This is a genomic window from Shinella sp. JR1-6 (genome assembly GCF_004284735.1).
In the GTDB taxonomy this organism is placed as follows: domain Bacteria; phylum Pseudomonadota; class Alphaproteobacteria; order Rhizobiales; family Rhizobiaceae; genus Shinella.
This window is the reverse complement of record NZ_SHMI01000025.1, coordinates 1-54,063: the sequence shown is the minus strand read 5'-3', so window position 1 is coordinate 54,063 and position 54,063 is coordinate 1. Positions and strand designations below refer to the sequence as shown.

Below are 54,063 nucleotides of genomic sequence, written 5' to 3'. Positions count from 1 at the left end.
AATAAACGCCATCAGGCATTCCAGCATCATGCGCTGCACCAGTTCCGGCCCGCGTTCCTTCATCATGTCGTGATGATCGAAGCGCCAGTTGCTTTCGGCAAAATGATAATCCGGCTCGTCCATGCGACAATCCAGAGCGCCATGCTTCTTCGTCACGCGGTTGAGGTGATAGGCAAGGATCAGGTGTTCGATGTCCTCATAGCCTTCTTCTGCAAACCCGTTGCGCGGATCGCCGCCCTTGTACGGGTCGCGGAATAGCCGGTAATCGAAGAAGAACTTGCGCAGCTTGGCGTAAATGGCGGTGAACGAGTTGGCGCTCAGGTTCACATGCTTGGCCGCTTCCGCCGCCGAATGGTCGAGCACGAACTGCCAGAGCACCTTCTTGAACTGGTAATCGCTGATCTTGGCCGAGAAATAGAGCGGCTTCACCCTCTGCCGTGACTTTGCATTTGCTGCCTTCGCCATCCGCAAAATTCCCGTTATCTGGCAAAGAGATAGCAAGACGTGTTCGCCCCTGCCAGCGTTTTTGCTTGGGTGGTCGCTGGTCGGTGCCTCTTTCGCAGCGTTGACCGGTGGGCTATCCCTTTAATTAGCAGCCTTCGGGTTTCTCCAACCACACGGATTTCACGGTTTTTAAAGCCGGAATCCGTGTCCAACAGGAGAAACCAGACATGATACCAAGCATATTTTCCGACATCGCGCCGAAGGCGCTGCTCGCATCGCTCACCGTGTGGGCGGGTGCCAACTATGTGGTGATCGGCCCCGAGGTGGCGAGCCGCGTGGCGCGGGCCGATTATCTCCCCATTTGCGAAGGCAACTTCAAGGCGATGGTCGCGGCGGCGGGCGAAGAACGCGCCAGTCAGGTGCGCATGCCCAAGCTCGACGCGATGCAGGAGTTTGCCATCGGGCAGGCCCGCGAACTCTACAATAGCGAATGGATGGACAACCTGCGCGCCATGTCGGGCGGCAAGGATTTGTTCGGCTTCGACAAGGGCGCGCGCCTCGCTCTCCGGCAGATCGAGGACGCCAAGCGCGCCGCCAAGGCGGCGTATGAGACCGCGCAAGCGCGTATCAAGGCGGAAACCGCCACCACGCTCGGCAAGGCGGGCGATATGTGCGGCTGCGTGGCCGATGCCGCGATAGCCGACACGCGCACGGATTGGGCCATCTATTCCGGCACACTGACTTTTATCACGCCTGCTGGCGTGAAGGCGTTCGACCAGCGGATGGGCCAAGCCTTCAATGCCGGTGCCTGCGGGTTGAGAGGCGGTGCGTGATGGTGGAACGTACTGTGTTCTATTCCGGCGGCGGTTTCGAGGTCAGCGAGTCGATGCTCAAGACGCCGCGCAAGACCTATGCCTTAGGCCAGGTCGAATATGTCTCCGTCAGCCGCCCGCTGCTGCTTTTCGCCGGTCTTCCGGCGGCGGGCGTGATCGGCTTCGCGCTCACCTTCCGCCGCTACCTGCTTGCCGAGGAAATCGGCATGCTGGTCGGCTGCGCGATTGCGGCGCTGGCCGCCTCGCTGGTGTTCGGCACGCTTCGCGTTCATTCGCTCGCGCTGCGCGACGATGAGGTGGCGATGAACTTCGGCACGATCCGGCGGCTGCGCGCCGTGCGGCTCGCCGTCGAAAAAGCCATGGCCTACCGCGACCACGGAAAGCAGGACGCATGAGCCTGCCCGTCCACCCCAAGAGCGGCCCGATCAATCGGGCCGCATTCCTCTCCGGCCTCGGCGGCACCGCCGCGTGGCAATTCTGGCCGATGGCCGATAGCGGCCTGTTGCAAACGATCACGGCGGGGCTATGCCTCGCCGTGGCGCTTCCCTCCGGCGTCCGCACGGCGGACCTGCTGGTCAAGGATTACAAGCTGCGGCGCGATTTGGCACGCGCAGCGCAAGCCTCCAGCGACCACGGCACGGCGCGGGAAGCCGAATGGCACGAGCTGGTGGCGCGGGGCATGGATCAACCTGCCAGCGGCAACTTGCTCGGCCTGCACCGGCATGACGATGGCGCGCTGCTGCCGGTCTTCCCGCCGCCGAGGAACGCCGTTCGCCCTGATCGAAATGCCGCCCGGTGTCGGCAAGACGGTCAATTACGTGATCGGCTCCGTGCTGCATCAGGCGCGGCTCGGCAAATCCCTCTTCATTCCTGACGTAAAGGCCGAACTCGCGCCCATGCTGGTGCGGGCGTTGAAGGTGCTCGGCATCGAGGTATGGTGCGTCAATCCGGCCAAGCTGCATTTGAAACTGTGCGGCAATACGGAACTCAATCTCTATCAGGCGGTGCTCGATGCCTGCCATGATGAGGGCGACTTCCGCAAGGACGCGATCAAGCTCGCCCTCGATCTGGCCGATTTGCATCTGCCGGAACCCTCCGGCGGCGAAGACAAGAACATTTTCTTTCGCAACGGGTCGCGCCGGTGCTTGACCGTCGGCATTTTGAGTCAGGCTATTCTCGATCCGGCGGGCTGCACGCCGTCCGACGTCTTCGCGCTGCTGAACGATCCGGCGCTATTCCCGAAACGGCTGGTGGAGCTTCGTCACAACCTGCCGAAGAAGATGCCGAAGGACGCGATTGTCGCTTTCCTGAGAACGCAGGCCGCCAGCCTGCTCGATATTCTCAAGAACAATGCCGAACACGCGCACTCCTTCATCGAAGGGGCGACGCAACGCCTCATCGCCTTCAATCAGGGCGGACGCATGGCGGGCTGTGGCCGGACGGCCACCGTCAATATTGCCGATATGCGCAAACGCCAGATTGTCGTCTTCGTCATGGCCCCGCTCTCCCATGCCCGCGACTTCGCGCCGGTCGTCTCGCTGCTCAATCATAGCCTCTTGGAAGTGGCGAAGCGCAATCCCGCCGGTCATCCCGTCCATATCGTCGGGGAAGAGGCGCTGAACTTCCGCTTCTCCAACCTCGCCAGCGACATGGAAACCATGCGCGGGCTTAAGATCAGCGCCGACCTTTATATCCAGTCCTTTGATGGCCTGATCCGCAAATACGGGCGCGATACCGCGAACGCCATCGAAGCCTATAGCGATGTGCGCATTTATGCGGGGCTGAACTCTTACCATCGCGCCAAGCACGTCTCCGACATGCTGGCCGAAGCCACCATCCGGCGGCAGGATTATTCCTACAAGGCGGATGTGGCTGACATCGGGGTATCCAGTCGCGAGCTTGGCCGCAAGCTCATGACTCCCGATGAAATCCTCGCCATGGATCGCGGGGATGCGTGGGTGTTCGTGCGCGGCTTGCGGCCCATGCGCCTTGCCATGATCGACTATGGCCGCGTAGCGCCATGGCGCAATGAGGTCGCGGACAATCCGCTGGAAGGCACCCGCCTGCGCGGCGAACCAGCGTTCACGATCCGCTATGCCGACAAGGATACCACGCCGCCGGAACCGCCGACCATTGAGGGCGTGGCCTATCCGTCCGCGATACCGGCCAAGCGCAAGCGCCGCATGACGCCGCCCATCCGGCTGCGCCATCTCGCATGGGTGCCGTTCGTCGTCGCGGCGAGCTTCATCGACCTGACCGCGCTGCCGACGCCGCATGTGCGGCTGACGGCCACCTATAGCGGGCCGGATTCCGCCCGCTTCTATCACGCTTGCGATTATGTCGGGCTGCACGCCCGCACGATTTCTCCGCCGGACGGGCGCTGCCCCGTCGTCGCTTTCTTCCCCGCCTATTGATGGAGAATACCATGACGCGCAAAACGCATCCCGTCATCCGCGATAGCTTCAACATGAGCGCCGACGAACTGGCGCTGCGCAAACCCTCGAACGATATGCGCCCGCTGGAAACCTTTGCCCGCGCCGCCAGCGGCAATCTGGTCGCCGACCGGTATCTTGCCCGCCCCAGCGTGCCGGAACGCGCCAAGGGCCTCGATTATCCGGACAAGACCATGACCCGTTACATCAACGGGCTGGAAGCGCGCCTGATCGACCACATGCGCAAACACGCCCCGCGCTGGCAGACCAAGGAAGCGGCCCGCGTCCTTGCCACATGGCACCGCCCAGCCGCCAATCATCCGGCTCCCTCATGGGCCGCGTCCCGCGATGCCATGGCCGACGCGCACGATGCCGCCGCCGCCCTCCTGCGCGAACGGCTGATCGCCCGCATGGGCAAGCTTGGGGATATTCGCATTGCCCGCACCCTCGGCGGCTACAAGCAGGCCGACCCGCTGCACCTGATCTTCCATAATCGCTCCCCCGTCCTGTCGAACCGGCTCAAGCACAAGCAATAGCCCCAACAATAGGAATTTATTCTTGCAATGTAGGTATATGTTCCCGTATTGTTCTCATTAATGCCAGCCCGAAAGGACAGGCAGATGGTTGATAAGAAAAGGCGCAAAAGACGGAAGGACGGCGGCAAGACAGTGCAGGCAGGCAATACAGGCGGAAACTCAATCCCTACTATCTACTCTTCCGGCCCGCTGGTGCCTCCGGTCGCTTCGGATGCTGTCTTCGATGCCGAGAAGTACCGGCATCATGTCGCGCATATCGACATGCCGGATGATCGCAAGGCCGAATTGCTCTTCGCCGTCTGGCAGATCATGCAGAGCTTCGTGGATCGCGCCTTCGGCGACGATCCGGTGCAGCAGGTGCTGCGTGTCCGGCATGTGGATGCTTTGTCCATGGAAGATGAAACCGCTGGCCCGTCCGTGGTAGGATCGTCCGAAACCCACGACAAGCAACAAAGACTGACAAGCGCCTTCCGGCCCAATGCCGCCGATAGGCGCGGGAAGGAGGATTCATCGGCATGACCATGACAAATATGGAGAAGAAGCAGCGGGCGGTGATTTATTGCCGCGTGTCGGATTCCAAGCAGGCGACGGAAGGCCACGGTCTCGACAGTCAGGAAACGCGGTGCCGCGAATATGCCGCCCATCGCGGTTATGAAGTGGTTGAGGTGTTCAGCGAGGACAAGACCGGCAAGATCGCCGAACGCTCCGGCATCATGGAAGTGCTCGACTTCCTGCAAACCAACCGCAACCGCGATCATATCGTCGTCATCATCGACGACATCAGCCGACTGGCGCGCGATATTGAAGCCTACAAGCATTTGCGCCGTGCCATCAAAGCGGCGCGGGGCAAGCTTGAAAGCCCCTCCATTCAGTTCGGCGAGGATTCCGATAGTACCCTGATCGAAAACCTGCTGGCCTCCGTCGCGCAGCATCAACGCGAGAAGAACGCCGAGCAAACAAAGAACCGCATGCGCGCCCGCGTCATGAACGGATATTGGGTGTTTCCGCCGCCTATCGGCTATCGCTATGAGAAGGTGGAGGGGCACGGCAAGATACTGGTGCGCAACGAACCCTTTGCCTCCATCGTCGCCGAGGCGTTTGAAGGCTACGCATCGGGGCGCTTCGAGACTTTTTCCGAGGTGAAGCGCTTTCTTGAAGCGCAGCCCGTTTGGCCGAAAGGGCATAAGGGGGAAGTGCATTTCGAGCGCATCGGCGAACTGTTCTCGCGGCCTGTCTATTCGGGCCATATCTCGCATGAGACGTGGGGTCTGACGCTCGTACAGGGCAAGCACGAGCCGCTGGTGAGCCTTGCGACATGGCAGGCGGTGCAGGATCGCCGCGACGGTGTGGCGAAGGCTCCGGCGAAGAAGAATATCAGCGAGGACTTCCCCTTGCGCGGCTTCGTCACCTGCGGCTGCTGCGGCCACGCCATGACCGCTAATTGGTCGAAAGGGCGCAGCAAGCTCTATCCGTACTATCTCTGCGACACCAAAGGATGCCCCGACTACCGGAAATCCATCCGCAAGGAGAAGATCGAAGGCGAGTTCACGGCGCTGCTGGCGTCATTGAAACCATCCGAAGGGCTGTTCAATCTGGCGTTCGATATGTTCCGCGACCTGTGGAACGCGAAACTGTCTTCATCGCAGAATCAGGGCGCAACGCTGCGCAAGGACATTGCCGCCATTGAAAAGAAGATCGACCAGTTTCTTGAGCGCGTCACGGAAGCCGACAGCGATACTCTCATCAGGGCATACGAAAAGAAGATCAAGGAACTGACGACGCAAAAGGCGCTGCTGTCCGAACGTGTCGCCCATTGCGGCAAACCGCTCAAGACATTCGGCGAAGCTTATCGAACCGCGTTCGATTTCCTCGCAAACCCCTGTAAACTTTGGCTTTCTGATCGACTCGAAGACCAGCGGGCAGTGCTGCGTTTGGTCTTTGCCGAGCGGTTGCCCTACCGGCGGGGGGAGGGTTATCGAACCGCCAAAATCTCAACACCGTTCAAGATGTTAGGAGACATCGACATGTCTAAAAATGGAATGGTGCCCCATGCCGGAATCGAACCAGCACTCCTTTCGGAACTCGATTTTGAGTCGAGCGCGTCTACCAGTTCCGCCAATGGGGCACGGCACTTGCAGCCATCGCCGTTTACACGAAGCGCTCGCGGGCGGCAACCGGCAAATCCCCGTATGCGGACGATCACTTGTTTGTGCGGGTGATTTACAAAGCCGCCTCACCTGATAGAACTCGGCGCCGTTTCGCCGGTACCCCGCTGGCCCGATTGGACGACCCTGATGACGGCATCTCTCGACCTTTCCCGCAAGGCATCCGCAGGCCTCCTGACGCTCGGCATGGCGGCGACCGTCGGCGGGGCGCTCGCTTTCGAACATATCGGTGGCTATATTCCCTGTGCGCTCTGCCTGCTGCAGCGTGACCCCTACTACTACGGTATCCCGGTGGCGGTCGCCGCCCTCCTATCGGCCCTCTTCGGTGGCCCAGCCTGGCTGACGCGGCTGCTGCTCGCGATCGCCGGTATCATGATGATCGTCGGCGCGGGCATGGGTGTCTATCACGCGGGTGTCGAATGGGGATTCTGGGAGGGGCCTGCGACCTGCGCGACCTCCGCGCAGGGCGTTACGCAGAATGCCGGCGATCTCCTCTCCGATCTCAACGCCAAGCACGGGCCGTCCTGCACGGAAGCCTCCTTCCGGCTCCTCGGCCTCTCCTTTGCCGGGTGGAATGTGATCGCAAGCCTCATCCTCGCCGCGATCGCCTTTTCAGGCGTGCGGTCGGCGAAAGCGTGATATCCCCGCAGCCTGGGCGCAAATGCCTGTTGGTGCCGCAAAAACGCCAGGCGTTTCTGCGGTTCCGGCATCAGGGCTGCAGTTCGACGTCCCAGTAGAGATAGTCCATCCAGCTTTCGTGCAGATAGTTGGGTGGAAACAGTCGCCCGTTGTTGTGCAGATCCTGAACCGTCGGCTGATAGGGCTTCTGATGCGGGTGCATGCCCGCCTGCTTCGGCAGCTTGCTGCCTTTTCTCAAATTACACGGGGAGCAGGCCGCGACCACGTTGCACCAGGTCGTCTCGCCGCCATGGGCACGCGGGATGACATGGTCGAAGGTCAGGTCGTCCGGCGACCCGCAGTACTGGCATTCGAACCTGTCGCGCAGGAACACGTTGAACCGGGTGAAGGCCGGATGACGTGACGGCTGCACGTATGTTTTCAGGCACACGACGCTTGGCAGGCGCATCGTGAAACTCGGGGATGACACCGAATGCTCGTATTCGGCGATGATGTTTACGCGGTCAAGAAACACGGCCTTGATCGCGTCCTGCCAGGACCAGAGCGACAAGGGGTAATAACTCAGCGGCCTGTAGTCAGCATTCAGTACAAGGGCTGGCAGGGCCTGTGGTGAAACAGAAATCGTCAAGGGCTTCTCCTGATCGATTCGGCATCTGCCCTTCTATATTAGGCCCGTTGTTACAGCATTGTGAAGCGGGAAAGGAAAAGCGAAAACAAGCAATTTCGCGACGGCTCAGCCTTCGAGCACCGGAGCCGCCTCGCGCCGCATCTCCCGGGAATAATAGGCCCAGAACAGCCGGGCCGAGACGCCGCGCCAGGGCGACCAGCTTTCCGCGATCCGGTCGAGTTCCTGCGGGCTCGGGCGCACCGCGAGGCCGAGCGCATGGGCGACTGCATTCTGCAGAGCGATATCGCCGGAGGGGAAGATATCCGGATGACCGCCGCAGAAGAGCAGGTAGACATCCGCCGTCCAGCGCCCGATGCCCTTGATCGCGGTCAGCTTCCGGGCCGCCGAAGTTGCCTCCATATGGCAGATCGCATCGAGGTCGAGTTCGCCGCGATCGACGGCATCGGCGGCGCGGCGCAGTGTCTCCGCCTTGGCGCGCGACAGGCCCACGGTGCGACAGTCCTCGTCGGAAAGGCCGAGGATGTGATGGGGGGTGATGTCGCCGGCCGTCTCCTCGAGCCGGCGCCAGATGGCATCGGCGCTGGCGCGCGAGACCATCTGCGCGACGATGATGCCGGCAAGGCCGCGATAGCCGGGCGAAAGGCGGCGAAGCGGCACGGGGCCGGCCTTGTCGATGACGGTGAAAAGACGTGCATCGAGCAAAGCGAGATCGACGAGACCCGCCGCGACATCCGCATCCGTCCTGATCATGTGCAACTGCATTTTCTTAAGAGGCCTCGATCCTTGCTGCCACCGCGGCCTTGGCGGTTTGGGTCCTCAATTGTCCGTGTAGCCCTGCCGTAGAACGCTGCGCAGCTTTGCCCGGCATGCCTTGGTGGCGTAACGCACTTCTTCGTGCCAGAAGACCCCATGCAAACTGCTTTGTCAAAACGTCGTGTCTTCCGATTTGCGCCGAGCCCGAATGGCCTTCTGCATCTCGGTCATGCGCTGTCGGCGATCCTCAACCATGACCTTGCTGCGGCCTGCGGCGGGGGCTTCCTCCTGCGCATCGAAGACATCGATCCCGCCCGGTCGCGGCCCGAATTCGAGGCGGCGATCTATCGCGACCTCGCCTGGCTGGACCTTGACTGGGAAAGGCCGGTGCGGCGCCAGTCGGAGCACCTTGCCTTCTATGGTGAGGCGCTGGAACGGCTGAAGGCCATGGGCGTGCTCTATCCGGGCTTCCTCAGCCGTGGCGAGGTGAAGGCGCGGGTTCTGGCGCAGGAGGATGCGGGCGGGACATGGCCGCGCGATCCGGACGGTGCGCCGCTCTACCCGGCGGACGAGCGTTCGCTCGATCGGGATCAGGCGCTTGGCTGGATTGCGGCGGGTCGCCAGCACGCCTGGAGGCTCGATATGGGCAAGGCGCTGGCGCTCGTGCCGGAGGCGTTGACCTGGTCGGAGGCGGGTGAGGGGCCGGAGGGGGAGACCGGTATCGTTGCGGCGAGACCGGAACGCTGGGGCGATGTCATCCTCTCGCGGCCGGATGCTCCGGCGAGCTACCATCTTGCCGTGGTGCTCGACGATGCGGTGCAGGGTATCACCGACGTGGTGCGCGGGCAGGATCTCTTTCATGCGACGGCGGTGCATCGCCTTCTGCAAAGCCTGCTCGGCCTGCAGGCGCCCTCCTACCGGCATCATGGGCTGGTGCCGGGGCCGGATGGACGGAAACTGTCCAAGAGCAATGAGGATACCGGTCTTGCGGCCTACCGGGAACGAGGCATCTCACCTGCCGGCATTCGCGCCCTGCTCGCGGGCTATGGCTTCGTCCTCCATTGAGTCCTCCTCGGGCTGCCGTGGCTTGCGGACGCCGCGGACCTTGTCGAGGATCAGGTGCTTCACCCGGTATTTCATCAGGGCCGCGTTGATTTCAGCACCGATGATGAAGATCGCCCCGACGATGTAGAGGAAGACCAGCGCGATCATGATCGAGGCGAGACCGGCATAGGTCGAGACGTAATTGGCGAAGGTGGTGAGGTAGGAGGCGAAGGCATAGGCGCCGATGCCCCAGGCGATGAGTGTCACCAGGATGCCGGGCAGCACGTCGGCGATCTTGCGCCGGCCGGCGGGCAGCCACAGATGGGCGATCAGAAGACCGGAGAGCAGCACCAGGATGGTGCCGAACAGTCCCCAGCTTTCCACCCAGGAATAGACATAGGTCAGCCAGGGCAGCCAGTCGCCCGTCGCCCGCACGGCAAGAGGGGCCGCGACGAGCACGATGCTGAGGACCGCCAGCGCCAGAACGCCGGCGATGACGAAGCCGAGACTGGCAAGGCGCGTCACGTACCAGTAGCGCGTCTCGGCCACCCGGTAGGCGCGGTTGAGCGAGACGCGCAGCGCCTCCACGCCGTTCGAGGCGAAGTAGGCGGCGGCGAGCACGGAGACCGTGAGCAGGCCGCCGCGCGGGATCGTGAGCACCGCGACGACCTCGCGCGATATCGGTGCGGCGATCGATTCCGGCCAGGTATCGAAGATGAGATGCACGGCGGTTTCGGCGAACTGGTCGGCGCCGAGGAAGGAGCCGAGCGCCGTGCCGAAGATCAGGAAGGGGAAGATCGCCAGCAGCGTCGACAGCGCGACATGGCTCGCCATCGCCCAGCCGTCGTCCTCGGAAAAATGCCAGATCGCGTCGAAGACGACCTTGTAGGCAAGACGGATGGCGGTCGGCATCGGCAATCTCAGGTCCTCGCGGCCGTCTTCGGCCGTCTCTCGCATTGTCTGCCCGGGTATAACCCCTTACACCGGGGTCGGTTCAAGGGCGGCCCGGATTCAATGGCTTGCCACGCCGGTGCGGGATGGCAATGGCGGTGCGCTGGTGGTGAATATGGGAAACACGAGCAGATTTGTACAGGAAACCGACATGCCTTCTTCGAATGCGACAACGCCGCCGAGCATCATCGTGACGGGATGCTCCTCGGGCATCGGTGCTTATTGCGCCCGGGCGCTGAAGACGGAGGGCTGGCGGGTCTTTGCGACGGTGCGCCGGCAGGAAGACCTCGCAGGCCTAGAGGCCGACGGCATTGAGGCTCTCCTGATGGACTATACGCAGCCGGAGTCGATCGCTGCGCTCGTCGAGACCGTGCTGGCGCGCACCGGCGGCCGGCTCGACGCGCTCTTCAACAACGGTGCTTATGGTCAGGCCGGTGCCGTCGAGGACCTGCCGGTCGAGGCGCTGCGCCTACAGTTCGAGACCAATGTCTTCGGCTGGCACGATCTGACGCGGCGGGTGATTCCCGTCATGCGCGGGCAGGGGGGCGGGCGCATCGTGCAGTGCTCGTCGATCCTCGGCATCGTGCCCTATCGCTGGCGCGGCGCCTACAATGCCTCGAAATTCGCGCTCGAAGCGCTGTCGCTGACGCTGCGCATGGAGCTTGCGGGCTCGGGCGTGCATGTCAGTCTCATTGAGCCGGGGCCGATCACCTCGCGCTTCACGGCCAATGCACTAGTCCACATCGAGCGCAACATCGATCTCGAAAACTCCGTACATGCGGACGAGTATCGCCGCCAGTTGCAGCGGCTGCGCGGCGAGGCAAAGCCGGCACGCGGAAAGCTTGGACCTGAGGCAGTGCATGCGGTGCTGCGCCATGCGCTGACGGCAAAAGCACCGCGGCCGCACTACATCGTGACGACGCCGGCCAAGCAGGGCGCTCTTCTGAAGAAGCTGCTGCCTGCCGCGCTCTTCTACCGGATCATCGGCAGGCTCGGCTGACGCGTCGCGGCGTCGCAGGGGGCTCGCCAGCAAAAAGCGTGCACTTTGTGCGAAATGCCCTATTTGAATAGGGCTGACGGAAATCAAATCGGATCGTTGGCATGTCTTCCTTCCTCACCTTCATGACCCTGCTCGTCATGGGCCTCGTCGCCATCGTGCTGGTGCGCGGTCTCGTCAACATGGCCAAGGGCGGCAGCGGCAACACCTCGAACAAACTGATGCAGCTTCGCGTGCTCTTGCAGGCGATCGCGATCGTCCTCATCATGCTGACGCTCTGGATCGCGGGCGGCGGGCGCTGAGGGGGATCATGGTCAAGCTCAACAAGATCTACACGCGCACGGGCGACGACGGCACGACCGGCCTCGTTGCCGGGCCACGCCGCAAGAAGCACGACTTGCGGGTCGAATCCTATGGCGAGGTTGACGAGGCGAATTCCTGCATCGGCCTCGTGCGCCAGCATCTGGCAGACCATCCGGATCTCGACGCGATGCTGATGCGCATCCAGAACGATCTCTTCGATCTCGGCGCTGACCTTGCGACGCCGGAGACCGGGAAAAAACTCGACTATGAGCCGCTGCGCATCGCGCAGGTGCAGGTGGACCGGCTGGAGACGGAAATCGACCTGCTCAATGCCGATCTCGAGCCGCTGCGCTCCTTCGTCCTGCCGGGCGGCACGCCGGCCGCGGCGGCGCTGCATCTTGCGCGCACCGTCGCGCGGCGGGCCGAACGGCGCGTCGTCGCCCTGCAGGATATCGAGGGCGAGGCGGTCTCGGCCGCGGCTGCAGCCTATATCAACCGGCTCTCCGACTTCCTCTTCGTTGCGGCGCGCTGGGTCAACGAGAAGGGCCGTACGGACATATTGTGGGTTCCGGGCAAGAACAGGTAAGCTCGCTTCCAGCAAGCCTTGGGAAGGGGATCCATGTTCATACCGCTGCATGACGCGAACGCCCTCAAATACATCAAGGTGCAGTATGTCACGATCAGCCTGATCGTGATCAATGTCGTCGTCTGGCTGGTGACGGGGCTTGCCTCCACGCAGGCCTTCTCGGATGCGACGGTCGTCGGCCTCGGTTATATCCCGGCTGTCGTCTTCGATTTCGCCGACCTGGAGCCAAGCCTGGTGCTGGTGCCGGAGGACGCGACCTACATCACCTATGCGTTCCTGCACGGTGATTTCATGCATCTTGCCTCGAACATGCTGTTCCTCTGGGTGTTCGGCGACAATGTCGAGGATGCGCTCGGACACTTCCGCTTCCTGCTCTTCTACCTGCTCTGCGCGGCGGCGGGAGCGCTTGTGCACGGTTTGGTGCAACCGGATTCGGAGGCGCCGCTGATCGGTGCTTCGGGTGCGATATCCGGTGTGGTGGCGGCCTATTTCCTGCTGCATCCGAAAGTGCGCGTCTGGGTGCTCGTGTTCTTCCGTATTCCCCTGCCGCTGCCGGCAGTCATTCCGCTCGCTTTCTGGATCGCCCAGCAGTTTTACATGCTGGTGGTTGACGGCGACAGCGGTGTTTCCTGGGGCGCCCATGTCGGCGGCATCCTCGCCGGCGCGCTTCTGGTGCTTGTGCTGCGGCGGCGGGGTGTGCCGCTGTTCGACCGCACCATCGTCACGCCAAAGGCGGTGCGGCATGTCGAGGCGACGCCCGTTGCTGCCGAGGAAACTGCCGCGCGCCCCTCCGTGCCGCCGACCCATTGGGGACGGTGAGCATGTCGTTCTGAGAAAATTGACGTGAACGTAAAGGCAATTTATAACCCGCCCGTTTTCACGCCGGGAGGGGCCGTGGCGCATTGTAATTGGGAAAAAAACGCGTATCGATGTCGCCAACCGACAATCAGGGCGCCTTTGAAAGGCGCATTTTCCCTCGCGGGCATTTGAAGGAAGGAAGCCATGAAGATCTTGGTCCCTGTAAAGCGGGTCGTTGATTACAACGTGAAGATTCGCGTGAAGTCGGACGGCTCGGGTGTCGAGCTTGCCAATGTGAAGATGTCGATGAACCCGTTCGACGAAATCTCCGTGGAAGAGGCTTTGCGGCTGAAGGAAGCCGGCAAGGCCGAGGAAGTGGTCGTCGTTTCGATCGGCCCGGCCAAGGCCGAGGAAACGCTGCGCACCGCGCTCGCCATGGGCGCGGACCGCGCCGTGCTGGTCGAGACGGAAGATGCCGTCGAGCCGCTCGCCGTCGCCAAGATCCTCAAGGGGGTTGCCGAAGCCGAACAGCCCGGCCTCGTCATCGTCGGCAAGCAGGCGATCGACGACGATTCGAACCAGACCGGCCAGATGCTGTCGGCCCTGCTCGGCTGGGCACAGGCGACCTTCGCCTCCAAGGTCGAGATCGGCAACGGCTCGGCGCAGGTCACCCGTGAAGTCGACGGCGGCCTGCAGACCATCGACGTGAAGCTTCCGGCGGTCGTGACCACCGACCTTCGCCTCAACGAGCCGCGTTATGCCTCGCTGCCGAACATCATGAAGGCGAAGAAGAAGCCGCTCGACAAGAAGACGCCGGCCGATTTCGGCGTTGATACCGCCCCGCGCCTGAAGGTGCTGAAGACCGAGGAACCGTCGGGCCGCAAGGCCGGCGTCAAGGTCAAGTCGGTCGCCGAGCTGGTCGAGAAGCTCAAGACCGAAGCCGGCGTGCTCTAAGGCAGGAAAGGGAGAACATTACCATGGCCATTCTTCTTCTGGCAGATCACGACAATGCACATCTTTCCGACCAGACCGCCAAGGCGCTGACAGCAGCCTCCAAGATCGGCTCCGACGTGCATGTGCTCGTCGCCGGTTCCGGCGCCAAGGCTGCGGCCGAACAGGCTGCAAAGCTCTCTGGCGTTTCCAAGGTCCTGCTCGCCGACGACCAGAACCTTGCCAACAACCTGGCAGAGCCGCTGGCAGCGCTCATCGTCTCGCTTGCCGGTAACTATGAGGCCATCGTCTCGGCCGCCACCTCGGTCGGCAAGAACGTTCTGCCGCGCGTTGCCGCCCTGCTCGACGTCGCACAGGTCTCCGAGATCGTCGAGGTCGTCTCGTCTGACACGTTCAAGCGTCCGATCTATGCGGGCAATGCCATCCAGACGGTTCAGTCCACCGATGCCAAGAAGGTGATCACGGTCCGCACCGCATCCTTCGCCGCTGCGGGTGAGGGTGGAAGCGCCTCTGTCGAGACGGTCTCGGCCGCATCGAACCCGGGCCTTTCGACCCACGTCAAGGATGCCCTGTCCTCGTCGGATCGTCCGGAGCTGACTTCGGCCAAGATCATCATCTCGGGCGGGCGTGCGCTCGGTTCGTCGGAAAAGTTCCAGGAAGTCATTCTTCCGGTTGCCGACAAGCTTGGTGCGGCTGTCGGTGCCTCGCGCGCGGCCGTCGATGCGGGCTATGCGCCCAACGACTGGCAGGTCGGGCAGACGGGCAAGGTGGTTGCGCCGCAGCTCTACATCGCCTGCGGCATCTCGGGCGCCATCCAGCACCTTGCCGGCATGAAGGATTCGAAGGTCATCGTCGCCATCAACAAGGACGAGGAAGCGCCGATCTTCCAGGTCGCGGACTACGGCCTCGTCGCCGATCTCTTCGAAGCTCTGCCCGAACTCGAAAAGGCGCTTTGAGCCAGCTTCGACCCGGCTGTTTGCGACGATGATTTCACTGGAAAAATGCGTCGCGGCGCTTTATCACTTCACCGGGCCGGCTTGACCGGCCCGGTGTTTTTTTGCCTGCGCCTAGGGGCGCAGACGGTGTGATGGGGCGATTGGCGCTATGATCAAGAACGTCGGTATTGTCGGTGCGGGCCAGATGGGATGCGGTATCGCGCACGTCTCTGCCATGGCCGGATACAAGGTCCACATCTACGACCTGTCGCCGGAGCGTGTCGAAACCGGGCTTGCCACGATCAACGGCAATCTTGCCCGCCAGGTCTCCTCCGGCAAGATGACCGACGAGGAGCGCAAGGACGCACTCGCCCTGATCAAGGGATCCTCCGATATCAACGACCTCTCCGACGCCGATCTCGTCATCGAGGCGGCGACAGAGGACGAGACCGTCAAGCGCAAGATCTACGGCCAGGTCTGTTCCGTCCTGAAGCCGGAAGCGATCCTCGCCACCAACACCTCTTCGCTGTCGATCACGCGGCTCGCGTCTGCCACCGACCGCCCGGAGCGCTTCATGGGCATCCACTTCATGAACCCGGTTCCGGTCATGAAGCTGGTCGAGCTCGTGCGCGGCATTGCGACCGAAGAGGGCACGTTCTCCGCCGCGAAGGAATTTGTCGCCAAGCTCGACAAGACGATCACCGTCGCGGAGGACTTCCCGGCCTTCATCGTCAACCGCATCCTGTTGCCGATGATCAATGAGGCGATCTATACGCTTTACGAAGGCGTCGGTTCGGTGGAAGCCATCGATACCGCGATGAGGCTCGGCGCCAACCATCCGATGGGTCCGCTGCAGCTTGCCGATTTCATCGGCCTCGACACGTGCCTGTCGATCATGCAGGTGCTGCATGACGGCCTCGCCGATTCGAAGTACCGCCCCTGCCCGCTGCTGGTGAAGTATGTCGAGGCCGGCTGGCTCGGCCGCAAGTCCGGACGCGGCTTCTACGATTATCGCGGCGAAGTCCCTGTCCCGACGCGCTGAGCAGCGGGACATTTCCCAAGCTTGCCCTTTCAGGGAAAAATGTTTCGTCTGCCGCAAGTGCTGCGGCAGGCCATACCTCGGATCGGAAGCGGCCGGTCGCTATTGTCTGCCCGAATTCAGGTTCCATTCGGGGTTTTTCAGATGAAACGTTTGCTCCTTCTCGGCGTGGCTCTCCTTGGCCTTGCCGCTCCGTTCTCCGCGCAGGCCGCCGACAAGCTGCTCAACGCCTCCTATGACGTGGCGCGTGAGCTTTTCGCTGCCGAGAACGAAGCCTTCGTGAAGGGGCATCCGGGTGTCGCCGTCGACCAGTCGCATGGCGGCACCTCCAAGCAGGCGCGCGCCATCGTCGAGGGTCTGGAGGCGGATGTCGTGACCTTCAACCAGGTGACGGATATCGACTTCCTCGTGAAGAACGGCTTTGTCGCCGAAGGCTGGCAGCAGAAATTCCCGAACAACGCTTCGCCCTTCTACTCTTTCCCGTCCTTCCTCGTTCGCGCCGGCAACCCGAAGAACATCAAGGACTGGTCGGACCTTGCCCGTGACGACGTGAAGGTCATCTTCCCGAACCCGAAGACCTCGGGCAATGCGCGCTACACCTATCTTGCAGCGACCGCCTATGCCAAGGAAGCCTTCAACAACGATCCGGCCAAGGTCGAGGAGTTCGTCACCAAGATCTTCGACAACGTTCCGGTCTTCGACACGGGCGGCCGCGCGGCGACGACGACCTTCGTCGAGCGCGAAATCGGCGATGTCATCATCACCTTCGAGGCGGAAACCAAGTCGATCGCCAAGCAATATGGGGAGGACAAGTTTCAAAGCGTCGTACCCTCCGTCTCGCTGCTTGCCGAGTTCCCGGTCGCCATCGTCGACAAGGTGGCCGACGCCAAGGGCAGCCGTGAGCTTGCAAAGTCCTACCTCGATTTCCTTTATGCGCCAGAGGGCCAGAAGATCGCTGCCGAATTCGGCCATCGCGTCCATGACCAGACGGTCGCTGCCGAGTTCAAGGGCCAGTTCCCGGAAATCCGCCTCGTGAATGTCGATGACGTCTTCGGCGGCTGGAAGAAGATCTCCGAGGAGCACTTCGCCGAAGGCGGCGTGCTGGACAAGATCTACGGCAGCCGTTGATCCATCGACCTTCGTTTTATCGCAACCGGCGGCCGAAAGTCCGCCGGTTGTGGCATGAAAAGTGTTCGCACAAATCCGGCCGGATGATCGCGCTCCGCACTTTTCCTGGATCAGCTTGAGAAAGGAAGCGCCTCTTGAGACGGCGTGTACTGCCCGGATTGCCGCTCGCGCTCGGCATAACTCTCGTCTATGTGGCGATCATCGTCGTGCTGCCGCTGGCTGCGCTCGTCTTCAAGGCGGCCAGCCTTGGGCCGGAGGACTACTGGCGCATCATCTCGTCGGACCGCGCTTTTGCGAGCTACCGGGTCACGGTGCTCTGCGCGCTGGCAGCAACCGCGTTCAACCTCGTCTTCGGCCTATCGCTCGCCTGGGTGCTGGTGCGTTACCGCTTTCCCGGTCGCCGGCTGGTCGATGCGCTTGTCGATCTGCCGTTCGCGCTGCCCACCGCCGTTGCGGGTATCGCGCTTACCACGCTCTTTGCGACCAACGGCTGGTTCGGCGGACCGCTCTCGCTTCTCGGTATCAAGGTCGCCTATACGCCGCTCGGCATCATCGTCGCCATGAGCTTCACCAGCATTCCCTTCATCGTGCGCACGGTGCAGCCGGTGCTGGAGGAACTGGATCCGGCGCTGGAGGAGGCGGGGCAGACGCTCGGGGCGAGCGACCTGTCGATCTTCACGGGCGTCATCCTGCCGCTCCTCACGCCGGCGCTTCTGGCCGGTGTCTCGCTCTCCTTCGCCCGCAGTCTTGGGGAATTCGGGGCCATCATCTTCATTGCCGGCAACCAGCCGTTCTCAACGGAGATCACCGCGCTGCTCGCCTTCATCCGGCTTGAGGAATACGACTATCCGGCCTCGGCCGCCATCGCCTCCGTCATGCTGCTGACGGCTTTCGTCATGCTGGCGATCACCAACCTCATGCAGGCCCGCGCCCTGCGTTATACGGCAAGGGGCTGACCATGGTGCACCCTGGAAAAGGCACGCCGCCCCGCGTCGGCGACAATCCGGTCTTCCGCCGCTCGCTCCTCGCCTTCGTGCTCGTGCTGGTCGCGCTGATGATCGTCGCGCCGCTCGTCGTCATCGCCGTCGAGGCTTTTTCACGCGGTGTCGGTTATTTTGCCGCCTCGATTGCCGACCCGGACACGCGGCACGCCATCCTGCTGACGGTCGTCACGGCGCTGATCGCGGTGCCGATCAACACGGCTTTCGGCGTTGCGGCGGCATGGGCCATCACCAAGCACGATTTCCGCGGCAAGCGGCTGCTCACTGTCGTTATCGAACTGCCTTTCTCCGTATCGCCCATCGTTGCGGGCGTCTCCTATCTCTTCGTCTATGGTCTGCAGGGCCTGTTCGGACCGTCTCTGCAATCGATGGAGATCAAGATCCTCTTCGCGCTGCCGGGCATCGTGCTGGCCAGCATGTTCGTGACCGCGCCCTTCGTGGCGCGCGAACTGATCCCGCTGATGCAGGCGCAGGGCCGCGACCTAGAGGAGGCGGCGACGTCGCTGGGGGCAAGCGGCTGGCGCACATTCTTCTCCGTCACGCTGCCGAATATCAAGTGGGCGCTGCTCTACGGTGTCGTGCTTTGCAATTCGCGCGTGATGGGCGAGTTCGGTGCCGTTTCCGTCGTCTCGGGCAATATCCGCGGCCAGACGAACACGCTGCCGCTGCACATCGAGCTGCTCTATCACGACTACAACGCGGCCGGTTCCTTTGCCGCCGCATCCATTCTCGCCGGTCTTGCCATCGTTACGCTCGTCGCCAAGGTGGCGCTGGAGCGGCAGGGCGCAGGCCGCGTGCAGCGCCCCTCTCAGCTGGCCGGCGCCGACAGCATCACCCCGGAGGTAAAACCGTGAAGATCCGCCTTACCAATGTGGTCAAGGAGTTCCAGACCTTTCGCGCCGTGCACGGCGTGTCGCTCGATATCGAAAGCGGGGAGCTGGTGGCATTGCTCGGCCCGTCCGGCTCCGGCAAGACGACGATCCTGCGCATGGTTGCCGGCCTCGAATATGCCGATGGCGGTGCGATCTATTTCGGCGATGAGAATGCGACGGACATTCCGGTGCGCGAGCGCGGTGTCGGTTTCGTCTTCCAGCACTATGCCCTCTTCCCGCATATGACCGTCGGCGAGAACATCGCCTTCGGCATGAAGGTCTCCAAGGTCAAGCGCTCGCCCGACGCGATCGCCAAACGTGTTGCGGAACTGCTCGATCTCGTGCAGCTCGGTGGCCTCAAGGACCGTTTCCCCGGCCAGATCTCCGGTGGCCAGCGCCAGCGTGTGGCGCTCGCCCGGGCGCTCGCCGTCGATCCCCGCGTTTTGCTGCTCGACGAGCCATTTGGTGCGCTTGATGCCAATGTGCGGCGGGACCTGCGCCGCTGGCTTCGGAAAATCCATGACGAACTGGGAATCACCACGCTCTTCGTCACACACGACCAGGAAGAGGCGCTCGACCTTGCCGACCGGGTCGTCATCCTGAACAAGGGCAAGATCGTGCAGGAGGGCACGCCCGAGGCGGTCTGCCGCAACCCGGCCGATGCCTTCGTGATGAATTTCCTCGGCGATGCGAACCGGCTCGATGCGGAGATCCGCGGCGGCAAGGCCTATGTCGGCGACGTGGCCTTCGAGGCGGGCGGTGTGGCCGATGGCAGCGGTCAGATCCTGTTCCGCCCGGCCGACGTCACCTGGCGCGAGGATGGGCAGGGCATCGCTGCGAAGATCGTGCGGGTCATCGACCGGCCGGACTCCCGCCGCGTGCTGGCGCTGACGGGCAGTGGTCAGCCGGTCGAGTTCGATACGGCGCCGGAATTCCCGCACCGCAAGGGCGAAGCGGGTTTCCTCGACATCCGCCGGTCGCGCGCCTATCCAGCGGCGTGAGCGAAACCTTCTCGCGATGCCTCAGCTTTTCGGCGCAGCAAGCGCGGCTTTGATCAAGGCCTTGGCGTCGTCGCTGTCCCAGGCGGCGGGGCCGTTCATTGCCGAGATCAAGCAGCCCTTGTCATCCATCAGCAGCGTGACGGGCAGGCCGAAGGCGAGGCCTTCCTTCTTCAGGGTGTTGAACACGCCCATCGAGGCGTCGCGATAATAGCCGAGGTCGTTGACGCCTGTTTCGGTGAGGAAGGTTTTCGGCTTTTCGTCATCGCCCGTGTCGATGTTGATCGCCACGACCTCGAACTTGTCGCTGCCGAGCTCCTTTTCGAGCGCGTTGAGCGCCGGCATTTCCTCACGGCACGGCACGCACCAGGTGGCCCAGAGGTTGACGAGCAGGGTCTTGCCGGAAAAATCGGCGATCGTCTTCTTCTTGCCGTCGGGGCCGTCGAACACGAGATCGGGCAGCGCGCGATGCTCGTCGACCGTGCGCATGGCGGCGACCTGTCCCTTGGAAAAGGGTGTCAGGGCTTCGGCCTTCGCTGCGGTGGCCGTGCAGGCGGCGGGATCGGCGGAAGCGACCGCGCCATTGCCAGACAGGCTTTCCTTCACGTATATCGCTGCACCACCGGCGAGAAGTCCGGCGAGCCCGGCAATGGCGATCAGTTTTCCTGCCGGCAGGCCGAGTTTCTTCTTCACTGTCATTTCACTCTCCAGGACGGGACCCATGGCTGACGGCACTTCCGAGACGAAATCCTCGAACCAGATGTGGGGCGGCCGTTTCGCCTCGGGACCGGATGCGATCATGGAGGAGATAAATGCCTCCATCGGCTTCGACAAGAAGCTTTACGCCCAGGACATCCGCGGCTCAAAGGCGCATGCCGAAATGCTCAGCCACCAGGGCATCATTTCGGCGGACGATAAGGAAAAGATCGTTCACGGTCTCGACACGATCTTGTCAGAGATCGAAAGCGGCAATTTCGAGTTCTCGCGCCGCCTGGAAGACATTCACATGAATGTCGAGGCGCGGCTGGCGACGCTGATCGGTCCCGCCGCCGGACGCCTCCACACCGCCCGCTCGCGCAACGACCAGGTGGCGCTCGATTTCCGTCTGTGGGTGAAGGAAGAGCTGCAGAAGACGGAGAAGGCGCTGACGGGCCTCATCGCGGCCTTCCTCGACCGTGCCGAGGAGCACGCCGAAACCGTCATGCCTGGCTTCACCCACCTTCAGACCGCCCAACCCGTTACCTTCGGCCATCATTGCATGGCCTATGTCGAGATGTTCGGCCGCGACCGCCAGCGGGTGCGCCACGCCATCGAGCACCTCGATGAAAGCCCGATCGGTGCCGCCGCGCTTGCCGGCACGGGCTACAATATCGACCGACACATGACGGCGAAGGCGCTCGGCTTCCGCGAGCCGACCCGCAATTCCATCGATACCGTGTCGGACCGCGATTTCGCCCTGGAGTTCCTGTCGATTGCGGCGATTACCGGCGTTCATCTGTCGCGCCTCGCCGAAGAGATCGTCATCTGGTCGACGCCGCAGTTCGGTTTCATCCGCCTGTCGGATGCCTTCTCCACCGGCTCCTCGATCATGCCGCAGAAGAAGAACCCGGATGCCGCCGAGCTGGTGCGTGCCAAGACCGGCCGCATCAACGGTTCGCTGATCGCACTCCTGACCGTCATGAAGGGTCTGCCGCTCGCCTATTCCAAGGACATGCAGGAAGACAAGGAACAGGTCTTCGACGCTGCCGAGAGCATCGAGCTGGCCATTGCCGCGATGACCGGCATGGTGCGCGACATGACCATTCGTACCGACAGGATGAAGGCGGCGGCCGGCTCCGGTTATTCCACTGCCACCGATCTTGCCGACTGGCTGGTGCGGGAAGCGGGACTTCCCTTCCGAGATGCCCATCATGTGACGGGCCGCGCCGTGGCGCTGGCCGAGAGCAAGGGCTGCGACCTTTCCGACCTGTCGCTCGAGGAGCTGCAGGCGATCCATGCCGCCATCACCGCCGACATCTTCAACGTCTTGACGGTCGAGGCCTCGGTCGCCAGCCGCAAGAGTTTTGGCGGTACCGCCCCTCTGGAGGTCCGCAAGCAGATCGCCTGGTGGCGGCAGCGCAACTGATCAGATTGCTTGCAGGACTCATCAGTAGATTAAGGGTGCACAAGGGCGGGCGAATTCGCTAAGGATGATGCCCACCCGATCACCGGCATTTCCAGGGAACGCTTCATGACACGCATCGACATCGGCAGGCTGGCTCTCGCGCTCTGCCTTTCCGCGGCGGTTCTGACCGCCTGTGGTCGCAAGGGCGATCTCGACCTGCCGGGCGGGGCTCAACCGGTCGTGAAGACCGTCGATGGCAAGAAGGTCGAGCAGGTCGAAGACAAGCCTTTCATCCTCGACCCCCTTCTCTAGTTTTGACGCAGTTCCCAACGCAAGGCCGCCGCGCGGTTTTGCCGGAACTGCCCCTGTTTAACGGACGAGACCTGTGAACCATTTCGAGCATCGCGACGGCATCCTCCATGCGGAGGACGTGCCGGTTCCGGAAATCGCCAAGACGGTCGGCACGCCCTTCTACGTCTATTCGACGGCGACGCTGGAGCGTCACTACAAGGTCTTCGCCAAGGCCTTCGACGGTGTCGATGCCATGGTGTGCTACGCTATGAAGGCGAACTCGAACCAGGCGGTGCTGAAAACGCTTGCCCGGCTTGGCGCCGGCATCGACGTGGTCTCGGAAGGCGAACTGCGCCGGGCGCTGGCCGCCGGCGTTCCTGCCTCGCGCATCATGTTCTCCGGCGTCGGCAAGACGCCGCGCGAGATGGATCTGGCGCTTGAGGTCGGCATCTACTGCTTCAACGTCGAATCCGAGCCCGAGCTTGAGGTGCTGAATGCCCGCGCCGTGAAGGCCGGCAAGGTTGCGCACGTCTCCTTCCGCATCAATCCAGACGTCGACGCCCGCACGCATGCCAAGATCTCGACGGGCAAGAAGGAAAACAAGTTCGGTATTTCCTGGGAACGCGCCCGCGCCGTCTATGCCCGCGCCGCCAGCCTGCCGGGCATCAAGGTGACCGGTATCGACATGCATATCGGCAGCCAGATCACCGAGTTGCAACCCTTCGAAGATGCCTTCAAGCTTCTGCGCGAACTCGTCGATACGCTGCGCGCCGACGGACACACGATCGATCACGTCGATGTCGGCGGTGGTCTCGGGATTCCCTACAAGACGGACAATGCGCCGCCGCCGCTTCCGGATGCCTATGCCGAAATCGTCAAGAACCAGCTCAAGGGCCTGAACTGCAAGATCGTCACCGAGCCTGGCCGGTTGATCGTCGGTAATGCCGGCATCCTCGTCACCGAGGTGATCTACGTGAAGGACGGCGGCGAGAAGACGTTCGTCATCGTCGATGCGGCCATGAACGACCTCATCCGCCCGACGCTCTACGAGGCCTGGCACGAGATCCAGCCGGTCGTCATTTCGGCGGCCAGCGCGCCGCGCATCCGGGCGGACGTGGTGGGTCCCGTCTGCGAGACCGGTGACTATCTGGCGCAGGACCGAGAGATGGCGCAGCCGAAGCCCGGCGATCTCATTGCCGTCGGGTCCGCCGGTGCCTATGGCGCCGTGCAGGCGGGCACCTACAACAGCCGTCTGCTGGTACCGGAAGTGCTGGTCAACGGGGCCGAGTTCCATGTCGTGCGGCCACGCCTCAGCTATGACGACCTGATCGGCCTCGATTCGCTTCCGGACTGGCTCGCCTGACCTTCGCAAGTGCTAAACCAGGCTGCGCGCGCGATCACGATTTTGCGTGCGCCCTCGTCTTCGCCACAAAGCATGTTATCTTTTGGCGGTGACAACCTGCAGCGGAGAGCGGCGATCGATGGCGATTGACACGCAAGGACAGCGCGAGACGGAAGCGGCCGGCAACCCGGTGGCCCGACGGCTTGCGGGCAAACGCCTTGCCGCCCAGACCATCCTCTATCTGGAGGCGCTCGCCCCGCGGGTGCTGCCGATCCTGCTTCTCGTCGCGGCGTTTCTCGCGCTGACCTGGTTCGGCTATTTTCGCCATGTTCCCACCTGGCTGCATCTTGCGACGCTGGCCGGCTTCGCGCTTGGTCTTGCCGGTCTGCTCATTCGCCTGCGCGGTATCGGCTGGCCTTCGATTGACAAGGCCTATCGCATGCTGGAGGCGCGCAATGCGCTGGCTCATCAGGCGATCCGGGTGCAGGAAGATCGGCCGGCCGGTGGCGGTGCCGTTGCCGAAGCGCTGTGGCGCGAGCACCAGAGCCGTATGGCACGGATGATCGGCGCGCTCAGGACCGGTGCGCCTGAGCCGGACATTGCCCGTCATGACCGCCATGCCCTGCGCGCCGTGCCGCTGCTCCTTGTCGCCATCGCCTTTGCCTTCTCCTATTCGAATCGCGGTGGTCTTCTGGCGGATGTGGTTACCCTTCGCGCGCCTGCCGAAACTGCGCCGGATGTGCGCATCGACGCCTGGGTGACGCCGCCGGCGCACACGTCGCGTGCACCCATTTTCCTGACCGGCAGCACGCAGGGCCAGCCGGGCGAGGCTGCCAAGGGCGAGATTCGCATTCCGCAGTTCAGCGAATTGACCGTGCGCGTTACGGGTGGCGGCGGCGATGAGCCGGTGAGTTACCAGGTGACGGGCGAGGCCACGGCGACGGCCATACGCCCGGAGGCGGAAAAGCCGAAGGATGAAAAGGCCGAGGGCCCGAAGGCCGAAGCGAAGGTGCCGGTTGCCGCGGCCAATGGCGCCAAGACCATGCGCTACAAAATTCTGAAGGACGGCACGCTCTCGGTCGCCGGCCAGACCTGGGCGTTTGCGGTCATTCCGGACCGCGTTCCGGAAATCGCCTTCGATGGTATTCCGAAAAAGACCGTCGCGTCGGCGCTGGAGATCAGCTTCGTCGCCAAGGACGACTACGGAATCCAGGAGGCTCATGCGGAGATCGTGCCGGTCGAGCAGCCGAAGGATGCACGTCCGCTCTATCCGCTGCCGGAGTACCGCCTTGACCTGCCGCGCCGCGCCGCGCGCGACGCCAAGGGCACGACAAGCCGTAACCTGTCCGAACATCCGCTTTCCGGCAAGCGTGTGAAGATCACGCTTGTTGCCAGGGATGCCGCCGGGCAGGAAGGGCGCAGCCAGCCCGTGGAGATGATCCTGCCGGCCAAGAATTTCTTCGAACCGCTGGCCGGGGCCGTCGCCGAACAGCGGCAGGTCTTCGCGCTCGATGCCAACCAGCTGCCGCATGCCATCGCGCTCAACGAGGCGCTGACGATCCGGCCGGAAGAGACGATCCCCAACCTCACGCATTACCTGCTGCTGCAATCGGCCAATGCGCGCATGAAGCTTTCCCGTACGGACGACCAGATGCGCGAGACGGCGGACTATCTCTGGGAAATCGCCCTTGGCATCGAGGACGGCAACTTGTCTTTGGCTGATCGCCGGCTGCGCGAGGCGCAGAAGGCGCTCTCCGAGGCGCTGGAGCGCAATGCCTCCGACGAGGAGATCGCTGCGCTCATGAAGGAGCTGCGTGAGGCGATGCAGGCCTATATGGAGGAGCTTGCCCGCCAGGCGGCCAAGAATGGCCAGATGCAGCAGAACGCCCAGCAGCAGGGCCAGATCCTGCGGCAGCAGGATTTGCAGCGCATGATGGATCAGATCGAGAATCTGGCCCGGTCCGGCGCGCGTGACCAGGCCCAGCAGATGCTCTCCGAACTGCAGCGCATGATGAACAACCTGCAGGCCGGTCGGCCGCAGCAGGGTCAGCAAGGCCAGCAGAACGACGCGATGCGCCAGCAGATGGACAAGCTCGGCCAGCTGATGCAGCAGCAGCAGAAATTGATGGAGCAGACCTTCCAGTTCGATCAGGCGTTGCGCGACCGCCAGCAGCGGGGCGATCCGATGCCGGGCGAGGGCGAGGAAGGCCAGCAGCAACAGCAGCCGGGCGACAATGGCGCCGGTCAGCAGTCGACCGACCAGATGACGGCCGATCAGCTTCGTGAGGCGCTGAAGAAGCTTCAGGAGCAGCAGGATGGGCTCGGCAAGCAGCTCGGGGAGATCCAGGAGGCGCTGAAGGGCATGGGGCTTGAACCTGGCGAAGGCTTTGGTCAGGCCGGTCGTGAGATGAAGGGTGCTTCCGAAGCGCTGGGCGAGGGGCAGGGCGAATCGGCTGTTGGTAGCCAGGGCCGTGCACTGGAGGCACTCCGCCAGGGCGCGCAGAACATGATGAGCCAGATGCAGGCCATGGGGCAAGGGCAAGGCCAGGGGCCGGGCGAAGGCATACCGCAGGCCGGGCGCAACGGCCGCGACCCGTTGGGCCGCGAGCGCGCGCTCAACGGACAGGGCCCCGACTTCGGCGGGCCGACCAAGGTTCCGGAAGAAATCGATATCCAGCGGGCGCGTGAAATTCTGGAAGAGATCCGTCGCCGTCTGGGTACCGGATCTGCGCCCGGTTTTGAACGGGATTATCTGGAGCGGCTGCTCGGAATCCGTTGAGGCGTGGTCAGGCGGCGAGTGCCGTTGCCACGGCGCGGCGGATGTCGGGCAGGCTGAATGGCTTGCTCACCACATCGACGATCTTCGAGGCAAGGTCGTCTGCCCGCTCGCGCTGTTCGGCATAGCCGGTCATCAGCAGGATTTTCAGCGCCGGATGGGCGGCTGACGCCTTGTGGGCGAGTTCGATGCCGTCCATCACAGGCATGCGGATATCGGACAGGAGGAGATCGAAACCGCCATCCGTCAGGGCGTCGAGCCCGGCTGCACCGTCCGGCGCTTCGACGGTCTCGTGGCCGTCCATGCGCAACGCCCGCGCCACGAAGGTGCGGAGCGAATCCTCGTCTTCGGTGATCAGGATCTTGGCCATCGGTTCCCCTTTCGGTCCGTTCATCCGGCCTTGTTCCGAGGGAACGGTAGGCCGGAGCGGTGCGCCGATTCCCGGTGCCGCTCCTTGAGTGAAAAGACCAGACTTTCCTTGTCGATCGGTAAACGGCCGATGGGGGAATCTGCGGTCAGGATAGCCTCAGGCGTCCGCGTCACCCGTCACGATGCCGACGAAGGGCAGTTCGCGGAAGGCATAGGCGACGTCCATGCCGTAGCCGACGACGAAATGATCCGGGCATTCGAAACCGACATAATCGGCTTCGAGGTCGGTCTTGCGCTTCTCGCGCTTGTCGAGCAGCACGGCGATGGTGACGTTCTTGGCGCCGCGCTCGTACATCAGTTCCTTGGCGAAGCTGAGCGTGCGGCCGGATTCGAGGATATCGTCGATCAGGAGGATGTCACGGCCGTGTACGTCGCTATCGATGTCCTTGATGACCTTCACGCCCTGCGAAACGGTGCCGGCGCCGTAGCTCGACAGCGTGATGAACTCGACTTCCGGGGCAAGGCCGGCGGCGTGGAGGGCACGGGTGAGGTCGGCGGCGAAGATGAACGAGCCCTTGAGGACGGCGATGACGAGAAGGTCTTTCGTCGGCCCGCCGGCGATATCTGCCGCCAGTTCTTCGTTGCGCTTGGCGATCGTAGCGGCGTCGTAGAGCGTTTCGATCTTCTTTCCGCGGACAATCTGCATCGCGAGGCGGCTCCTTGGTCGTAGGCAGATCCGGCAAACCCGATGGTTTTGCGTGCGGAACTGGGAGAAACAAAGGAGCCGATTAGCACAGTCAGCGAGCGGGCGCACCCTCGGCGGCAAGCGAAACCGAGACTTTCGGTACTTTTCCGCCACTGTGCGGAATGCGCAACGCGAAGGTCTCGCTGGCACCTGGGGCGAGTGCGGCAGTTTCGAGCGAGAGACGGTGGCGGAGCGTCTTGCCAGCGCCTTCGAAGACGATGTCGACCGGCGGGACGGCGGCAGTGGTGTTGCCGCCATTGGTGAGGCGGCCATAGACGGCAAGCACCTTCATGCCGTTGCGGTCGTCGACTGTCGTGATGACGTCGGCTATGCGCAGGGTCTCGCCCGGCTCGTTCTCAGGGAGTGCGGCCTTCAGGGCGGAGAGCCCGCCGGCATAGGCAAAGACGAAGATGAAGGCTGTCGTCACGAGGCCGGCAAAGGCACGGCCTGGAAGAAGCTGCAGGCCAGCCTCGCACAGCCGGGCACTGGCCGTGGCGATGCGGAGCAGCAGGTGATGTGGCTGTTCGGCAGATGGTGCAGGGCGGGCGGCGCGGCGATTGTCATTGCTGGTGCGGGCGGCAGTGCTGCGAATGACGATGAAATCGGCGTCGACCACTTCGAGACGTGCCGGAAACGGCTTTGCATTCCTGCGGGCTGGTGTCTTCGGTTCCGGCGGCAGAAGGTCGATCCGGCCCTTCGCCTCGCGTCTTGCCCTGAAGGCGTTCATCGCGACCTCCTCGTTCCGCCTGTGCCCTTCCGCGCAAAATCATCGGCGAAAAGTCGGGCATTGAATGAAATCCTTACCAAACGTAAACCATACTGGTTAATGCTTTGGAAACCCGACCGTGAAAGAGCCGTTTTCCTGTGCGACCTCGCCAGCGAACCTGCCTCGGCGGGCAAGGGTAACCCGCTTCTAGAACCGGATTGATCATTGATTCACTTCGAGAATGTCGGACTGCGCTATGGGATGGGCCCGGAGATTCTCCGCGACCTGACCTTCGATATTCCGCGCCGGTCTTTCCAGTTTCTCACGGGGCCTTCCGGCGCCGGCAAGACGACGCTGCTGCGTCTTCTCTTCCTCTCCCTGCAGCCGACGCGCGGTATCATTCGCACCTTCGACCGGGAGATTTCCACCATTCCGCGCGATGAGCTGCCGATGTTGCGTCGGCGTATCGGCATCGTCTTCCAGGATTTTCGCCTGCTCGATCATCTCACGACCTATGAGAATGTCGCCCTTCCGCTGCGCGTGCGTGGCAAGGAGGAGGCGAGTTATCGCGCCGACGTGCTGGAACTCTTGAAATGGGTCGGGCTCGGGGAGCGAATCAACGTGCTGCCGCCGGTGTTGTCGGGCGGGGAAAAGCAGCGCGCGGCCATTGCCCGCGCCCTCATCGACCGGCCGGAACTGCTGCTTGCCGACGAGCCGACCGGCAATGTCGATCCGCCGATGGCCCGCCGGCTGCTGAGCCTCTTCCTTGAGTTGAACCGTCTCGGCACCGCCGTGGTGATCGCCACGCACGACCTGTCGCTGATGGACCAGGTGGAGGCCCGGCGCATGATCCTCTCGCAGGGACGGCTCGATATCTATGACTGACGCGCCGCACGATACCGCCCAGGACGCCCAGCCGGCGCGCCGGCCGGAAATGAAAGTGCGCCCGACGGCACCCATCGTGCCGCAGGCGAACGTGTCCGGCAACGCGCTGATGCTCGTCATCGCCATCATGGCCTTTCTGGCCTGCCTCACCTTTGGCGCGGTCAGCATGGTGCGGGCGACGGCGGCGAGCTGGCAGAGCCAGATCTCCCGCGAGATCACCATCCAGATCAAGCCCGACGACAATCTCGACATGGAGAAGGCGCTGACGGATGCGCGTGACCTCGCGCTGACCTTCTCCGGCACGCGTGACGGCACGATCGTCGACAAGACGGCGACGGCGCGGCTGCTCGAACCCTGGCTTGGGGAAGGGCTGAACATCGACGAACTGCCGGTGCCGCGTCTCGTCATCGTGACCATCGATGAGCAGAGCCCGCCGGATTTCATGGCAATGCGGGCAGCATTGGCGCAGAAGATCCCGACGGCCTTCCTCGACGATCACCGTACCTGGGTCGATCGCCTCGTCGCCATGGCGCGCACAACGGCCTTCATCGGTACCGGCGTGCTGGTGCTGGTCTTTTCCGCCATGGTGTTGACCGTCATCTTCGCAACGCGTGGCGCGCTTTCCGGCAACCGGCACATTGTCGAGGTGCTGCATTTCGTCGGCGCGGAGGCAAGCTTTGTCGCGTCCGAGTTCCAGAAGCATTTCCTGAAGATCAGCCTGAAGGGTTCGGTGGCCGGCGGGTTCCTGGCAGCCTTGTTCTTTGCCGTCGCCGGCTTCTGGCAGGGGCGCTCCATCGCGACCCCCCAGAGCGACCAGGCGACGGCCCTGTTCGGCACCTTCTCCATGGGGTTCACGGGCTATCTCGGCATTGCCGGCACGATTGTCGTCATCGCGCTGCTGACGACGCTGACGGCCCGTTTCACCGTCATGCGGACCATCCACGAGATCGACCAGATCCGTTCCGACCCATCTCGCACCGACCAACTGCCCGACCCATGAGCCGGCCCAGACGAACCGCTGCCGCGAAACGGACCATCGGTTGCCGCAATCACGTTCTATGGACGGAATCATGAACGCGCTTGAACGGGCAAAACCGGGTCTGCCGCAGGGCGTCCGGTCTGAGGGGGAGGGGCGGCGGCGCAAGGGTCCCGTCCGCCTTGCCGTGCGTGCGCTGCTCGCACTCATCCTGCTTGCCGCCGCGGCGGGTACCGGCGGCTTCCTCTATTTTGCCGAAACCGTCGCTGCGCTGGAAGCGCCGAGCGATCCGAAGGCCGATGCTATCGTGGTGTTGACCGGCGGCTACCAGCGTATCGACCGGGCAATCGGCCTGCTCAAGCAGGGAGCCGGGCAGCGGCTGCTGATCTCCGGCGTCAACCCTGCCACCAGCGGCAACCAGATCCGCAAACTCACCCAGAGCTCGTCGGCGCTTTTCGAATGCTGCGTCGACATGGGCTACGAGGCGGTGGATACGATCGGCAACGCCAACGAGACGGCGCGCTGGATCAGCGATCACCAGTTCCGCCGCGTGCTCGTCGTCACCAACAACTACCATATGCCGCGCAGCCTGCTGGAGTTGAAGGTCATCGATCCCCGAACGGAGTTCATCGCCTATCCGGTCGTCAATTCGGACCTGAAGAACGGCAACTGGCTGCGCCAGCCGGGCGTCGTGAAGGCGATGTTGTCGGAGTACCTCAAGTACAGCCTCGCGCATATCCGTGCCTTTGCAGGGGCGGGCAACTGGTCCGGCCTTCGTGGTGACATGGCGGGCCTTTCCGGTGGTTGAGATCGCTGCAACGGGAGTTTCCCCGTCTTTGAATATCGTGTAGGGCGAAGGAACGCGTCCCGCTGACAGGCTGCCCGATGATCGCTTTCCGTTCCGTCCTCTTCAATACCCTCTTCTACCTGAACCTCATCTTACAGATGATCATCATGACGCCGGCCTATTTCCTGCTGCCGCGCAAAAAGGCCTATGGCGTCGCCAAGAACTGGGCGAGGAGCAATCACTGGCTCTTCGACAAAGTCGTCGGCACGACGTTCGAGATCGAAGGATTGGAGAACATCCCGGCCGATGGCGGTTACATCTTCGCACCGAAGCATCAGTCCTTCTGGGATGCCTATGCGCTGCTGCCCTGGCTCGACGATCCCTTCTACATCCTCAAGCGCGAGCTGACCTGGATTCCGCTCTTCGGCTGGTATCTGAAGAAGCAGCGCATGGTGCCGGTCGATCGCAGTGCGCGTGGCAAGGTCATGGCCGCCGTCATGCAGCGCACCAAGGAAGAGATGAATTCCGGCCGCCAGCTCATCATCTATCCGGAAGGCACCCGTCGCCCACCGGGCGCGACACCGGAATACAAATACGGCATCGCTCGCCTCTACCGGGATCTGCAGGTGCCTGTCGTGCCCGTCGTCATGCATCCGGGCCTGTTCTGGCCGCGCCGCAAGTTCATCCGTTATCCCGGCCACTTCAAGGTGCGTATCCTGCCGGCGATCGCGCCGGGCATGGATCCCGATGCCTTTCTCGCCCATCTCGTCGAGGTGATGGAGACGGCGAGCGACCGGCTGCTGGTGGAAACCGTCGCGGCAAATCCAAACCTGCCCCTGCCGCCGACGGCCGAGCAGCGGCTGGCGGAGCTGAAGGCGCACACCGCCTGATCAGGCGGGGCCTTGCGTGTGGAGGTTTTCCGCGGTGCGGCCGACGTCCTCCAGCCAATGGTCGCGGATACCCATGGCGCGCAGATGCGTCAGCGTGTTGCGCACATAGTCGATGTTGTGGCCGGACTTGCCGATGGCAGCGCTGACGGTCGTCGCCGCCTCCTCGATGGAGAGCGAGCCGGCGAACTGGTGATGGGCACGGTCGCAGATGTAAGCGAGCGTCGAGACGCGCCGGCCGTCGCCCAGCGTCGCGGCAAGTGTGCGCTCCTTGTAGACATGGGTCACCAGTTCCCGCTCGCGCAGGTAATCGACCACGGCCTCCTGGCTTGCGGGGGCAATGCGGAAGGCGACGCCGCGGCAGGAGCCGCCGCGATCGAGGCCCAGCACGAGGCCGGGCTTGGCCTCGGTGCCGCGATGGACCCAGGAGCGCACGCAGAGCGAACGGCGGAAGCCGAAGAGATGGGCCGGCTGCTGTTCCTCGAATTCGAAGCCCGGATTCCACATCAGCGAACCGTAGCCAAAAACCCAGAATTCGTTCATATCCACCGTCACCTGGACCATCTCTCAAAAAGCCGCCGCAATTGCCGGCTTTGACGCGCTTGCGGGCAAATCATGTCCGCCACCATTGGAGAACAGCATGGCATCGTCAAGCCACGCCGGCACATCCGGCGTCACGCGCAAACTCGTCCGGCTCGCCGTTGCCGTCGTTCTCGTCGTCGCGCTCTATACGGGCGGATGGTTCTACGCCGCAAGCTGGTTGAAGGACACGCTGGATCGGCAGCTCACTGCATCCTCACAGGGCATGCATTCGGCCTCGTGCAGCAACCTTTCCGTCCGCGGCTTCCCGTTCCGCATCGGCCTGTTCTGCGACGCGGTCGGTATCGACGATCGCCCGGCGGGTCTTTCGGCGACCTTCGGCGCACTTCGCTCGGCTGCGCAGGTCTATCGCCCCGGCCATGCGGTCGTCGAGCTCGACGGGCCGGCGCAGGTGCGCGTGACGCCCGATCTCGTCTTCGACGCAAACTGGGACCTCATGCGGGCAAGCGGCACTGCCTGGACGAACGGGCTCGATCGCGCCTCGGTCGCCTATGACGGGCTGAAGGGCCGGCTCAACGTGCCCTCGGAGGCCGTGTCGCTTGGCGTGACGGCTGCCCACGGCGAAAAGCACATCCGCCAGTCGGGCGGTGCGCTCGATGTCGCCGCCTCCTTCGACGCGCTCTCGCTCGATCTTGGCGACAGGGTGCTGCCGCCGCTTGATGTTGCGGCCGACATGACGATTGCCGATGCGGCGACATGGATTTCCGCCGAAGGGCCGCCGGCTGGTGCGCCGCTCGGCGCGAATGTGGAGCTGCGCCGCCTGTCGCTCGACCTCGGTGACGGCAAGGTGGCGAGCCTTTCCGGCCCGCTCAGGGTGGGCGACGATGGGTATCTCTCGGGTACGCTCGATCTCGACATTGCCGGCATCACGGTCTGGCGCGACCGGATTTCCGAGGCCTTTCCGGAGATCGCGGAAACGGCGACGCAGGTCGCACAGGTGATCGAAGGCCTCTCGAAGGGTGGCGACCGGGCCGTGGTAAAACTCAATGTGCAGGAAGGGACCGTTTATCTTGGCCTCTTCCCGATCGCCTTCATCCCGCCGGTCTGACGCCTCGTTCCGGCGGGATCCCGCGGAAAATGCTCAGCCCTTCTTGTCGGCGACCGGCCGGCCGAAGTTCGGTGCGGATGTGTCCTGGCCCGCATCGATGATCGAGCGGCGGATGGCGCGGGTGCGCGTGAACAGGTCGAAGAGCTTTTCGCCGTCGCCCCAGCGAATGGCGCGCTGCAGATAGGCGAGGTCCTCGGAAAAACGCGCCAGCATTTCAAGGATCGCGTCCTTGTTATGCAGGCAGACGTCCCGCCACATGGTCGGATCCGAGGCGGCGAGGCGGGTGAAATCGCGGAAGCCCGAGGCCGAGTATTTGATGACTTCCGATTCCGTCACGGTCTCGAGGTCGTCGGCTGTGCCGACGATGTTGTAGGCGATGATATGCGGCAGGTGCGAGACGATGGCGAGCACCTTGTCGTGATGCTCCGTATCCATTTCATCGACCTTCGAGCCGAGGGCTTCCCAGAAGGCGGCGAGCCGGCGCTTGGCTTCCTTGTCTGTGCCGTGCACGGGCGTGAGGATGCACCAGCGGTTCTGGAAGAGTTCGGCAAAGCCGGCGTCCGGACCGGAATGCTCGGTGCCTGCCAGCGGGTGGCCGGGGATGAAATGTACGTTCTTCGGCATGTGCGGCAGCATCTGTGCGACGACCGAGGCCTTGGTGGAGCCGACATCGGTGACGATGGCGCCGGACTTCAGGTGAGGAGCGATGTCCTCCGCGACCTTGCCGGAGGCGCCGACGGGCACCGACACGATGACGAGATCGGCGTCTTCGACGGCCTTGCCGGCGTCATGGACGTAATCGGTGCCGAGCTCGAGTTCGCGGGCGCGGTCGAGCGTCTCCTGGCTGCGGCTCGAAATGGTGACGGTCTTGGCAAGGCCCTTCGCCTTGACGGCGCGGGCGATGGAAGAGCCGATGAGGCCGATGCCGATCAGCGCGATCTTGTCGAAATGTCCGTCCGTCATGCCCTTCGCCCTTCGTTTCCGCGTGGGCCCGCTCTAGCGGGCGGGCCGGCATTTGTCGAGGGGATCAGCGTTGCGCGCGCTCGCGCGTCGTCGGCACGCCGTGTGGGGCGAGTACGGGCACGAAGACGCGGCGTGAGGCGCGTGCGGCAACGGGCAAGCCCTGGTAGAGTCGCTTCTGGGCCTCGACGATGATGACGCCGGAAAACATCGGCCAGAGCGTTCGGCCTAGCCGCTCGAAGGCGCCTCGTAATTTCTGCACGCTGCGCAGTTTGGAAGGCGGAAAGAACAGCGCCTCGGCCGAGGCGCCGGGTGTGAAGTTGGTCTCGCGCAACAGCGCGGTCAGTTGGCGGCGCGAATAGGGCCGGCCGGAGCCGAAGGGTGTGTGCTCCATGCGTGCCCAGACGCCACGCCGGTTCGGCACGACGATGACGAGCCGCCCGCCGGGGGCCAGCACGCGCCAGAGTTCCTTCATCGTCTCGCGCGGGTTTTCCGCAAACTCCAGCGAATGCACCATCAGAACGCGATCGACCGAAGCGTCCGGCAGTGGCAGTTCTTCGTCGAAGACCAGGGCCGTGGAGGAGAGCTCACTCGGCGGCCAGTTCACCGCACCCTGGCCCGCCGGCATGAAGGCGAAGGTGCGCTCCGTATCGGCGCGGAACCGTTCCAAATAGGGCACGGCATAGCCGAGCCCGACCAGCCGTTCGTCCGGCAGGCGCGCCCAGAGCGAAGCGAGTGCCATCGCGATCGAATGATCGGCGAGGCGCCCGAGCGGCGAGTGGTAGAATTCGCGAAGGTCGACAATATCGGCATGCATGACCTGAATGTGCGCGATGGGCCGGTGGACTTCAAGGCCGATTGCCTTACATTCCCGCCGACCGCTCTGCCAATGCGATGAGGAATGCATCATGATCCCGCTGGAAATAGACCTCTTTCCCTGCCGCAGCGACAATTTCGGCGTGCTGCTGCATGATCCGGCAACGGGGGCAACCGCGAGCATCGACGCACCGGAGGAAAAGCCGATCCTCGACGCGCTCGCCCGCCGCGGCTGGGCGCTCAGCCACATTTTTACGACGCACCATCACAACGACCATGTCGAAGCCAATCTTGCGCTGAAGGAGCGTTTCGGTGTGACGATCATCGGTCCGGTGCGCGAGACGATCCCGGGTATCGATCGCAAGGTGGATGGTGGCGACAGTTTTGACTTCGCCGGCCGGCGGGTCGAGGTCATCCTGACGCCGGGGCATACGGCAGGACATATCTGTTTCCATCTGCCGGCGGAAAAGCTGCTCTTTGCGGCTGACACGCTTTTCGCGCTCGGCTGCGGCCGGCTCTTCGAGGGCACGCCGGCGCAGATGTGGGACTCGCTGTCCAAGCTCGCCGTGCTGCCGGACGAAACGACCGTCTATTTCGGCCATGAATACACGCTCTCCAATGCGCGTTTTGCCAGGACCGTCGATCCGGACAATGCCGTGCTTGCAAGCCGCGTGGCGGAAATCGAGGCGATCAGGGCGGCTGGCGGCTTTACCGCGCCGACGACCATCGGCCTTGAAAAGGCAACCAATCCCTTCCTGAGGGCTGCCGAACCCTCGATCCGCCGCCATCTCGGCATGGCGGAAGCGCGTGACGCCGAGGTCTTTGCGGAAATCCGTGCGCGCAAGGACCGGTTCTGATGACGCCGCAGGATATCATTGCCCGGCTCGGCATGGAGCGCCATCCGGAAGGCGGCTGGTATGTGCAGACCTTTCGCGACACAGCGGGTGGCACGCGCGGGCATTCGACGGCGATCTACTACCTCCTGGAGCGGGGTGAGCGCTCGCACTGGCATCGGGTGGTGGATGCGGTCGAGGTCTGGCACCATTATGCCGGTGGGCCGCTGGCGCTTTCGGTGAGCGACGGTATGGAGCGGGCGGAGGCTCAGGTGCTCGGGCCGGATCTTGCGGCCGGTGAGCGGCCGCAGATCATCGTGCCGGCGAACTGGTGGCAATCCGCCGAGCCGCTCGGCGACTGGACGCTGGTTGGCTGCACGGTCTCGCCGGGCTTCCTCTTCTCATCCTTCGAGATGGCGCCTGCCGGCTGGGAGCCGGGTGCCTGATCAGGCCGGGCTTGCTGCGGTCTTGCGGAAGATCATGTCCTTGGCGGCGAGGATGGCACCGCCCGTCACCAGCAGGCAGGCAAGGCCGATGCGCCAGGATGGTTCGGCAAAGCCGCTGAGAATCAGCACGAGCGTCGAGAGCAGCGGTGCGGCATAGCTTGCGGCCCCGAGGATCTGGATGTCGCCGTTCTTGACGCCGAAATCCCAGGCATAGAAGGCCGCGCCGACCGGCAGCAGGCCGAGCCCGGCGATGGCGAGCCATTCGAAGCCTGTCTGCGGCCAGACGGTGGTTTCCAGCATCAGGTGGCAGAGAAGCGAAAGAAGGGCGGTTGCGAGGCAGAAGCCGGTTACCACATCCGTCGAGACCGCCTCGAAGCGGCGGGTGAGCAGCGAGTAGCCCGACCAGGTGAAGGCACAGAGAAAGGCTGCTCCATAGCCGATGAGGTAAGCCTCGTCGAAGGCGAAGCCGTTGCGGCCGACGATGAGCACCGTGCCGCCGAGGCCGAGAAACGCGCCGACGACATGGTTCCACTTCAGCTTTTCACCCGGCAGCAGCGCCGAGCCGACGACGATGAGGAGCGGCCAGAGATAGGCGATGAGGCCGGCTTCCACGGCCGGCGCGTTGCGCAGCGCGGTGAAATAAAGGAAGTGATAGCCGAAGAGGCCGAGGATGCCCGTGATCCAGACCTTCGCCGGCTGCCGAAGCAGCCTGGCGCGCTCCGGCCGGGCGATGAGCACGAGGATGCCGGGTAGGCTTCCGATGAGGAAGCAGACGGCCGAGAGCTGGAAAGGTGGCATCTTGCCGGAGGCCGCGGTGAAGAGCGCGAGCAGCGACCACATCAGGATCGCCGAAAAGCCAATCAGGGTTGCACGCGTCTTCAAGGCCGATCACTCCGGTCGTCCGACCGGAGCCATGTGTCAACCGCCGAAGCGCGTGGCCGAGACGGTGACAGGGCCGAGCTTGGTCGGAATCTGCACATAGACCGGAGCATATACCTTCGCTCCCTCGGCCTTGGCAAACCAGATTTCCATCGTCTTCAGCTTGCGCAGATATTCCACATCGTCGCGGCCCTTCTTGTAGCCGGATTTCGGGACGAAGCGGATGCCGCAGACGACGACCTCTCCCTCGAAGCCCTTGGTGGAATAGGGCTTGGTGCCCTTGGAGCTCAGCTTCAGGTCGAGGCGGCTCTCGCCGTCGAAGATCGGCAACGTCTTCGGGCAGACACGGCTTCCTTCCGGGATGATGAGGCCAGAGATCGGGTCGAGCACGGCGCGCATGTCGGCGGTGGAGACGGGCACCCAGTTCTTCGGCTTGCGCCGCGGCGGCGTCATGCTGGCGGTGATGACATTGCCGTTGTGGAAGGTCACGTCGATGGCGCGGCTGCGCTTGCCGCTCTTGTAGTTCACCGAATAGTTCGTGGCGTGCAGCCGGCCGCGGCTGACGGTGCCGGAAACCGATGTCGTACCCTTGGTGCTCGAGAAGATATCGGCAAGGCCGGCCGATTGCATGCTGCCGGAAATCGTGTAGCGGTTGCCGTTGAATGCCGAGCGGAAGGTGGCGGTGGCCACAGGCAGGCCGGACAGGCGGATGCTGTAATCCGTGCGGTGCTCGATTTCCGCCGAGGAAAGCGGCGTCGCGCTACCCGCCAGGGCAACCGACATGACTGCGCCTGCAACCCAAACCCGCCCGTTCATCTTCACGACTCCCATTGAGACGCTCCGCCTAGTCTGCCATTGCGGCGATTCTACGCCGTGGCAAAAGCCCGATCCATTTGCTCTTGCCTGCAAATCATGGCCCTTGGCAACTGAATTCCCGATGAACGGCAGGTTTGGCTTGACGTCGGCGTCGCGTGTGACTATAGAACCGCAACTTTCCAAAAAGGCCAGACGGACTGCGGCCGGTTTCGGTGCCGGAAACGTATTGTCCTGAACCAAGAAAAATAGGTGTACCATGTCCCGTAGTTGCGAATTGACCGGCAAGGGCGTCCAGTCGGGCAACAATGTGAGCCACGCAAACAACAAGACGAAGCGCAAGTTCCTGCCGAACCTGTGCAATGTCACGCTGATTTCCGATGCCCTCGGCCAGCGTTTCCGTCTTCGCGTTTCCGCTGCTGCCCTCCGCTCGGTCGAGCACCGCGGTGGCCTCGACGCCTTCCTTCTGAAGGCTGAAGAGAATGAACTGTCGATGCGCGCTCGTCTGCTGCGCCGCCAGATCGCCAAGAAGACCGCTGCTGCTGTCGCTGCCTGATTTCAGGCCCTAAGCTGCGCTGCTTTTATTGAGGCTTGACCGGGTTCCGGCCAGGCCTCAATGCTGTGTGCATAGCGTGGCGCAAAAAGCGCAATTCCGGACGCAACTCCTGGAATTGCTTTATTCACTCCAGCTGGTGGCATCACCCAGGGTAAAAAAATGCAAGCGAACCGCATTACGATTCTCTATGTCCTCCTGATGACGGCCGTCGTCGTCGCGTCAAACGTGCTCGTGCAGTACCCGCTCTCAGGCGAACTGTTCGGCATCGCCCTCGGCGATCTCCTGACCTATGGCGCCTTCACCTATCCGGTCGCCTTCCTCATCACGGACCTCACCAACCGCCAGTTCGGGCCGCGTGTCGCGCGCCGTGTCGTTGCGGCCGGTTTCCTCGTGGCAGTGGTGTTCTCCTTCGCGGTCGCCTCGCCGCGTATCGCGATCGCGTCCGGTTCGGCTTTCCTGTTCGGCCAGTTGCTCGACATCTCCGTCTTCAACCAGCTCCGCCGGCAGGCCTGGTGGCGCGCGCCGCTGATCGCTTCGCTGATCGGCTCGCTGCTGGATACGATCCTGTTCTTTTCCCTCGCCTTCGCGCCGGCCTTTTCCATCTTCGGACCGAACGATGCCTTTGCCATCGAATGGGCGCCGGTACTGGGTGTTCTCACCGCGGAAGCTCCGCGCTGGGTATCCTGGGCGTTCGGGGACTTTACGGTAAAGATGCTGGTCGGTATCGCCATGCTGCTGCCCTATGGCGCGCTGATGAGCAGGCTGAAGCCGATGCCGGGTGTCGAAAAGACCACCTGAGACGAGTGGAAATGGTGAATGAAGAAGAGCCGTCCGGCGTTTTTTGCAGGGCGGCTTTTTACTTTTCCGGAAGCAGGCGGAACTCCAGCATGAGGTTGCGCTGGAGAATGGAGTGGTTGTCGTCGGAAACGACGATGATGCGGATGTCATCATCCGCCATGGCGATGACGTCCAGTCCTTCCATGTTGTCGATCTGGTGGCTGAGATCGACGTCGATCAGCACATCGCCATCGACCACGGCGCCGGGGCGGATCTTTTGACCCTCGATCCGGCGGATGCGCATGCCGATGCCGTCGGAGAGGCGGAAGCGGCGCTCCAGCAACAGGAGGTCGCCATTCGGCAGGAAGGCGCCGTCGGTGATGTCCCACGGGTCGTTGCGGGTGACCGCGAAGATACCGGCGCGAGGGCCGCCGAGTACGGCGGCGAAGACGTTCCCATCGGCGTCGAGGCTGCGTTCCGTGACGGTGACCGGTACCGCACCGAGCGGCCCCGCCTCCGGCGACATTGCCAGCGTTTCCATGCCGCGGTTGCTGCGCAGCTCGCGCAGGGGAAAGGGCAGGGCGAGGCGGCGTGCAGGCCTTTCCTCCATGAAGCCCGGATCGGGGTAGGTATCTATCCGGTGGAGGTTCTCGAAGCTCACCAGTACCTCACCCTTGCCGAGGGCAAGGCCTTCGGCGTCCATCTGGTACTTGACGTTCTCGTCCTGGCCCTTGTCGTTGAGCATCGAACGGGCCTTGAGATCGGCAAGACCGCTCAACCGGCCTTCAGCGTCCCGCTTGATGCGGCCGGTGAGCCAGTGGCCGGTATCAAGCACGGCGACGAAATCCTGGCGGTCGGGGCGAAAGCGGATCGCCGAGACCGCGCCAAGCAGGGGATTGCTGGACGAATAGCTGATGCCGCCGAGGAATTCGAGCTTGCCGAAGGTGCGTTGGTCAGAGCTGAAGGTGAAATGTGTGATGGTGTTGCTGGTGACCGGAAGCTCGACGGCCTCCGCCGTTGCAGCCTTCGGCAACGGCAGCGAAAGCGCGATGGTGGCGGAGAGGAGTTGGAGGCCTCGCAAAAGGCCTCCGTTACGCCGCCGCTGCGCCGCTGCTTCAGCCGGCACGGCGGCGGCCGGCAGGGCGTCGGCTGGTGGCCTCGTCGGCGAAGAGCGAGGCGAGCTGTTCCGTCATGGCGCCAGCCAGTTCGTCGGCATCGACGATCGTCACGGCGCGGCGATAGTAGCGTGTCACGTCGTGGCCGATGCCGATGGCGAGAAGTTCGACCGGCGAGCGGGTCTCGATCTGGTCAATGACGGCGCGCAGGTGCCGCTCCAGATAATTGCCGGGGTTCACCGAAAGTGTCGAATCATCGACCGGCGCACCATCCGAGATCATCATCAGGATACGGCGCTGCTCGGGGCGGGCGAGCAGGCGATCGTGTGCCCAGATCAGCGCCTCGCCGTCGATGTTTTCCTTCAGCAGGCCTTCGCGCATCATCAGGCCGAGATTGCGCCTTGCACGGCGCCAGGGGGCGTCGGCGCCCTTGTAGACGATGTGGCGCAGGTCGTTGAGGCGGCCGGGCGATTGCGGCTTGCCGCTGCCGAGCCATTTCTCGCGTGACTGGCCGCCCTTCCACGCCTTGGTGGTGAAGCCGAGGATCTCGACCTTCACGCCGCAGCGCTCCAGCGTGCGGGCCAGGATGTCGGCGCAGGTGGCAGCGACGGTGATCGGCCGGCCGCGCATCGAGCCGGAATTGTCGATGAGGAGCGTCACGACCGTATCGCGGAAGGTGGTGTCCTTCTCACGCTTGAACGAGAGCGGCTGCATCGGATCGATGATGATGCGTTGCAGGCGGGCGCTGTCGAGGTAGCCCTCCTCGAGGTCGAACTCCCAGGCGCGGTTCTGCTGCGCCATCAAGCGGCGCTGCAGGCGGTTGGCGAGGCGGCCGACCGCGCCCTGAAGGTGGGCAAGCTGTTTGTCGAGGAAGGCGCGCAGGCGGTCGAGTTCGGCCTCGTCGCAGAGTTCCTCCGCGGTGATCGTCTCGTCGAATTCCTGTGTGAAGACCGAATAGTCGACCTTCTCGTTGAAGTCGGTAAAGGGATGGTTCGGGCGGCGGACCTCGCCCGGCGTTTCGCTGTCGTCGCCGTCGTCATCGACGAGGTCGTCGTCGGAGATTTCCGCGCCGTCCATCTCGCCTTCGTCCATCTGCTCGTCGGACGTCTCGTTCTCGTCGGCAGGTGCGGCGTCGTCGCCAGCGTCTTCCTGGCTCTCGTTGTCTTCCTGTTCGTCGCTGCGCGGCTGATTCTCGTCCTCGGGCGTCTCCGAATCGTCGGGCTCGGTTTCGTCCTCGCCATACTGTTCGGCGACGTTCATCGAGGCGAGCATGTTGCGCACCACGCGGGAAAAGGCCTGCTGGTCGTTGATGGCGGCGGTCAGGCCGTCCATGTCCTTGCCGGCCTTGTCGGTGATGAAGTCGCGCCAGAGGTCCAGCACCTTGCCGGCGGAGGCAGGCGGGGCCTGGCCCGTGAGTTTTTCACGCACAATGAGCGCGACGGCCTCTTCGAGGGGCGCATCTGCCTGACGGGTGATCGCGCCGAAATTCGCCTTGGCGTATTTCTCCGTCAGCATGGTGGTGAGGTTCTGCGCCATGCCCGGCATGCGGTTGGAGCCGATGGCCTCGACGCGTGCCTGTTCGACCGCGTCGAAGATCGCGCGGGCGTCGGCACCCTGCGGCGACATGGTGGCGTGGATGCGAGCGTCGTGGCAGGCCTTGCGCAGCGCCATCGAATCACCGAGGCCGCGGGTGATCGCGACTTCGGTGGGCGAGGGGCGTTTCGTCAGTTCCGGCAGGCGAATGCGCTCGCCAGTCATTCCGGGTCGCTCGTTGGCGAAGGTGACCTCCACCTCGCCATCGCCGGAGACGGCGCGGACGCAACCGCTCACGGCGCGGCGGAACGGCTCCATGTCGACCACGCCGCCGGGCCTCGGCTTCGAATTGTCTCCGCGAGCTGCCATGCGCTTCTACCGGGCCCTAGGCCGTCGCCTCCAGCACGATGTTGGCGGCACTTTCCTTCAGCTCCACACCGAAGGCGCGCTGATAGAGTTCCGCGACCAGCGTCCGTTCCAGCTCGTCACACTTGTTGAGGAAGGTGACACGGAAGGCGAAGGCGAGATCACCGAAGATCTCGGCGTTTTCACCCCAGGTGATGACCGTACGCGGGCTCATCACGGTCGAGAGGTCGCCGTTGATAAAGGCGGCGCGGGTGAGATCGGCAACGCGAACCATGCGCGAGATCGTGTCGCGGCCGTCCTTGCCGGCGGCCAGGCGCTTTACCTTGGCGGCGACGATGCTGACTTCGTGATCGTGCGGCAGGTAGTTCAGCGTGGTAACGATCGACCAGCGGTCCATCTGTGCCTGGTTGATCTGCTGCGTGCCGTGATAGAGGCCCGTCGTATCGCCGAGGCCGACCGTGTTGGCCGTCGCGAACAGGCGGAAGGCGGGGTGCGGGCGGATGACGCGGCTCTGGTCGAGCAGGGTCAGGCGGCCGGCGGATTCCAGCACGCGCTGGATGACGAACATCACATCCGGGCGGCCGGCGTCGTATTCGTCGAAGACGAGCGCGACATTGTGCTGGTAGGCCCAGGGCAGGATGCCGTCCTTGAATTCGGTAACCTGCAAGCCGTCCTTGACGACGATCGCGTCCTTGCCGACGAGGTCGATACGGCTGACATGGCTGTCGAGGTTGACGCGCACGCACGGCCAGTTGAGGCGCGCGGCGACCTGCTCGATATGGGTCGACTTGCCAGTGCCGTGGTAGCCGGAGACCATGACGCGGCGATTGTGCGCGAAGCCCGCGAGAATGGCGAGGGTGGTTTCCCGGTCGAACAGGTAGTCCGGGTCGAGGTCCGGTACGTAAGCGTCCGCCTTGGAGTAGGCCGGGACCTTGAGGTCCGTATCAATGCCGAAAACCTCCCGAACGGATACCGTGGTATCGGGGAGGTTGGAAATATCGAGATCCATCTTGCTCATCACGTCTCCGCGGGCGGTGGGTTTGCCTCCACCCCAATATCCTAGTGCACGCCGACTGCGCCTTTGCCTGATAGCATCGTGCGAAACCGGGCGATTCCGTCCGGCCGCAAAATGCTCTAGCAGAAGCCGGCCTGCTTTAACAATTGATATGCTTGGATGACCGCGCGAAAACGCTCTTCCGAGCCTCTATCTCCGCCATTTGCATCGGGGTGATGCTTTTTGACAAGGGCTTTGTAGGCGGTCTTGATATCCTGTGCTGTCGCATCGGCGGAAAGACCGAGTGTATCATAGGCCTTCGCCTCCAGCGTTTTCAGCTTTCTCGCGCGCGGCTCCATCTGCGGCCGGCGGCCTTTGCCTTCGGGGAAAAAGCCGAAGGGGTCGCGGATGCGCTGATTTGCCCCGGCGGAACCCGAGCGTGCCGTGCCCTGCGCGGGGCCGTTCTTGGCGGCCTTGTTGACGCCGATCGTCCAGGTCGGACGGTGACCGGTGATCGCCTCCTTCTGGTAGCGGGCGATCTCGCCGTCGGAGAGGCCGGAGAAGTAATTGTAACCCTTGTTGTATTCCTTGACGTGCTCGAAGCAGAACATGAAATACTGGCCTTCGGCATTGCGGCCGACGGGCGCGCGATGCACGGCATTCTCTTCGCAGCCATCCCACTGACAGGTCGGCGCGGAACGTTCCGGACGCTCCATGCGCCGCTTCGTGCGGATGCGGTCGAAGTATTTGGAATCGAGTTTCATGGCCCCATTATGGGGTTCAGGATGGCCTGCAACAAGAATTGACAAAGCGGATTGTTGCTGGCTTTGTGGAACCATTTTGTGCATTGCGGCGCACGGTTTCCGCCGCCCAAGGTCTGCCATGTCCATGAAGTCCAGCATCACCGAAAAGCTGACCGCCGCCTTCGCGCCGGAGCGGCTCGACGTCCTCAACGAGAGCCACCTGCATGCCGGCCACCAGCCGGATTTCAACGGCGAGGGGGAGACGCATATGCGCGTGCGCATCGTCGCTTCCGCCTTTGCCGGCATGAGCCGCGTGGCGCGCCACCGGGCGATCAACGATCTGGTGAAGGCGGAGTTCGATGCGGGCCTGCATGCCCTGGCCGTCGAGGCGGCGGCACCTGGGGAGGCAACCCGCTGGTGATCAGGTCCGCGGCGCTTCCGGCTCGACCGGGCGGACGCGCAGCTTGGTGATGCGGTTCTTCACCCGCTTCATGACGATGAAGCGCTTGCCGTAGAAGGTGAAGGCCTGGCGCTCTTCCGGGATCGATTTCGATTCGTGAATGACGAGGCCGGCAATGGTCGTTGCTTCCTCGTCGGGGAGGTTCCAGTCGAAGGCGCGGTTGAGGTCGCGGATCGTCACGCCGCCGTCGACGACGAGCGAACCGTCCGCCTCCTGCCGCACGCCCTGCATGTCGACATCCTTCTCGTCGGAGATATCACCGACAATTTCCTTCAGAATATCTTGCAGGGTGACGAGGCCCTGCACCTCGCCATATTCGTCGACGACCGTCGCGAAATGCTCCTTGCGGCGCAGGAATGCGGCAAGCTGCTCCTTGAGCGTCGTTGTGTCGGGCACGAACCAGGGTTTTTGCGCCACCCGGGTGATGTCGAGGTTCTTCGGCTCAATACCCGGCTCCGCCAGCGCGCGCAAAAGATCCTTGGCGTGCACGACGCCGACGATGTTGTCGACGGAGCCCGCCCAGAGCGGCATGCGCGTATAAGGGCTTTCCAGCACGGCCTTGACGATCTCCTCCGGCGGATCGCCGGCGTTCAGCGCCCGCATCGTCGTGCGATGGACCATGATGTCGGAGACCTCGAGCGCATCGAGGTCGAGCATGCCGGAGGATTTTTCCCGGTCGGACTTTGCCGCCGCGCCGTCGCGGGCAGACTGGCCGTTCCGGCGGTCTCCCTCCGCTTCGCGCGCGTCCTGATGTCTGCGCCAGAGCGCGGCGATCGAACGGCGCCAGCGGAAAAGAACCACAACGAGAACAATGAGGCCGAGCAGCAGAATGACCAGCGGCCAGGAGACGGGAGCGAGCGCGGCGGGCGTGTCGCTGTTCATTTCGGCAGCTTTTCCTTGAGGAAAGCGATGACCTCGGATTGCGGCACGTCGTCGGCGACGAAGGACTGGCCGACGCCGCGCGTCAGGATGAAGGTGAGCTTGCCGCCCTTGACCTTCTTGTCCTGGGCGATGGCGTCCATCAGCACGTCCGCCGGCGGCAGGCCGCCCGCGATCTGGTTCATGGCGGTCGGCAGGCCAACGTCGGCGAGATGTGCCTCCACACGCTTGCCGTCGTCGGGGCTGGCAAGGTTCATGCGGGCGGAAAACTGATAGGCGAGCACCATGCCGATCGAGACGCCCTCGCCGTGTACGAGGCGGGCGCTATCGTACTGCGTCGCCGCCTCCAGCGCATGGCCGAAGGTATGGCCGAGATTGAGCAAAGCGCGCTGGCCGTTCTCCCGCTCGTCCGCGGCAACGACGTCGGCTTTGGCCTGGCAGCTCGTGGCGATCGCCTCGATGCGGGCCTCGCCGCCGGCAAAGACGGCACGCCAGCTCTTTTCCAGCCAGGCGAAAAAGTCCGGTTTGTCGATCAGGCCGTATTTGGCGACTTCAGCATAGCCGGCGCGGAATTCACGCAGGGACAGCGTATCGAGTACATCCGTATCGGCGAGTACCAGGTCCGGTTGGTGGAAGATGCCGATGAGGTTCTTGCCGTGTGGCGAGTTGATGCCGGTCTTGCCGCCGACGGAGGAATCGACCTGTGCGAGCAGCGAGGTCGGAACCTGAATGAAGCGCGAACCACGGCGCGCGATACCGGCGGCAAAGCCGGTGAGGTCGCCGATGACGCCGCCGCCGAGCGCCACGACCGCGTCGTTGCGCTCGATGCGGGCGGCGAGCACGCTGTCGCAGACGCTGATCAGGTGTTCGAAGCTCTTCGTCTTCTCGCCGGCCGGCAGCACGAGAGAGACGGCCTCGATGCCCTCCGCCTTCAGCGCGGCCATGAAATTGTCGAGATAGAGGGGGGCGACATGCGCGTCTGTGACGACGGCGATCTTGCGGCCCTTGAGGCGGCTGGCGATCTCGCGGCCGGCGGCGGCGATGAGGCCGGGGCCAATCAGGATATCATAGGAACGGTCGCCCAGATCGACCCGGACGGTACGGCGGGCGTTGGCAGGTGCAGTCGCAGTCATTGTCATCTCGTCAGGCTTTCTTGGCAGCGGCGGTGATCGCGGCGAGCACCTCCTCCACCATGGTTTCCTTCTTCACATCACGCGACAGGACCGTGAGATCGGCCTGCGCATAGATCGGATAGCGGGCGTTCATGAGGTTTTCGAGCGTCTGGCGCGGGTTTTCCGTTTTCAGCAGCGGGCGGGTGTCGCGCTTGTTGACGCGCTCCCAGAGGACGTCGAGGTCTGCGTTCAGCCAGACCGAGAGTCCACCACGCTTGATGTGCTTGCGTGTGTTCTCATTGATATAGGCGCCGCCGCCGGTTGATACGACCCGCGGGCCGGAGCGCAGCAGGCGCTTGATGACGCGGGTCTCCAGCGCGCGGAACTCCGCTTCGCCATAGGCCGCGAACAGGTCGGTGATCGACATGCGCGAGACGCGCTCAATTTCATGGTCGCTGTCGATGAAGGGAATGCCGAGCGCTTGCGCGGTCATGCGGCCGATCGCCGACTTGCCGGCGCCCATCAGGCCGATCAGCACGAGGTTACGCTTGCCGAGCACGGCGCGGGCCGCCTCGGCAAGCGTGGGGGCAAGCGTGAGAGGGGGCTGGTCGGTCAGCTCGGTCATTCGCGTTTTCCGGGGTTTCGTCCCTTTCCGTATCGACAAAAGCGCTGGAAGCGTCAAGCCTCGGCGCGGATCCATCGCTTGCGCCGGGCCGCGGCCGGCCTTGCACTCGGCCTATGGTGGGGCGATATAGGGACCATCGTCCCGGAGAGTGCCATGCCGACCCTGTTCCGATTCCTGTTCTTCTGCGCCGTGATCGCCGGCTCGATCTATGGCTCGATGGTGGCGCTGGTGACCTTCGTGGAGCCGACAGAGCGCGAGGTAACGATCCGCATTCCCTCCGAACGGGTGAACTCGCAGCAATGAGGGACCCATCCGCCCTTCAGGTCGAGTCCTTTCTCGAGATGATGAGCGCCGAACGCGGCGCGGCGACGAACACGCTGCAATCCTACGAGCGGGACCTGGAGGATGCGCGTTCCTTCCTCAACGAGCGGAGCGTGCGCCTGGTTGAGGCGGCGCCGGATGATTTGCGCGCTTATCTTGCCCATCTCGCCCGGCAGGGCTTTGCGGCGTCCTCTCAGGCCCGCCGGCTTTCGGCGCTGCGGCAGTTCTTCAAGTTCCTTTATGGCGAGGGGCTGCGCGGCGATGACCCGACCGGCATTCTCGACGCACCCCGCAAGGGTCGGTCGCTGCCGAAGACGCTGAGTGTCGAGGATGTCGGCCGCCTGATCGCCCGTGCGGAGGTCGAGGCGGCGGAGCCGGGCAACACGCTTCTGCTGCGCCGCCGCATGCATCTTCTGGTGGAGCTTCTTTATGCAACCGGTCTGCGCGTCAGCGAGCTCGTCTCGCTCCCGGCCAGCGTGCTGGCGCAGACCGGTCGTTTCCTCATCGTCAAGGGCAAGGGCAACAAGGAGCGGCTGGTGCCGTTGTCGCGCGCCGCCGTTGCAGCTCTCGAAACCTATCGCGAAGCGCTGGCCGCCGATATCGGCGATGATCCGGCTGCGGGCGCCTTCCTGTTTCCGGCAAAGAGCAAGGAGGGGCATCTTCCGCGCCAGGTGTTTGCCCGCGACCTGAAGGCGCTGGCCGGGCGAGCGGGAATCCGGGCCTCGACGCTCTCGCCACACGTGTTGCGCCATGCTTTCGCCAGCCATCTCCTGCAGAACGGCGCGGACCTGCGCGCGGTGCAGGAACTGCTCGGCCATCAGGACATTTCGACGACACAAATCTATACGCATGTGCTGGAAGAACGGCTCCACCAGCTCGTTCAGACCCATCACCCCCTTGCCAAACAGGCAAAAAAACCGGATTAGGACCCCTCTTCATGCCACTGGCCCCTGGCCGACGGCATCCTGACGCGGTTTGAGCAAACGATCGGAAACGCATCTCATGCACAACTACCTCGATTTCGAAAAGCCCATCTCGGATCTCGAAGGCAAGATCCACGAGCTTCGCAAGCTCGCCGAGGAAGATGAGAGCATCGACACGACGGATGAGGTCGGCCGGCTGGAAGTGCGCGCCCGGGAGGCGATGGCCGATATCTATGCGAAGCTGACGCCCTGGCAAAAGACGCAGGTTGCGCGCCATCCCCAGCGCCCGCATTTCCTTGATTTCGCCGCCCAGCTCTTCGAAGAGTTCACCCCGCTTGCCGGCGACCGCAAGTTCGCCGAGGACGAGGCGATCCAGGCTGGCCTCGGTCGTTTCAACGGTGAGGCCGTCGCCATCATCGGGCAGGAAAAGGGCAACGACACCAAGTCGCGCCTCAAGCACAATTTCGGCAGTGCTCGGCCGGAAGGCTACCGCAAGGCGATCCGCGTCATGGAAATGGCAGACCGCTTCGGCCTGCCGATCATCACGCTGATCGACACGGCGGGTGCCTATCCCGGCATCGGTGCGGAAGAGCGCGGCCAGGCCGAAGCCATCGCCCGCTCCACCGAAATGTGCCTCAATGTCCGCGTGCCGATCGTTTCGGTGGTGCTGGGCGAGGGCGGTTCGGGCGGTGCCATCGCGATCGCCACCGGCGACCGCGTCTATATGCTCGAACATGCGATCTACAGCGTGATCTCGCCGGAAGGCGCCGCCTCCATCCTCTGGCGTGATTCCACGCGGGCCAAGGAAGCGGCCAGCAACATGAAGATCACCGCCGAGGATTTGAAGACCTTCGGCATCATTGACGGGATCATCCAGGAGCCTGTTGGTGGCGCGCACCGCGATCCGCAGGGTGTTATCGCCCGCACCGGCGACGTCATTGCGGCTGCGCTCAAGGATCTTTCGGCAAAGCCGGGCGACCAGCTGCGAAAGGATCGCCGCCAGCGTTACCTTAACATCGGCCGCCAGCTCTGAGCGGATTCTTGCCGATCGGCGGCTTTCGCCCCATCTCGGCCATAATCCTTGTGTCTGAAACGGTGCGGCGTGCCGGCAGCCTCGCAAAAGAATTTCCGGTTAACACTTTATGAAGTATAAGCCGGTTACCACTGCGCGTCCGCCCGCCGGCGCGACGGCTTGCGATCTCGTGATTGTTGACGGACCTCTGGAATGCGCCTGACTGCTCTTGCCGCCGTATCGCTTCTTGCTGTGGCCGCCGCCGGCTGCACCAACGAGACGCTCGACACGTTCGATAAAGTCGACGTCGATATCACCAAGGTTTCCAAGAAGACCGACTACCAGCTTTCCTCGGCGGTGCTCGGCAAGCTTTCCTCGATGAACATCGACCGGTCTTCGCCGATGATGCTGCGCATCTTCAAGGAAGAGGGCCGGCTGGAGTTGTGGAAGGCCGACCGCTCGAACCGCTACCAGCTGGTGCGCAACTACAAGATCTGCGCCTGGTCGGGCAAACTCGGGCCAAAGATGAAGGAAGGCGACCGTCAGGCGCCGGAAGGGTTCTATCCGCTGTCCAAGGCGAACATGAACCCGAACTCGAGCTATTTCCTGGCCATCAACACCGGCTTTCCGAATGCCTTTGACCGCGCCAACAAGGCGAGCGGTACGCATTTGATGATCCACGGCGCCTGTTCGTCGTCCGGCTGCTACTCGATGACCGACGAGCAGATGGTCGAGATCTTCGCCTTCGCGCGTGATGCCTTCAATGGCGGACAGTCGACGATCCAGCTCCAGGCGTTCCCGTTCCGCATGACCGCGGAAAACATGGCGCGCCACCGCGACAATCCGAATATCGACTTCTGGAAGATGTTGAAGGTCGGTTACGACCATTTCGAGCTGACGAAGCGTCCGCCGGAGGTCAATGTCTGCGAGAAGAAGTACGTCTTCAACCAGCAGGCCGACAAAGCCTTCTCGCCGGCGGGTGCCTGCCCGGCGATGACGACGCCGGCGAGCCTTGAAGTGGCGCTCGGCAGCTACAACAAGACCTATGCGGCAGCCTATGCCAAGGCCATGCAGAAATATGACGGCACGGTCTGGGTCGAGCCTTCGGAAGCCCAGCGCAAGGCGATCGTCGCCGACCAGCGCAAAGGGCGTGAACTCGCCTATGCGCCGACCGGCAATTCGCTGGATGCCGGCAAGCTGATGACCACCCGCGAAATCGCCGAGCAGAAGCGTAAGGTCGAAGAGGCCGAAAAGCGCAAGGTCGAGGCAGCGGAGCGCGCGGTTCGCGAGGCCGAAGAGGCGAAGCTTGCGGCGGAACAGGCGAAGATCAAGGAAGCGGAAGCCTTCGCTGCCGATGTCGCGGCTGAAAAAGCCGAGAAACAGGCGCGGGGCGCGGGCGCACTACCAGTGCCGGAAGAAAATCCGGGCGTTGCCGTCGTCGAGAAGAAGGACGTAAAACCCTTCTGGAAGTTCTGGAACAACAAGGCCGAGCCGCGCAAGGCTGAGCCTGTTGCCGAGGTGACCGAGCAGAGCCAGCAGGATGCGGGTCGGCAGGCAGTACGGAAGACGGAGACCACCGTCGTCGCGACCACCGGCCAGCCTGTTCAAAAGCCGGTTGCCGGTGCCGATGCGCTGCCGGTGCCGGAAGAAAATCCGAGCGTTCAGGTCGTCGAAAAGGCGGCGGAAAAGCCGTTCTGGAAGTTCTGGCAGAAATGACCGCGCCAGGGACCGGCGTCGATGCCGAGGTCTACGACCTGCGCGGCCTGAAATGCCCACTGCCGGTGATGAAGACGCGCAAACGCCTTTCGACGATGAATGCCGGCAGCGTGCTCTGGGTGGAGACCACCGACCCGCTGGCCGTCATCGACATTCCCCATTTCTGCCACGAGGATGGCCACGCGCTCGAAGCAAGCGAGCGCGTCGAAGCGGGGCACCGTTTCCTGATCCGCAAGAAGGCGTGAACCTGCGGCTTCGTATTTTTCCGCTCGATTGATCTGGTTTCGAATGACGGGTGCCATTCGCCCGTACATCGTTGGCCGTTCAAGATGTCCCCGGGCCTTAATGGCTCTCGGCGACTTCCGTCGATCCGTCGCCGCGCCCGAGCAGGTCGTCGATACGCTTGCGCTCGACCTCGAACTGGGTAAGGGCCTTGCCCTCCAGCGACTTGCCGCCGGGCAGGCGGATCTTCAACGCGTCCACCTTGTTGCCGTTGACGATCATCTCGTAATGCAGGTGTGGGCCGGTCGAAAGACCGGTCGAGCCGACATAGCCGATAACCTGGCCCTGGCGGACCTTGACGCCGGGCTTGATGCCCTTGGCGATGGCGTTCTGGTGATTGTAGGACGAGACATAGCCATTGGCATGGCGGATCAGCGTCTGGTTGCCGTAGCCGCCGGAATCCCAGCCTGCCTTCTCGACGACACCGTTGCCGGCCGCGATGATGGGCGTGCCGCGCGGTGCCGACCAGTCGACACCGGTATGCATGCGCGAAAAGCCGAGGATCGGGTGGCGCCGCATACCGAAGCCGGAGCGGAATGTGCCGTTCGGGACCGGGTTGCGCAGCAGGAACTGCCGGATGCTCTTGCCGTTCTCGTCGTAATAGTCGACGGAATCGTCTTCCGGGTTCTGGAAGCGGTAGACGCGGGTTTCCGTGTCGCCGAACTTGGCATCGAGGAAGAGGATTTCCGATTCCTCGGTGGCCGCGCCGTTCTGGTCGGTGACGGAGAAAAAGGCTTCGAGTGAATCCGTCGGTCGCAGCTGCGCCTGGAAATCGACATTGCTGGCAAGGACACGGATGACCTCCGCCGTCATGTCCTTGCCCATGCCGTAGGAAAGCGCGGCGCGATAGATGCCGTCATAGACGCGTGGCAGGTCGCGTCCCGCGATGATGGCGGGCCTGTCGTCGTCGTCGAAGGCGGTGGCGACGGCGTCGAGCACCGGCGGCTCCGTTCCGTTGACGAAGCGGCCTTGGTCGTCAAGTGCGGCGGTCGTCACATGGCGGCCGCGCGAATAGACGCTGGCGCGCACGATGCTGGCTTCCTTGCCCTTCTGCACGATGCAGATGCGCAGCACGTCGCCCTCGGCCAGCTGCTTGCTGCCCAGCGGACTTTCGAGATAGGCGGAAAGGTCTTCGGCCTGGGCCTTCGTGTAGCCGGCGGCCGTCATGATCTCGCCGATATCGGCGGCGCGGCGTACGGGGATGACGTCGTCGGCATATTCGGTATCGTCGGGCGTCAGCGTATCGAAGGTCGAGACGCTCATGTTCTCTTCGACGATGCGGGCCGTCAGGCCCTGCAGGAGGTCGAGATCGGACGAGTCCGAGGCGAAGCGCTGCGGATCCACATAGTAGAGGGAGGCGACCTGCGTGCTGCCGTCCGTCAGCACCGAGCCGTTGGTGCGCACATTCTCCTCGACCTCCTCGATCGACATCTGGTCGGCATAGTCGAGCGCCGAGCCGCCGGTCGGAAAGGCGTCGGTCTGCAGCGCGACCTCCGATTCGACATCCGAACCATAGATCGTACCCATGCGCGAGGCGGGCGCTGCATCCTTGCCATTGGTGGAGAAGATCGCGAGCGGGTCGAAGCGCGGATAGTCCTCACTCGTCGCGTGGTTCGCGGCGAGCGCCATCTTCACATGGGCGAAGGGCTGCCGGCGCACCACTTCCTTCTCGCCGTCATGGATCACGGTGGAGATTTCCATGATCTTCTTGTCAGCCGGCTTGGCGACGATGGCCGTCTCGACCACGCGTTCGCCGCGTTTTGCCGTTTCGCCGGACTTGCTGGTCTGGTTCGCCGTGCCGAGGGCCGCAAAGGCCTCGGCTGGAATGGCGAGCTGCTGGCGCCCGTCGAGCGCGGCGAACAGCGCGACACCCATCAGGATGGAGGAGGTGATACCGGTCAGGAACGTGCCGGAGAGCCAGCGAAGCGAGATTTCCCGGCGGTCGGGCGCCTTGCGTCCGTCGGCGAGAATCGGCGGTTCATTGCCGAGGGATCGGATCATGTTCCGGTCAGTGGTCATGCCGATTGCGCTTCGCCCTGTGTCGCGGTCTGTTTTCAGCGCGGGACCATGCACGCAGGAAGGCATGCGAGTCAAATCACGCTCGTTCTTGTGACCTCCTCTAGAGTGCCGGAATGTGAAAATCTGAGGGCAAGTCGGGGCAAACGCCTTTTCTTCCGCCGGAAAACCCTGAAAATCCGGGAGAATCGCACGGCGGACGTATCTTTCTGCTGATTTTTTCAAAAAACTGTCACATGCCCTGTTGACGGTTCAAAAGTGTGGGCCTATAACCCGGCCATCGAACGAGAGCGGCGGCGCTTCTGGCGGCCGACGAACTCGCTCTAGGGTTTCCTGA

The 54,063-nt window shown here is 63.5% G+C and carries 59 protein-coding genes, 1 tRNA gene and 1 pseudogene (1 of these 61 only partly in view); 38 read left to right on the top strand and 23 right to left on the bottom strand.

Translation table 11 applies throughout. From position 1 onward, the window contains the following. Window positions 1-465, bottom strand: partial view of a hypothetical protein gene (locus EXZ48_RS28030; RefSeq protein WP_130520034.1) — the 5' portion only. 174 nt of this gene lie to the left of the window's left edge; 465 of the gene's 639 nt are visible here — the first part of the coding sequence; its start codon is at window positions 463-465; its stop codon lies off the left edge, out of view. Window positions 466-671: 206 nt separating this feature from the next. On the opposite strand from EXZ48_RS28030, the gene EXZ48_RS28025 reads away from it, so the two are divergent. The 6 genes and pseudogenes from EXZ48_RS28025 to EXZ48_RS35980 form a co-directional block, all read left to right on the top strand. Then, window positions 672-1,277, top strand: coding sequence for a hypothetical protein (locus EXZ48_RS28025; protein ID WP_130520032.1), 606 nt, complete (start codon window positions 672-674; stop codon window positions 1,275-1,277). Continuing rightward, on the top strand, window positions 1,277-1,672 hold the full coding sequence (locus tag EXZ48_RS28020) for a hypothetical protein (RefSeq protein WP_130520030.1): 396 nt from the start codon (window positions 1,277-1,279) through the stop codon (window positions 1,670-1,672). The genes EXZ48_RS28025 and EXZ48_RS28020 overlap by 1 nt, the downstream gene beginning before the upstream one ends. After that, window positions 1,669-2,151, top strand: coding sequence for a hypothetical protein (locus tag EXZ48_RS35055; protein ID WP_165909447.1), 483 nt, complete (start codon window positions 1,669-1,671; stop codon window positions 2,149-2,151). Before EXZ48_RS28020 ends, EXZ48_RS35055 begins: the two co-directional genes overlap by 4 nt. Beyond that, window positions 2,063-3,691: a type IV secretory system conjugative DNA transfer family protein gene (locus EXZ48_RS28015; protein ID WP_165909446.1), complete on the top strand. Its 1,629-nt coding sequence runs from the start codon at window positions 2,063-2,065 to the stop codon at window positions 3,689-3,691. The genes EXZ48_RS35055 and EXZ48_RS28015 overlap by 89 nt, the downstream gene beginning before the upstream one ends. An 11-nt stretch (window positions 3,692-3,702) precedes the next feature. Beyond that, window positions 3,703-4,245 carry a hypothetical protein gene (locus EXZ48_RS28010; RefSeq protein WP_130520026.1) on the top strand — a complete coding sequence of 181 codons (543 nt, stop codon included), beginning with the start codon at window positions 3,703-3,705 and terminating at the stop codon, window positions 4,243-4,245. A 515-nt stretch (window positions 4,246-4,760) separates the two neighbouring features. Beyond that, window positions 4,761-5,738, top strand: a pseudogene (locus EXZ48_RS35980) (recombinase family protein); the annotation flags it as partial. A gap of 144 nt (window positions 5,739-5,882) precedes the next feature. Here EXZ48_RS35980 and EXZ48_RS35295 read toward each other — a convergent pair. Both EXZ48_RS35295 and EXZ48_RS28000 read right to left on the bottom strand, forming a co-directional pair. Next, entirely contained in the window at window positions 5,883-6,059 is a 177-nt protein-coding gene (locus EXZ48_RS35295; protein WP_207900520.1) for a hypothetical protein, read from the bottom strand. A 226-nt stretch (window positions 6,060-6,285) separates the two neighbouring features. Beyond that, window positions 6,286-6,370: transfer RNA gene (locus EXZ48_RS28000), tRNA-Leu, on the bottom strand. A 166-nt stretch (window positions 6,371-6,536) separates the two neighbouring features. Between EXZ48_RS28000 and EXZ48_RS27995 the strand changes: the two genes are divergently transcribed. Beyond that, on the top strand, window positions 6,537-7,049 hold the full coding sequence (locus tag EXZ48_RS27995; RefSeq protein ID WP_371687683.1) for a disulfide bond formation protein B: 513 nt from the start codon (window positions 6,537-6,539) through the stop codon (window positions 7,047-7,049). A 70-nt stretch (window positions 7,050-7,119) separates the two neighbouring features. Here the strand turns inward: EXZ48_RS27995 and EXZ48_RS27990 are convergent, their stop codons facing one another. Beyond that, window positions 7,120-7,677 (bottom strand): HNH endonuclease, encoded by a 558-nt coding sequence (locus EXZ48_RS27990; protein ID WP_024271138.1) that lies wholly within the window; start codon window positions 7,675-7,677, stop codon window positions 7,120-7,122. 105 nt (window positions 7,678-7,782) lie between these two features. Beyond that, window positions 7,783-8,433, bottom strand: a complete 651-nt coding sequence (locus EXZ48_RS27985; RefSeq protein WP_037408559.1) for a DNA-3-methyladenine glycosylase — start codon at window positions 8,431-8,433, stop codon at window positions 7,783-7,785. 153 nt (window positions 8,434-8,586) lie between these two features. On the opposite strand from EXZ48_RS27985, the gene gluQRS reads away from it, so the two are divergent. After that, window positions 8,587-9,495 carry a tRNA glutamyl-Q(34) synthetase GluQRS gene (gluQRS, locus tag EXZ48_RS27980; RefSeq protein ID WP_130520022.1) on the top strand — a complete coding sequence of 303 codons (909 nt, stop codon included), beginning with the start codon at window positions 8,587-8,589 and terminating at the stop codon, window positions 9,493-9,495. Here the strand turns inward: gluQRS and EXZ48_RS27975 are convergent. Continuing rightward, entirely contained in the window at window positions 9,442-10,386 is a 945-nt protein-coding gene (locus EXZ48_RS27975; RefSeq protein WP_024271139.1) for a YihY/virulence factor BrkB family protein, read from the bottom strand. The two genes, gluQRS and EXZ48_RS27975, sit on opposite strands and share 54 nt — an antisense overlap. A gap of 190 nt (window positions 10,387-10,576) precedes the next feature. Between EXZ48_RS27975 and EXZ48_RS27970 the strand changes: the two genes are divergently transcribed. The 11 genes from EXZ48_RS27970 (at window position 10,577) to EXZ48_RS27920 (ending at window position 20,036) form a co-directional block, all read left to right on the top strand. Next, window positions 10,577-11,425: an SDR family oxidoreductase gene (locus EXZ48_RS27970; RefSeq protein WP_130520020.1), complete on the top strand. Its 849-nt coding sequence runs from the start codon at window positions 10,577-10,579 to the stop codon at window positions 11,423-11,425. Between the two features lie 101 nt (window positions 11,426-11,526). After that, a complete protein-coding gene (locus tag EXZ48_RS27965; RefSeq protein WP_130520018.1) occupies window positions 11,527-11,724 on the top strand; it encodes a twin transmembrane helix small protein in 198 nt (65 codons plus the stop codon). An 8-nt stretch (window positions 11,725-11,732) separates the two neighbouring features. Next, window positions 11,733-12,311 carry a cob(I)yrinic acid a,c-diamide adenosyltransferase gene (locus EXZ48_RS27960; RefSeq protein WP_023514936.1) on the top strand — a complete coding sequence of 193 codons (579 nt, stop codon included), beginning with the start codon at window positions 11,733-11,735 and terminating at the stop codon, window positions 12,309-12,311. A gap of 33 nt (window positions 12,312-12,344) precedes the next feature. After that, window positions 12,345-13,130: a rhomboid family intramembrane serine protease gene (locus EXZ48_RS27955; protein WP_130520016.1), complete on the top strand. Its 786-nt coding sequence runs from the start codon at window positions 12,345-12,347 to the stop codon at window positions 13,128-13,130. A 183-nt stretch (window positions 13,131-13,313) separates the two neighbouring features. Further along, complete coding sequence (locus EXZ48_RS27950; RefSeq protein WP_023515811.1) at window positions 13,314-14,063, top strand: electron transfer flavoprotein subunit beta/FixA family protein; 750 nt, start codon at window positions 13,314-13,316, stop codon at window positions 14,061-14,063. Between the two features lie 23 nt (window positions 14,064-14,086). Continuing rightward, window positions 14,087-15,016, top strand: coding sequence for an electron transfer flavoprotein subunit alpha/FixB family protein (locus tag EXZ48_RS27945; RefSeq protein ID WP_050745502.1), 930 nt, complete (start codon window positions 14,087-14,089; stop codon window positions 15,014-15,016). 148 nt (window positions 15,017-15,164) lie between these two features. Continuing rightward, window positions 15,165-16,037, top strand: a complete 873-nt coding sequence (locus tag EXZ48_RS27940) for a 3-hydroxybutyryl-CoA dehydrogenase (RefSeq protein ID WP_023515809.1) — start codon at window positions 15,165-15,167, stop codon at window positions 16,035-16,037. Window positions 16,038-16,178: 141 nt separating this feature from the next. Further along, window positions 16,179-17,162: a sulfate ABC transporter substrate-binding protein gene (locus tag EXZ48_RS27935; RefSeq protein ID WP_130520014.1), complete on the top strand. Its 984-nt coding sequence runs from the start codon at window positions 16,179-16,181 to the stop codon at window positions 17,160-17,162. Between the two features lie 134 nt (window positions 17,163-17,296). Continuing rightward, complete coding sequence (cysT, locus tag EXZ48_RS27930) at window positions 17,297-18,118, top strand: sulfate ABC transporter permease subunit CysT (protein WP_023515807.1); 822 nt, start codon at window positions 17,297-17,299, stop codon at window positions 18,116-18,118. A gap of 2 nt (window positions 18,119-18,120) precedes the next feature. Beyond that, on the top strand, window positions 18,121-19,017 hold the full coding sequence (cysW, locus tag EXZ48_RS27925; RefSeq protein ID WP_130520012.1) for a sulfate ABC transporter permease subunit CysW: 897 nt from the start codon (window positions 18,121-18,123) through the stop codon (window positions 19,015-19,017). Beyond that, on the top strand, window positions 19,014-20,036 hold the full coding sequence (locus EXZ48_RS27920; RefSeq protein WP_023515805.1) for a sulfate/molybdate ABC transporter ATP-binding protein: 1,023 nt from the start codon (window positions 19,014-19,016) through the stop codon (window positions 20,034-20,036). The genes cysW and EXZ48_RS27920 overlap by 4 nt, the downstream gene beginning before the upstream one ends. Before the next feature lie 21 nt (window positions 20,037-20,057). On the opposite strand, the gene EXZ48_RS27915 is transcribed toward EXZ48_RS27920, so the two are convergent. Next, window positions 20,058-20,732: a TlpA disulfide reductase family protein gene (locus tag EXZ48_RS27915; protein WP_023513171.1), complete on the bottom strand. Its 675-nt coding sequence runs from the start codon at window positions 20,730-20,732 to the stop codon at window positions 20,058-20,060. Window positions 20,733-20,754: 22 nt separating this feature from the next. On the opposite strand from EXZ48_RS27915, the gene argH reads away from it, so the two are divergent. The 4 genes from argH (at window position 20,755) to EXZ48_RS27895 (ending at window position 26,549) form a co-directional block, all read left to right on the top strand. Continuing rightward, window positions 20,755-22,158, top strand: coding sequence for an argininosuccinate lyase (argH, locus tag EXZ48_RS27910; RefSeq protein WP_130520010.1), 1,404 nt, complete (start codon window positions 20,755-20,757; stop codon window positions 22,156-22,158). 105 nt (window positions 22,159-22,263) lie between these two features. Beyond that, window positions 22,264-22,449, top strand: coding sequence for a lipoprotein (locus EXZ48_RS27905; RefSeq protein ID WP_023513173.1), 186 nt, complete (start codon window positions 22,264-22,266; stop codon window positions 22,447-22,449). 73 nt (window positions 22,450-22,522) lie between these two features. Continuing rightward, on the top strand, window positions 22,523-23,791 hold the full coding sequence (gene lysA / locus EXZ48_RS27900; protein ID WP_050745500.1) for a diaminopimelate decarboxylase: 1,269 nt from the start codon (window positions 22,523-22,525) through the stop codon (window positions 23,789-23,791). A gap of 118 nt (window positions 23,792-23,909) precedes the next feature. Continuing rightward, a complete protein-coding gene (locus EXZ48_RS27895; protein WP_130520008.1) occupies window positions 23,910-26,549 on the top strand; it encodes a TIGR02302 family protein in 2,640 nt (879 codons plus the stop codon). A gap of 7 nt (window positions 26,550-26,556) precedes the next feature. On the opposite strand, the gene EXZ48_RS27890 is transcribed toward EXZ48_RS27895, so the two are convergent. From EXZ48_RS27890 to EXZ48_RS27880, 3 genes are all read right to left on the bottom strand, one after another. Further along, entirely contained in the window at window positions 26,557-26,916 is a 360-nt protein-coding gene (locus EXZ48_RS27890; protein WP_023513176.1) for a response regulator, read from the bottom strand. Between the two features lie 156 nt (window positions 26,917-27,072). Beyond that, on the bottom strand, window positions 27,073-27,621 hold the full coding sequence (gene hpt / locus EXZ48_RS27885) for a hypoxanthine phosphoribosyltransferase (protein WP_130520006.1): 549 nt from the start codon (window positions 27,619-27,621) through the stop codon (window positions 27,073-27,075). Between the two features lie 91 nt (window positions 27,622-27,712). Further along, a complete protein-coding gene (locus EXZ48_RS27880; protein WP_130520004.1) occupies window positions 27,713-28,387 on the bottom strand; it encodes a hypothetical protein in 675 nt (224 codons plus the stop codon). A 204-nt stretch (window positions 28,388-28,591) separates the two neighbouring features. Between EXZ48_RS27880 and ftsE the strand changes: the two genes are divergently transcribed. From ftsE to EXZ48_RS27860, 4 genes are all read left to right on the top strand, one after another. Then, window positions 28,592-29,251, top strand: coding sequence for a cell division ATP-binding protein FtsE (ftsE, locus tag EXZ48_RS27875; protein ID WP_023513179.1), 660 nt, complete (start codon window positions 28,592-28,594; stop codon window positions 29,249-29,251). Beyond that, entirely contained in the window at window positions 29,244-30,251 is a 1,008-nt protein-coding gene (locus EXZ48_RS27870) for an ABC transporter permease (RefSeq protein WP_023513180.1), read from the top strand. Before ftsE ends, EXZ48_RS27870 begins: the two co-directional genes overlap by 8 nt. Before the next feature lie 70 nt (window positions 30,252-30,321). Continuing rightward, the gene (locus tag EXZ48_RS27865; RefSeq protein ID WP_130520002.1) at window positions 30,322-31,035 is read left to right on the top strand and encodes a YdcF family protein; all 714 of its coding nucleotides are present in this window, start codon (window positions 30,322-30,324) and stop codon (window positions 31,033-31,035) included. A gap of 77 nt (window positions 31,036-31,112) precedes the next feature. Beyond that, on the top strand, window positions 31,113-31,904 hold the full coding sequence (locus tag EXZ48_RS27860; RefSeq protein ID WP_130520000.1) for a 1-acyl-sn-glycerol-3-phosphate acyltransferase: 792 nt from the start codon (window positions 31,113-31,115) through the stop codon (window positions 31,902-31,904). On the opposite strand, the gene EXZ48_RS27855 is transcribed toward EXZ48_RS27860, so the two are convergent. Next, on the bottom strand, window positions 31,905-32,456 hold the full coding sequence (locus tag EXZ48_RS27855) for a gamma-glutamylcyclotransferase (RefSeq protein ID WP_037405721.1): 552 nt from the start codon (window positions 32,454-32,456) through the stop codon (window positions 31,905-31,907). It abuts the gene before it with no gap. Between the two features lie 85 nt (window positions 32,457-32,541). On the opposite strand from EXZ48_RS27855, the gene EXZ48_RS27850 reads away from it, so the two are divergent. Beyond that, the gene (locus EXZ48_RS27850) at window positions 32,542-33,549 is read left to right on the top strand and encodes a DUF2125 domain-containing protein (RefSeq protein WP_130519998.1); all 1,008 of its coding nucleotides are present in this window, start codon (window positions 32,542-32,544) and stop codon (window positions 33,547-33,549) included. Window positions 33,550-33,582: 33 nt separating this feature from the next. On the opposite strand, the gene EXZ48_RS27845 is transcribed toward EXZ48_RS27850, so the two are convergent. Further along, a complete protein-coding gene (locus EXZ48_RS27845; protein ID WP_050745495.1) occupies window positions 33,583-34,512 on the bottom strand; it encodes a prephenate/arogenate dehydrogenase family protein in 930 nt (309 codons plus the stop codon). Window positions 34,513-34,576: 64 nt separating this feature from the next. Next, window positions 34,577-35,326, bottom strand: a complete 750-nt coding sequence (locus tag EXZ48_RS27840; protein ID WP_050745588.1) for a class I SAM-dependent methyltransferase — start codon at window positions 35,324-35,326, stop codon at window positions 34,577-34,579. A gap of 91 nt (window positions 35,327-35,417) precedes the next feature. On the opposite strand from EXZ48_RS27840, the gene gloB reads away from it, so the two are divergent. Continuing rightward, window positions 35,418-36,182 (top strand): hydroxyacylglutathione hydrolase, encoded by a 765-nt coding sequence (gene gloB / locus EXZ48_RS27835; RefSeq protein WP_130519996.1) that lies wholly within the window; start codon window positions 35,418-35,420, stop codon window positions 36,180-36,182. Then, window positions 36,182-36,604, top strand: a complete 423-nt coding sequence (locus tag EXZ48_RS27830) for a cupin domain-containing protein (RefSeq protein ID WP_023513757.1) — start codon at window positions 36,182-36,184, stop codon at window positions 36,602-36,604. Before gloB ends, EXZ48_RS27830 begins: the two co-directional genes overlap by 1 nt. On the opposite strand, the gene EXZ48_RS27825 is transcribed toward EXZ48_RS27830, so the two are convergent. Then, a complete protein-coding gene (locus EXZ48_RS27825) occupies window positions 36,605-37,486 on the bottom strand; it encodes a DMT family transporter (protein WP_130519994.1) in 882 nt (293 codons plus the stop codon). 36 nt (window positions 37,487-37,522) lie between these two features. After that, window positions 37,523-38,314 (bottom strand): DUF3108 domain-containing protein, encoded by a 792-nt coding sequence (locus EXZ48_RS27820; protein WP_371687682.1) that lies wholly within the window; start codon window positions 38,312-38,314, stop codon window positions 37,523-37,525. A gap of 241 nt (window positions 38,315-38,555) precedes the next feature. Here EXZ48_RS27820 and rpmB point away from each other — a divergent pair, with 241 nt between their 5' ends. Then, on the top strand, window positions 38,556-38,852 hold the full coding sequence (rpmB, locus tag EXZ48_RS27815; RefSeq protein WP_024270157.1) for a 50S ribosomal protein L28: 297 nt from the start codon (window positions 38,556-38,558) through the stop codon (window positions 38,850-38,852). A gap of 159 nt (window positions 38,853-39,011) precedes the next feature. Continuing rightward, window positions 39,012-39,650, top strand: coding sequence for a VUT family protein (locus EXZ48_RS27810; RefSeq protein ID WP_023516504.1), 639 nt, complete (start codon window positions 39,012-39,014; stop codon window positions 39,648-39,650). 58 nt (window positions 39,651-39,708) lie between these two features. On the opposite strand, the gene EXZ48_RS27805 is transcribed toward EXZ48_RS27810, so the two are convergent. From EXZ48_RS27805 to EXZ48_RS27790, 4 genes are all read right to left on the bottom strand, one after another. After that, a complete protein-coding gene (locus EXZ48_RS27805) occupies window positions 39,709-40,710 on the bottom strand; it encodes an esterase-like activity of phytase family protein (protein WP_245462376.1) in 1,002 nt (333 codons plus the stop codon). Between the two features lie 34 nt (window positions 40,711-40,744). Then, entirely contained in the window at window positions 40,745-42,646 is a 1,902-nt protein-coding gene (cobT, locus tag EXZ48_RS27800; protein WP_037405711.1) for a cobaltochelatase subunit CobT, read from the bottom strand. A gap of 16 nt (window positions 42,647-42,662) precedes the next feature. Further along, window positions 42,663-43,661 (bottom strand): cobaltochelatase subunit CobS, encoded by a 999-nt coding sequence (gene cobS / locus EXZ48_RS27795; protein ID WP_023516501.1) that lies wholly within the window; start codon window positions 43,659-43,661, stop codon window positions 42,663-42,665. Window positions 43,662-43,777: 116 nt separating this feature from the next. Beyond that, entirely contained in the window at window positions 43,778-44,401 is a 624-nt protein-coding gene (locus tag EXZ48_RS27790; protein ID WP_023515281.1) for a DnaJ domain-containing protein, read from the bottom strand. A gap of 118 nt (window positions 44,402-44,519) precedes the next feature. Between EXZ48_RS27790 and EXZ48_RS27785 the strand changes: the two genes are divergently transcribed. Continuing rightward, window positions 44,520-44,801, top strand: coding sequence for a BolA family transcriptional regulator (locus tag EXZ48_RS27785; RefSeq protein WP_023515282.1), 282 nt, complete (start codon window positions 44,520-44,522; stop codon window positions 44,799-44,801). Here EXZ48_RS27785 and EXZ48_RS27780 read toward each other — a convergent pair whose 3' ends face one another. The 3 genes from EXZ48_RS27780 to EXZ48_RS27770 are packed head-to-tail and all read right to left on the bottom strand — an operon-like array spanning window position 44,802 to window position 47,456. Next, complete coding sequence (locus tag EXZ48_RS27780) at window positions 44,802-45,722, bottom strand: transporter associated domain-containing protein (RefSeq protein ID WP_023515283.1); 921 nt, start codon at window positions 45,720-45,722, stop codon at window positions 44,802-44,804. It abuts the gene before it with no gap. Beyond that, on the bottom strand, window positions 45,719-46,852 hold the full coding sequence (aroB, locus tag EXZ48_RS27775; RefSeq protein WP_130519992.1) for a 3-dehydroquinate synthase: 1,134 nt from the start codon (window positions 46,850-46,852) through the stop codon (window positions 45,719-45,721). Before aroB ends, EXZ48_RS27780 begins: the two co-directional genes overlap by 4 nt. 10 nt (window positions 46,853-46,862) lie before the next feature. After that, on the bottom strand, window positions 46,863-47,456 hold the full coding sequence (locus EXZ48_RS27770) for a shikimate kinase (protein WP_023515285.1): 594 nt from the start codon (window positions 47,454-47,456) through the stop codon (window positions 46,863-46,865). A gap of 153 nt (window positions 47,457-47,609) precedes the next feature. Here EXZ48_RS27770 and EXZ48_RS27765 point away from each other — a divergent pair, with 153 nt between their 5' ends. The 5 genes from EXZ48_RS27765 to EXZ48_RS27745 all read left to right on the top strand — a co-directional run bounded on the left by EXZ48_RS27765 (window position 47,610) and on the right by EXZ48_RS27745 (window position 51,673). Continuing rightward, the gene (locus tag EXZ48_RS27765; protein ID WP_023515286.1) at window positions 47,610-47,759 is read left to right on the top strand and encodes a hypothetical protein; all 150 of its coding nucleotides are present in this window, start codon (window positions 47,610-47,612) and stop codon (window positions 47,757-47,759) included. Continuing rightward, window positions 47,756-48,703: a site-specific tyrosine recombinase XerD gene (gene xerD, locus EXZ48_RS27760; protein WP_023515287.1), complete on the top strand. Its 948-nt coding sequence runs from the start codon at window positions 47,756-47,758 to the stop codon at window positions 48,701-48,703. The genes EXZ48_RS27765 and xerD overlap by 4 nt, the downstream gene beginning before the upstream one ends. 76 nt (window positions 48,704-48,779) lie before the next feature. Then, complete coding sequence (locus EXZ48_RS27755; protein ID WP_023515288.1) at window positions 48,780-49,733, top strand: acetyl-CoA carboxylase carboxyltransferase subunit alpha; 954 nt, start codon at window positions 48,780-48,782, stop codon at window positions 49,731-49,733. Between the two features lie 192 nt (window positions 49,734-49,925). Then, window positions 49,926-51,428, top strand: coding sequence for a murein L,D-transpeptidase family protein (locus tag EXZ48_RS27750; protein WP_130519990.1), 1,503 nt, complete (start codon window positions 49,926-49,928; stop codon window positions 51,426-51,428). After that, the gene (locus EXZ48_RS27745) at window positions 51,425-51,673 is read left to right on the top strand and encodes a sulfurtransferase TusA family protein (protein ID WP_050745489.1); all 249 of its coding nucleotides are present in this window, start codon (window positions 51,425-51,427) and stop codon (window positions 51,671-51,673) included. Before EXZ48_RS27750 ends, EXZ48_RS27745 begins: the two co-directional genes overlap by 4 nt. A 97-nt stretch (window positions 51,674-51,770) precedes the next feature. Here the strand turns inward: EXZ48_RS27745 and EXZ48_RS27740 are convergent, their stop codons facing one another. Continuing rightward, window positions 51,771-53,729, bottom strand: coding sequence for a M23 family metallopeptidase (locus tag EXZ48_RS27740; protein ID WP_130519988.1), 1,959 nt, complete (start codon window positions 53,727-53,729; stop codon window positions 51,771-51,773). Between the last annotated feature and the right edge of the window lie 334 nt (window positions 53,730-54,063).

Bases quoted from the DNA above. Each gene is read 5' to 3' on its own strand.
- EXZ48_RS28015 (WP_165909446.1), top strand. From the start codon at position 2,063: ATGCCGCCCGGTGTCGGCAAGACGGTCAATTACGTGATCGGCTCCGTG.
- EXZ48_RS28010 (WP_130520026.1), top strand. From the start codon at position 3,703: ATGACGCGCAAAACGCATCCCGTCATCCGCGATAGCTTCAACATGAGC.
- EXZ48_RS27860 (WP_130520000.1), top strand. From the start codon at position 31,113: ATGATCGCTTTCCGTTCCGTCCTCTTCAATACCCTCTTCTACCTGAAC.
- xerD (WP_023515287.1), top strand. From the start codon at position 47,756: ATGAGGGACCCATCCGCCCTTCAGGTCGAGTCCTTTCTCGAGATGATG.
- EXZ48_RS27945 (WP_050745502.1), top strand. From the start codon at position 14,087: ATGGCCATTCTTCTTCTGGCAGATCACGACAATGCACATCTTTCCGAC.
- EXZ48_RS27960 (WP_023514936.1), top strand. From the start codon at position 11,733: ATGGTCAAGCTCAACAAGATCTACACGCGCACGGGCGACGACGGCACG.
- EXZ48_RS27740 (WP_130519988.1), bottom strand. From the start codon at position 53,729: ATGACCACTGACCGGAACATGATCCGATCCCTCGGCAATGAACCGCCG.
- rpmB (WP_024270157.1), top strand. From the start codon at position 38,556: ATGTCCCGTAGTTGCGAATTGACCGGCAAGGGCGTCCAGTCGGGCAAC.
- EXZ48_RS27955 (WP_130520016.1), top strand. From the start codon at position 12,345: ATGTTCATACCGCTGCATGACGCGAACGCCCTCAAATACATCAAGGTG.
- EXZ48_RS27965 (WP_130520018.1), top strand. From the start codon at position 11,527: ATGTCTTCCTTCCTCACCTTCATGACCCTGCTCGTCATGGGCCTCGTC.
- EXZ48_RS27770 (WP_023515285.1), bottom strand. From the start codon at position 47,456: ATGACCGAGCTGACCGACCAGCCCCCTCTCACGCTTGCCCCCACGCTT.
- EXZ48_RS27785 (WP_023515282.1), top strand. From the start codon at position 44,520: ATGTCCATGAAGTCCAGCATCACCGAAAAGCTGACCGCCGCCTTCGCG.
- EXZ48_RS27970 (WP_130520020.1), top strand. From the start codon at position 10,577: ATGCCTTCTTCGAATGCGACAACGCCGCCGAGCATCATCGTGACGGGA.
- EXZ48_RS27780 (WP_023515283.1), bottom strand. From the start codon at position 45,722: ATGAACAGCGACACGCCCGCCGCGCTCGCTCCCGTCTCCTGGCCGCTG.
- EXZ48_RS27935 (WP_130520014.1), top strand. From the start codon at position 16,179: ATGAAACGTTTGCTCCTTCTCGGCGTGGCTCTCCTTGGCCTTGCCGCT.
- EXZ48_RS27895 (WP_130520008.1), top strand. From the start codon at position 23,910: ATGGCGATTGACACGCAAGGACAGCGCGAGACGGAAGCGGCCGGCAAC.
- EXZ48_RS27915 (WP_023513171.1), bottom strand. From the start codon at position 20,732: ATGACAGTGAAGAAGAAACTCGGCCTGCCGGCAGGAAAACTGATCGCC.
- EXZ48_RS28020 (WP_130520030.1), top strand. From the start codon at position 1,277: ATGGTGGAACGTACTGTGTTCTATTCCGGCGGCGGTTTCGAGGTCAGC.
- EXZ48_RS27790 (WP_023515281.1), bottom strand. From the start codon at position 44,401: ATGAAACTCGATTCCAAATACTTCGACCGCATCCGCACGAAGCGGCGC.
- argH (WP_130520010.1), top strand. From the start codon at position 20,755: ATGGCTGACGGCACTTCCGAGACGAAATCCTCGAACCAGATGTGGGGC.
- EXZ48_RS27765 (WP_023515286.1), top strand. From the start codon at position 47,610: ATGCCGACCCTGTTCCGATTCCTGTTCTTCTGCGCCGTGATCGCCGGC.
- EXZ48_RS28025 (WP_130520032.1), top strand. From the start codon at position 672: ATGATACCAAGCATATTTTCCGACATCGCGCCGAAGGCGCTGCTCGCA.
- EXZ48_RS27840 (WP_050745588.1), bottom strand. From the start codon at position 35,326: ATGCATGCCGATATTGTCGACCTTCGCGAATTCTACCACTCGCCGCTC.
- EXZ48_RS27890 (WP_023513176.1), bottom strand. From the start codon at position 26,916: ATGGCCAAGATCCTGATCACCGAAGACGAGGATTCGCTCCGCACCTTC.
- EXZ48_RS35055 (WP_165909447.1), top strand. From the start codon at position 1,669: ATGAGCCTGCCCGTCCACCCCAAGAGCGGCCCGATCAATCGGGCCGCA.
- EXZ48_RS27975 (WP_024271139.1), bottom strand. From the start codon at position 10,386: ATGCCGACCGCCATCCGTCTTGCCTACAAGGTCGTCTTCGACGCGATC.
- EXZ48_RS27870 (WP_023513180.1), top strand. From the start codon at position 29,244: ATGACTGACGCGCCGCACGATACCGCCCAGGACGCCCAGCCGGCGCGC.
- hpt (WP_130520006.1), bottom strand. From the start codon at position 27,621: ATGCAGATTGTCCGCGGAAAGAAGATCGAAACGCTCTACGACGCCGCT.
- EXZ48_RS27865 (WP_130520002.1), top strand. From the start codon at position 30,322: ATGAACGCGCTTGAACGGGCAAAACCGGGTCTGCCGCAGGGCGTCCGG.
- EXZ48_RS35295 (WP_207900520.1), bottom strand. From the start codon at position 6,059: ATGGGCGACACGTTCGGACAGCAGCGCCTTTTGCGTCGTCAGTTCCTT.
- EXZ48_RS27820 (WP_371687682.1), bottom strand. From the start codon at position 38,314: ATGGGAGTCGTGAAGATGAACGGGCGGGTTTGGGTTGCAGGCGCAGTC.
- EXZ48_RS27755 (WP_023515288.1), top strand. From the start codon at position 48,780: ATGCACAACTACCTCGATTTCGAAAAGCCCATCTCGGATCTCGAAGGC.
- EXZ48_RS27745 (WP_050745489.1), top strand. From the start codon at position 51,425: ATGACCGCGCCAGGGACCGGCGTCGATGCCGAGGTCTACGACCTGCGC.
- EXZ48_RS27810 (WP_023516504.1), top strand. From the start codon at position 39,012: ATGCAAGCGAACCGCATTACGATTCTCTATGTCCTCCTGATGACGGCC.
- EXZ48_RS27845 (WP_050745495.1), bottom strand. From the start codon at position 34,512: ATGACGGACGGACATTTCGACAAGATCGCGCTGATCGGCATCGGCCTC.
- EXZ48_RS27830 (WP_023513757.1), top strand. From the start codon at position 36,182: ATGACGCCGCAGGATATCATTGCCCGGCTCGGCATGGAGCGCCATCCG.
- EXZ48_RS27950 (WP_023515811.1), top strand. From the start codon at position 13,314: ATGAAGATCTTGGTCCCTGTAAAGCGGGTCGTTGATTACAACGTGAAG.
- cysW (WP_130520012.1), top strand. From the start codon at position 18,121: ATGGTGCACCCTGGAAAAGGCACGCCGCCCCGCGTCGGCGACAATCCG.
- cobS (WP_023516501.1), bottom strand. From the start codon at position 43,661: ATGAGCAAGATGGATCTCGATATTTCCAACCTCCCCGATACCACGGTA.
- EXZ48_RS27940 (WP_023515809.1), top strand. From the start codon at position 15,165: ATGATCAAGAACGTCGGTATTGTCGGTGCGGGCCAGATGGGATGCGGT.
- gloB (WP_130519996.1), top strand. From the start codon at position 35,418: ATGATCCCGCTGGAAATAGACCTCTTTCCCTGCCGCAGCGACAATTTC.
- aroB (WP_130519992.1), bottom strand. From the start codon at position 46,852: ATGACTGCGACTGCACCTGCCAACGCCCGCCGTACCGTCCGGGTCGAT.
- cobT (WP_037405711.1), bottom strand. From the start codon at position 42,646: ATGGCAGCTCGCGGAGACAATTCGAAGCCGAGGCCCGGCGGCGTGGTC.
- gluQRS (WP_130520022.1), top strand. From the start codon at position 8,587: ATGCAAACTGCTTTGTCAAAACGTCGTGTCTTCCGATTTGCGCCGAGC.
- EXZ48_RS27850 (WP_130519998.1), top strand. From the start codon at position 32,542: ATGGCATCGTCAAGCCACGCCGGCACATCCGGCGTCACGCGCAAACTC.
- EXZ48_RS27880 (WP_130520004.1), bottom strand. From the start codon at position 28,387: ATGAACGCCTTCAGGGCAAGACGCGAGGCGAAGGGCCGGATCGACCTT.
- EXZ48_RS27905 (WP_023513173.1), top strand. From the start codon at position 22,264: ATGACACGCATCGACATCGGCAGGCTGGCTCTCGCGCTCTGCCTTTCC.
- EXZ48_RS27750 (WP_130519990.1), top strand. From the start codon at position 49,926: ATGCGCCTGACTGCTCTTGCCGCCGTATCGCTTCTTGCTGTGGCCGCC.